The organism is Achromobacter sp. HZ01 (genome assembly GCF_003267925.1).
In the GTDB taxonomy this organism is placed as follows: domain Bacteria; phylum Pseudomonadota; class Gammaproteobacteria; order Burkholderiales; family Burkholderiaceae_B; genus Achromobacter; species Achromobacter pulmonis_A.
The window spans coordinates 1-57,223 of the sequence record NZ_LWKV01000008.1 but is presented as its reverse complement, the minus strand read 5'-3'; the positions used below and the strand labels follow the sequence as shown (position 1 = coordinate 57,223).

The 57,223-nt window shown below is 67.6% G+C and carries 47 protein-coding genes; 12 read left to right on the top strand and 35 right to left on the bottom strand.

Features of this window, described 5'->3' with window-relative positions; translation table 11 throughout:
- Window positions 1-18 precede the first annotated feature (18 nt).
- The 4 genes from kynA (at window position 19) to A6B37_RS25670 (ending at window position 4,561) form a co-directional block, all read left to right on the top strand.
- Window positions 19-867, top strand: a complete 849-nt coding sequence (gene kynA, locus A6B37_RS25685; protein ID WP_102774837.1) for a tryptophan 2,3-dioxygenase — start codon at window positions 19-21, stop codon at window positions 865-867.
- A gap of 174 nt (window positions 868-1,041) precedes the next feature.
- Window positions 1,042-1,308 (top strand): type B 50S ribosomal protein L31, encoded by a 267-nt coding sequence (locus A6B37_RS25680; RefSeq protein ID WP_006388310.1) that lies wholly within the window; start codon window positions 1,042-1,044, stop codon window positions 1,306-1,308.
- A 125-nt stretch (window positions 1,309-1,433) separates the two neighbouring features.
- A complete protein-coding gene (locus A6B37_RS25675; protein ID WP_102774838.1) occupies window positions 1,434-3,164 on the top strand; it encodes a glycosyltransferase in 1,731 nt (576 codons plus the stop codon).
- Window positions 3,161-4,561 carry an MATE family efflux transporter gene (locus A6B37_RS25670; protein WP_102774839.1) on the top strand — a complete coding sequence of 467 codons (1,401 nt, stop codon included), beginning with the start codon at window positions 3,161-3,163 and terminating at the stop codon, window positions 4,559-4,561. Before A6B37_RS25675 ends, A6B37_RS25670 begins: the two co-directional genes overlap by 4 nt.
- A 179-nt stretch (window positions 4,562-4,740) precedes the next feature.
- On the opposite strand, the gene paaK is transcribed toward A6B37_RS25670, so the two are convergent.
- The 9 genes from paaK to paaA all read right to left on the bottom strand — a co-directional run bounded on the left by paaK (window position 4,741) and on the right by paaA (window position 12,990).
- Window positions 4,741-6,054: a phenylacetate--CoA ligase PaaK gene (gene paaK, locus A6B37_RS25665; RefSeq protein WP_102774840.1), complete on the bottom strand. Its 1,314-nt coding sequence runs from the start codon at window positions 6,052-6,054 to the stop codon at window positions 4,741-4,743.
- 110 nt (window positions 6,055-6,164) lie between these two features.
- On the bottom strand, window positions 6,165-6,635 hold the full coding sequence (gene paaI / locus A6B37_RS25660; RefSeq protein WP_102774841.1) for a hydroxyphenylacetyl-CoA thioesterase PaaI: 471 nt from the start codon (window positions 6,633-6,635) through the stop codon (window positions 6,165-6,167).
- Complete coding sequence (paaG, locus tag A6B37_RS25655) at window positions 6,635-7,423, bottom strand: 2-(1,2-epoxy-1,2-dihydrophenyl)acetyl-CoA isomerase PaaG (protein ID WP_111827318.1); 789 nt, start codon at window positions 7,421-7,423, stop codon at window positions 6,635-6,637. Before paaG ends, paaI begins: the two co-directional genes overlap by 1 nt.
- Window positions 7,424-7,538: 115 nt before the next feature.
- On the bottom strand, window positions 7,539-9,203 hold the full coding sequence (paaN, locus tag A6B37_RS25650; RefSeq protein WP_111827306.1) for a phenylacetic acid degradation protein PaaN: 1,665 nt from the start codon (window positions 9,201-9,203) through the stop codon (window positions 7,539-7,541).
- A 46-nt stretch (window positions 9,204-9,249) separates the two neighbouring features.
- On the bottom strand, window positions 9,250-10,338 hold the full coding sequence (paaE, locus tag A6B37_RS25645; protein ID WP_102774843.1) for a 1,2-phenylacetyl-CoA epoxidase subunit PaaE: 1,089 nt from the start codon (window positions 10,336-10,338) through the stop codon (window positions 9,250-9,252).
- 13 nt (window positions 10,339-10,351) lie between these two features.
- Window positions 10,352-10,858: a 1,2-phenylacetyl-CoA epoxidase subunit PaaD gene (gene paaD, locus A6B37_RS25640; protein ID WP_102774955.1), complete on the bottom strand. Its 507-nt coding sequence runs from the start codon at window positions 10,856-10,858 to the stop codon at window positions 10,352-10,354.
- Complete coding sequence (gene paaC / locus A6B37_RS25635; protein WP_102774844.1) at window positions 10,855-11,619, bottom strand: 1,2-phenylacetyl-CoA epoxidase subunit PaaC; 765 nt, start codon at window positions 11,617-11,619, stop codon at window positions 10,855-10,857. Before paaC ends, paaD begins: the two co-directional genes overlap by 4 nt.
- Before the next feature lie 15 nt (window positions 11,620-11,634).
- The gene (paaB, locus tag A6B37_RS25630) at window positions 11,635-11,919 is read right to left on the bottom strand and encodes a 1,2-phenylacetyl-CoA epoxidase subunit PaaB (protein ID WP_006388300.1); all 285 of its coding nucleotides are present in this window, start codon (window positions 11,917-11,919) and stop codon (window positions 11,635-11,637) included.
- 81 nt (window positions 11,920-12,000) lie between these two features.
- Window positions 12,001-12,990 (bottom strand): 1,2-phenylacetyl-CoA epoxidase subunit PaaA, encoded by a 990-nt coding sequence (paaA, locus tag A6B37_RS25625; protein WP_102774845.1) that lies wholly within the window; start codon window positions 12,988-12,990, stop codon window positions 12,001-12,003.
- Between the two features lie 173 nt (window positions 12,991-13,163).
- Here paaA and paaX point away from each other — a divergent pair, with 173 nt between their 5' ends.
- Complete coding sequence (gene paaX, locus A6B37_RS25620; RefSeq protein WP_111827305.1) at window positions 13,164-14,093, top strand: phenylacetic acid degradation operon negative regulatory protein PaaX; 930 nt, start codon at window positions 13,164-13,166, stop codon at window positions 14,091-14,093.
- A 10-nt stretch (window positions 14,094-14,103) separates the two neighbouring features.
- Here paaX and A6B37_RS25615 read toward each other — a convergent pair whose 3' ends face one another.
- Window positions 14,104-14,733 (bottom strand): NAD(P)H-hydrate epimerase, encoded by a 630-nt coding sequence (locus A6B37_RS25615; protein WP_111827304.1) that lies wholly within the window; start codon window positions 14,731-14,733, stop codon window positions 14,104-14,106.
- A gap of 187 nt (window positions 14,734-14,920) precedes the next feature.
- Between A6B37_RS25615 and A6B37_RS25610 the strand changes: the two genes are divergently transcribed.
- The 3 genes from A6B37_RS25610 (at window position 14,921) to A6B37_RS25600 (ending at window position 17,643) form a co-directional block, all read left to right on the top strand.
- Window positions 14,921-16,282, top strand: coding sequence for an acyclic terpene utilization AtuA family protein (locus A6B37_RS25610; RefSeq protein ID WP_111827303.1), 1,362 nt, complete (start codon window positions 14,921-14,923; stop codon window positions 16,280-16,282).
- 12 nt (window positions 16,283-16,294) lie between these two features.
- On the top strand, window positions 16,295-16,621 hold the full coding sequence (locus tag A6B37_RS25605; protein WP_102774849.1) for a DUF4387 domain-containing protein: 327 nt from the start codon (window positions 16,295-16,297) through the stop codon (window positions 16,619-16,621).
- A 71-nt stretch (window positions 16,622-16,692) separates the two neighbouring features.
- Window positions 16,693-17,643 (top strand): tripartite tricarboxylate transporter substrate-binding protein, encoded by a 951-nt coding sequence (locus A6B37_RS25600; RefSeq protein ID WP_102774850.1) that lies wholly within the window; start codon window positions 16,693-16,695, stop codon window positions 17,641-17,643.
- An 18-nt stretch (window positions 17,644-17,661) separates the two neighbouring features.
- On the opposite strand, the gene A6B37_RS25595 is transcribed toward A6B37_RS25600, so the two are convergent.
- Window positions 17,662-18,636 (bottom strand): sigma-54 dependent transcriptional regulator, encoded by a 975-nt coding sequence (locus A6B37_RS25595; RefSeq protein ID WP_102774851.1) that lies wholly within the window; start codon window positions 18,634-18,636, stop codon window positions 17,662-17,664.
- Window positions 18,637-18,649: 13 nt separating this feature from the next.
- Window positions 18,650-19,195, bottom strand: a complete 546-nt coding sequence (gene orn, locus A6B37_RS25590; RefSeq protein ID WP_049072382.1) for an oligoribonuclease — start codon at window positions 19,193-19,195, stop codon at window positions 18,650-18,652.
- Window positions 19,196-19,325: 130 nt separating this feature from the next.
- Here orn and A6B37_RS25585 point away from each other — a divergent pair, with 130 nt between their 5' ends.
- Both A6B37_RS25585 and rsgA read left to right on the top strand, forming a co-directional pair.
- On the top strand, window positions 19,326-20,576 hold the full coding sequence (locus A6B37_RS25585; protein WP_111827301.1) for a M48 family metallopeptidase: 1,251 nt from the start codon (window positions 19,326-19,328) through the stop codon (window positions 20,574-20,576).
- On the top strand, window positions 20,573-21,520 hold the full coding sequence (gene rsgA / locus A6B37_RS25580) for a ribosome small subunit-dependent GTPase A (RefSeq protein ID WP_102774853.1): 948 nt from the start codon (window positions 20,573-20,575) through the stop codon (window positions 21,518-21,520). The genes A6B37_RS25585 and rsgA overlap by 4 nt, the downstream gene beginning before the upstream one ends.
- A 24-nt stretch (window positions 21,521-21,544) precedes the next feature.
- On the opposite strand, the gene A6B37_RS25575 is transcribed toward rsgA, so the two are convergent.
- Both A6B37_RS25575 and rplS read right to left on the bottom strand, forming a co-directional pair.
- On the bottom strand, window positions 21,545-22,276 hold the full coding sequence (locus tag A6B37_RS25575) for a CoA pyrophosphatase (protein WP_102774854.1): 732 nt from the start codon (window positions 22,274-22,276) through the stop codon (window positions 21,545-21,547).
- 123 nt (window positions 22,277-22,399) lie between these two features.
- A complete protein-coding gene (gene rplS, locus A6B37_RS25570; RefSeq protein ID WP_043543023.1) occupies window positions 22,400-22,780 on the bottom strand; it encodes a 50S ribosomal protein L19 in 381 nt (126 codons plus the stop codon).
- 287 nt (window positions 22,781-23,067) lie between these two features.
- Here rplS and A6B37_RS25565 point away from each other — a divergent pair, with 287 nt between their 5' ends.
- A complete protein-coding gene (locus A6B37_RS25565) occupies window positions 23,068-23,940 on the top strand; it encodes a DMT family transporter (protein ID WP_111827300.1) in 873 nt (290 codons plus the stop codon).
- A 13-nt stretch (window positions 23,941-23,953) separates the two neighbouring features.
- Here A6B37_RS25565 and A6B37_RS26140 read toward each other — a convergent pair whose 3' ends face one another.
- The 18 genes from A6B37_RS26140 to A6B37_RS25475 form a co-directional block, all read right to left on the bottom strand.
- A complete protein-coding gene (locus A6B37_RS26140; RefSeq protein WP_168202336.1) occupies window positions 23,954-24,391 on the bottom strand; it encodes a hypothetical protein in 438 nt (145 codons plus the stop codon).
- Between the two features lie 72 nt (window positions 24,392-24,463).
- A complete protein-coding gene (locus tag A6B37_RS25555; RefSeq protein ID WP_246842579.1) occupies window positions 24,464-25,795 on the bottom strand; it encodes a PA0069 family radical SAM protein in 1,332 nt (443 codons plus the stop codon).
- 214 nt (window positions 25,796-26,009) lie between these two features.
- On the bottom strand, window positions 26,010-27,308 hold the full coding sequence (locus A6B37_RS25550; protein ID WP_111827297.1) for a GTP-binding protein: 1,299 nt from the start codon (window positions 27,306-27,308) through the stop codon (window positions 26,010-26,012).
- Window positions 27,309-27,323: 15 nt separating this feature from the next.
- Window positions 27,324-28,232 (bottom strand): sulfate adenylyltransferase subunit CysD, encoded by a 909-nt coding sequence (gene cysD, locus A6B37_RS25545; protein WP_102774859.1) that lies wholly within the window; start codon window positions 28,230-28,232, stop codon window positions 27,324-27,326.
- A 40-nt stretch (window positions 28,233-28,272) separates the two neighbouring features.
- Complete coding sequence (locus A6B37_RS25540; protein ID WP_111827296.1) at window positions 28,273-29,013, bottom strand: phosphoadenylyl-sulfate reductase; 741 nt, start codon at window positions 29,011-29,013, stop codon at window positions 28,273-28,275.
- Window positions 29,010-30,074: a sulfate ABC transporter ATP-binding protein gene (locus tag A6B37_RS25535; protein WP_102774861.1), complete on the bottom strand. Its 1,065-nt coding sequence runs from the start codon at window positions 30,072-30,074 to the stop codon at window positions 29,010-29,012. The genes A6B37_RS25540 and A6B37_RS25535 overlap by 4 nt, the downstream gene beginning before the upstream one ends.
- A 26-nt stretch (window positions 30,075-30,100) precedes the next feature.
- Window positions 30,101-31,000 carry a sulfate ABC transporter permease subunit CysW gene (gene cysW, locus A6B37_RS25530; RefSeq protein WP_102774862.1) on the bottom strand — a complete coding sequence of 300 codons (900 nt, stop codon included), beginning with the start codon at window positions 30,998-31,000 and terminating at the stop codon, window positions 30,101-30,103.
- Entirely contained in the window at window positions 30,997-31,887 is an 891-nt protein-coding gene (cysT, locus tag A6B37_RS25525; protein ID WP_102774956.1) for a sulfate ABC transporter permease subunit CysT, read from the bottom strand. Before cysT ends, cysW begins: the two co-directional genes overlap by 4 nt.
- A gap of 22 nt (window positions 31,888-31,909) precedes the next feature.
- Window positions 31,910-32,938: a sulfate ABC transporter substrate-binding protein gene (locus tag A6B37_RS25520; protein ID WP_111827295.1), complete on the bottom strand. Its 1,029-nt coding sequence runs from the start codon at window positions 32,936-32,938 to the stop codon at window positions 31,910-31,912.
- A 148-nt stretch (window positions 32,939-33,086) separates the two neighbouring features.
- A complete protein-coding gene (locus tag A6B37_RS25515; protein WP_111827294.1) occupies window positions 33,087-33,593 on the bottom strand; it encodes a contact-dependent growth inhibition system immunity protein in 507 nt (168 codons plus the stop codon).
- A 299-nt stretch (window positions 33,594-33,892) separates the two neighbouring features.
- The gene (locus A6B37_RS25510) at window positions 33,893-34,156 is read right to left on the bottom strand and encodes a hypothetical protein (RefSeq protein WP_210405823.1); all 264 of its coding nucleotides are present in this window, start codon (window positions 34,154-34,156) and stop codon (window positions 33,893-33,895) included.
- Window positions 34,157-34,746: 590 nt separating this feature from the next.
- Window positions 34,747-42,993, bottom strand: a complete 8,247-nt coding sequence (locus A6B37_RS25505; RefSeq protein WP_111827293.1) for a hemagglutinin repeat-containing protein — start codon at window positions 42,991-42,993, stop codon at window positions 34,747-34,749.
- A 58-nt stretch (window positions 42,994-43,051) separates the two neighbouring features.
- On the bottom strand, window positions 43,052-44,779 hold the full coding sequence (locus A6B37_RS25500) for a ShlB/FhaC/HecB family hemolysin secretion/activation protein (protein ID WP_111827292.1): 1,728 nt from the start codon (window positions 44,777-44,779) through the stop codon (window positions 43,052-43,054).
- 178 nt (window positions 44,780-44,957) lie between these two features.
- Entirely contained in the window at window positions 44,958-45,599 is a 642-nt protein-coding gene (locus A6B37_RS25495) for a peroxiredoxin (protein WP_102774868.1), read from the bottom strand.
- Between the two features lie 129 nt (window positions 45,600-45,728).
- A complete protein-coding gene (locus tag A6B37_RS25490; protein ID WP_111827291.1) occupies window positions 45,729-47,555 on the bottom strand; it encodes an acyl-CoA dehydrogenase in 1,827 nt (608 codons plus the stop codon).
- 10 nt (window positions 47,556-47,565) lie between these two features.
- Window positions 47,566-48,543: a tripartite tricarboxylate transporter substrate-binding protein gene (locus A6B37_RS25485; protein WP_102774870.1), complete on the bottom strand. Its 978-nt coding sequence runs from the start codon at window positions 48,541-48,543 to the stop codon at window positions 47,566-47,568.
- A gap of 65 nt (window positions 48,544-48,608) precedes the next feature.
- The gene (locus A6B37_RS25480) at window positions 48,609-49,376 is read right to left on the bottom strand and encodes an enoyl-CoA hydratase/isomerase family protein (protein ID WP_111827290.1); all 768 of its coding nucleotides are present in this window, start codon (window positions 49,374-49,376) and stop codon (window positions 48,609-48,611) included.
- Window positions 49,373-50,575, bottom strand: coding sequence for a CoA transferase (locus tag A6B37_RS25475; protein ID WP_111827289.1), 1,203 nt, complete (start codon window positions 50,573-50,575; stop codon window positions 49,373-49,375). Before A6B37_RS25475 ends, A6B37_RS25480 begins: the two co-directional genes overlap by 4 nt.
- Window positions 50,576-50,673: 98 nt before the next feature.
- On the opposite strand from A6B37_RS25475, the gene A6B37_RS25470 reads away from it, so the two are divergent.
- Window positions 50,674-51,597: a LysR substrate-binding domain-containing protein gene (locus A6B37_RS25470; RefSeq protein WP_111827288.1), complete on the top strand. Its 924-nt coding sequence runs from the start codon at window positions 50,674-50,676 to the stop codon at window positions 51,595-51,597.
- Window positions 51,598-51,600: 3 nt separating this feature from the next.
- Here the strand turns inward: A6B37_RS25470 and aspT (A6B37_RS25465) are convergent, their stop codons facing one another.
- From aspT (A6B37_RS25465) to aspT (A6B37_RS25455), 3 genes are all read right to left on the bottom strand, one after another.
- Window positions 51,601-53,301, bottom strand: coding sequence for an aspartate-alanine antiporter (gene aspT, locus A6B37_RS25465; protein ID WP_102774874.1), 1,701 nt, complete (start codon window positions 53,299-53,301; stop codon window positions 51,601-51,603).
- A gap of 33 nt (window positions 53,302-53,334) precedes the next feature.
- Entirely contained in the window at window positions 53,335-55,161 is a 1,827-nt protein-coding gene (locus A6B37_RS25460; RefSeq protein WP_111827287.1) for a bifunctional aspartate transaminase/aspartate 4-decarboxylase, read from the bottom strand.
- 110 nt (window positions 55,162-55,271) lie between these two features.
- Window positions 55,272-56,963 (bottom strand): aspartate-alanine antiporter, encoded by a 1,692-nt coding sequence (gene aspT, locus A6B37_RS25455; RefSeq protein ID WP_111827286.1) that lies wholly within the window; start codon window positions 56,961-56,963, stop codon window positions 55,272-55,274.
- Window positions 56,964-57,223: the final 260 nt, after the last annotated feature.

Here is a 57,223-nt window from a genome sequence, read left to right as displayed (position 1 = left end):
GCGATTCAGGAAGCCCCCATGACCGACACCCAACGCCCCGAAGACATCGTCCGCGAGGAAAAAGCGCAGCTGGACTTCGCGCGCGACATGACCTACGGCGACTACCTGCACCTGGACGCCCTGCTGGGCGCGCAGCACCCGCTGTCGCCCGAGCACAATGAGATGCTCTTCATCATCCAGCACCAGACCAGCGAGCTGTGGATGAAGCTGATGCTGCACGAGCTGCGCGGCGCCATCGCCAACGTGGCGGCCGACCGCCTGCCGCCGGCCTTCAAGATGCTGGCCCGGGTCAGCAAGATCATGGAACAGCTGGTCCACGCCTGGGACGTGCTGGCGACCATGACCCCGCCCGAATATTCCGCCCTGCGCCCCTACCTGGCCCGCTCCAGCGGATTCCAGAGCTACCAGTACCGGCAGATCGAATTCCTGCTGGGCAACAAGAACGCCGCCATGCTCAAGCCGCACGAACACCGCGCCGACCTGCTGGCCCAGGTGCAGAGCGCCTACGAGGCCCCCTCGCTGTACGACGAAGCCCTACGGCTGCTGGCGCGCCAGGGCCTGGACGTGCCGGCCGACCATCTCGAACGCGACTGGACCCAGCCCTACCAGGCCTCGGCCGGGGTCGAGGCGGCCTGGCTGGAGGTCTACCGCCAGCCCGAGCGCTACTGGGACCTGTATCAGCTGGGCGAAAAGCTCACCGACCTGGAAGACGCCTTCCGGCTGTGGCGATTCCGCCACGTCACCACGGTCGAGCGCGTCATCGGCTTCAAGCGCGGAACCGGCGGCACCTCGGGCGTGGCCTATCTGCGGCGCATGCTGGAAGTGGTGCTGTTCCCGGAAATCTGGAAGCTGCGCACCGATCTCTGACGGCGATCCGGCCCCGCCTTGCCTTCGCCCCTTGGCCGGGCCGGAATCTCCATGCTAGAATTCAGGGTTACTTTTTGGATACGTTGCTGGGTAAGGAAGAGGATACACGCCTCTATGCCCCGGCTGGCGACCCTAACAACCGAGAGAGGCTCGAACGAGCCCTAGGAAAGCACCATGAAAGAAGGCATTCACCCCGAATACCGCGAAGTCGTCTTCGCCGACCTGCAAACGGGCAGCAAGTTCATCACCCGTTCGACCGTGCAAACGCGCGAAACCATCGAGCTCGACGGCAAGACGTACCCGCTCTTCAAGTGCGACGTGACCTCCGAATCGCACCCGTTCTACACGGGCGCCCAGACCCGCATCGTCGAAACCGGCCGCGTGGAAAAGTTCCGCGCCCGCTTCGCCCGTACGGCCGGCACGGTCAAGTCCGCTTCCTGATCCTGTCGCTCCCGCAGGAGCCACAGCAAAAAGGCAGCCTTCGGGCTGCTTTTTTTTCCTCCCTAGCGACCTATTCTTCTGCTGGGGGGCTAGCGCAACCCGACCACTCGGTTACATTAACGCCCGTGTCCCCAATCTCCCTTTCCACCCCGGCCCGGCTGACGTCCGTGGCCACCGCGAAACTGCCCCGCCTGATCCTGCTGGGGCTGCTGCTGGCCTATATCGTGGCCGGCCTGTTCATGCGCGACCCCTGGAAAACGGACGATGCGGTCGGACTGGCGACCATGATCACGGCGATCCGCGAGGGCGGGCTGACCTGGCTGCTGCCGCAGGTGGGGCTGCTGGCCCACGCCGAGGAAGGTCCGCTGATCACCTGGGTGGGCGCGATCTGCATCTGGCTGTTCGGCCCGTTCATCGGCGACATCACGGCCGGCCGCCTGCCCAACCTGCTGTGGTTCGCCATCACCACCACCAGCGTGTGGTACGGCACCTATCTGCTGGGCCGGCGCGCCGAAGCCCAGCCGCTGGCGCTGCCCTTCGGCGGCGAACCCGAGCCGCGCGACTACGGCCGCATGCTGGCCGACGCCGCCCTGCTGCTGTTGCTGGCCACGGTGGGCATTCTGCAGCGCACCCACGAAACCACCGTGGTGCCGGCCATCATGGCCTGGCAGGCGCTGGCCTTCTATTCGCTGGCGCGCAGCGTGGACCGTCCTTTCACGGGCTGCACCACGCTGGGCTTCGCGCTGGCCGCCAGCTTCCTGACCCGCGGCTGGGTGGGCGCGGTCCCCATCATGATCGGCGCGCTGCTGGCCTTCTACCCGCGCAGCCTGCTGTGGCAAAGCCGGCGCTGGCTGCCCTGGGCGGCGCTGGTGACCGCCGTGCTGATCCTGGCCTGGTGGATTCCGGCCAGCCAGGGCAGCGAATACTGGATCCGCAACTGGAAGACCTGGAACCTGGCGTCCTTCGCGCCGCCGTCCTGGCACGACATCGGCCGCACGCTGCGCGACCTGCCCTGGTATCTGTGGCCGACCTGGCCGCTGGCCCTGGTGGCGATCTGGCGCTGGCGTTCGTGGATCTACGCGCCGCACATCTGGCTGCCGCTGACGCTGCTGGCCTGCGCGACGCTGGTGCTGTTCGGCCTGGAAGAGGCCACCGACTCCGAATACGTGCTGCTCGCCGTCCCCTGCGCGGTGCTGGGCGCGTTTTCGCTGCCGACGCTGCGCCGCGGCGTGGTCAACACGCTGGACTGGTTCGCCGTGATGTGCTTTTCGCTGACCGCGGCCACCGTCTGGCTGGGCTGGGTCGCCCTGCACTTCCACTGGCCCGCGCAGATCTCGCGCAACATCGCCCGCCAGACCACCGGCTACGAGCCGGTCATCTCCTGGATCGCCTTCGCGCTGGGCGTGGCGTTCACGCTGGCCTGGATCGCGCTGGTGGTGTGGCGCCTGCGCGTCAAGCCGCAGGCGCTGTGGCGCGGCACCGTGCTGTCGGCCGGCGGGCTCACCGTGACCTGGATCCTGCTGGTGCTGCTGTGGCAGCCGGCGGTGGATTACGCGCGCAGCTACCGCACCGTCTCCGGCCAGCTGGCCCAGGCGCTGGAGCAGAACCTGCGCCCCGGCGAATGCGTGCGCGGGCTGAGCCTGGGCAGCGGCCAGCGCGCCTCGTTCCTGATCTTCAACAACCTCACCTTCACTTTCGACGCCAAGTGCACGGTGATCCTGCAGCAGACCAACAACCAGAGCCTGCGGGACAACACCGCCGCCTATAGCGAGGGCGCCGACGTGCTGTGGCAGGGCGGCCGGCGCGCGGACCGCCAGGAGGTGTTCCGCCTGCTGCGCATCGGTTCGAACCGATGACGCCGCCGACCGCCGCGCCGATGACTTTCGGCGCCACCCTGCGCGGCATCGCCAGGCAGGCCTGGCCGGTGCTGGTCAGCCAATGGGCCGGCATCTCCTTCGGGGTGCTGGACACGGCCATGACGGGCCATTCCAGCGCCAGCGACCTGGCGGCCATGGCCTTGTCCGCGTCCATCTACATCACCATCTTCGTCGGGCTGATGGGCGTCGTGCATGCGCTCATCCCCATCCTGGCGCAGCATTTCGGCGCCGGCCAGAACGCCGAAGTCGGCCGCAGCTGGGGCCAGGGCGTGTGGCTGGCGTTGGGCCTGTCCGTGGCCGGCGCCGCGCTGATGCTGTTCCCGGACATGTGGCTGTCCCTGTCGGGCGACGTCGATCCGGCGGTGCGCGAGCGCATCGCCGCCTATCTCCGGGCGCTGGTATTGGCCCTGCCCGCCGCGCTGGTGTTCCGCACAATCTACGCGCTGGGCACGGCGGTCTCGCGCCCCAAGCTGGTCATGGCGATCAACCTGACCGCCATCGGCTTCAAGGCCTTCTTCAACTGGCTGCTGATCTACGGCAACCTGGGGCTGCCGGCCATGGGCGCGGCCGGGGCCGGGCTGGCGACGGCGCTGGTTTCCTGGATCAGCCTGGGCCTGGGGCTGTGGGTCATCACCCACGACCGCTATTACCGGCGCTTCCAGCTGCGCGTGGGCAGGCCCGACTGGAAGACGCTCAAGGAGTTGCTGCGCCTGGGCCTGCCGATGGGCGGGTCGTATCTGGTCGAGGTCTCGGCCTTCACCTTCATGGCCCTGCTGGTGGCGCGCGAAGGCACTTTCGTGACCGGCGGCCACCAGATCATGTCGAACCTGGCCGCGCTGTGCTACATGATGCCCATGGCGCTGGGCGTGGCCACCGCCGCGCTGACGGCCCAGGCCATCGGCGCCGGCAATCTGGAGCACGCGCACCGCACCGGCATGGCCGGCCTGGCGCTGGGCCTGCTGGGCGCGCTGCTGACCGCCGCCGTGCTGCTGGCCGGTCGTCCGCTGATCCTGGCGGCCTACACCGACAATGCCGGCGTGGCCGCCGTCGCCACCACCCTGCTTGCCGTGCTGCCGCTATTCCACCTGTTCGACTCGATGCAATGCATCAACTCCTACCTGCTGCGCGCCTACAAGGTGGCGGTGGTGCCGCTGATCCTGCAGACGGTCGCGCTGGCCGGCGTGGGCCTGGCCGGCGGCTGGTGGTTCGGTTTCGGTCCGGGCCGCGGCGGCCTGGACGGCATCCGCGCCGTGCTGGTGCCCGGTTCGCCCCAGGGCGCCGGCAGCATGTGGCTCATGGCCATGGCCGGCCTGGGGCTGTCGGCGGCGCTGCTGCACTTCTGGTATCGGCGGATCGTGCGGCAGGTGCGGGGCTAGGATGGGTGCAGCGCGAGAGTTCTTGGGCAAGAACTCAACCATCGAGCGCGCGTAACCCATCGGCCGGCGACAGCCGGCGTTTGTCTCGTGCCACGAAAGGCGGCGGCTGGCGCCGCCTGATGGGTTTCGCGCGCTGGGTATTCGTGTTCTTGCTTAAAGACTCTCGCGCTCCACCCATCCTACTTCGGGCGTTTGTCGATGACGCGGCGGGCCTTGCCGGTCAGGGTGCGTTCCACGTGGCCGGCGTCCGACACCTGGATGCGCGCGCTGACCCCGATGTGGGTCTTGACGGCGTGCTGCAGCTGCTTGCCCAGGTTGGCGCGCTCGGCGTCGGACAGGGTCGAGAACTCGGCCCGCAGTTCGGTCAGGATCTCGAGCTCGTCCAGGTTGCCGGTGCGCGACAGCACCAGCTGGTAGTGCGGCGCCAGTTGGGCGATCTTGAGCACCAGTTCCTCGACCTGCGTGGGGAACATGTTCACGCCGCGCACGATCAGCATGTCGTCGCTGCGGCCGGTGATCTTGCCGATGCGGCGCATGCTGCGCGCCGTCGGCGGCAGCAGGCGGGTGAGATCGCGCGTGCGGTAGCGGATGATGGGCATCGCTTCCTTGGTGAGCGAGGTGAACACCAGTTCGCCCGGCTCGCCGTCGGCCACGGGCTCGCCCGTATCCGGATTGATGATCTCGGCGTAGAAATGGTCTTCCCAGACCACGGGGCCATCCTTGGTCTCGACGCATTCGCTCGCCACGCCGGGGCCCATCACTTCGGACAGGCCGTAGATGTCCACCGCGTCGATGCCGGCCTCGGTCTCGATGTCGGCGCGCATCTGGCCGGTCCAGGGCTCGGCGCCGAAGATGCCGATGCGCAGCGAGCTCTGGCGCGGGTCGATGCCCTGGCGGCGCTGCTCTTCGAGGATATTGCAGAAGTACGAGGGCGTGACCATGATGATGTCCGGACGGAAATCATTGATCAGCTGCACCTGCTTTTCGGTCTGGCCGCCGGACATCGGGATGACGGTGCAGCCCAGGCGTTCGGCGCCATAGTGCGCGCCCAGGCCGCCGGTGAACAGGCCGTAGCCGTAGGCCACGTGCACGGTGTCGCCGGGCTTGCCGCCGGCGGCGCGGATCGAGCGCGCCACCAGGTTGGCCCAGTTGTCCAGGTCGCCCTTGGTGTAGCCCACCACCGTCGGCTTGCCGGTGGTGCCGCTGGAAGCGTGGATGCGCGAGACGCGCTCGCGCGGCACGGCGAACATGCCGAAGGGATAGTTCTCGCGCAGTTCCTTCTTGGTGGTGAAGGGGAACTTGGAAATATCGGACAGCTGCTTGAGGTCGTCCGGATGCACGCCGGCCTCGTCGAAGGCCTTCTTGTAGTGCGGCACGTTCTCGTAGGCGTGCTTGAGCGACCACTTCAGCCGCTGCAGCTGCAAGGCGCGCAGCTCGTCCTCGCTGGCATGTTCGATGGGGTCCAGTCCCGGCTTGCTCATGGTGTTGGACATGGTTATCTCTCTCCTGAAATTCTCACTACGCCGGCCCGGCCGCATGCGCGCGGATACGCAAGCGCGCGTGCGGCCGGGCCGGCGGCCTCGTCTTTGGTTGGATGACGGCCTCAGGCGTCCGCGGGAGCGCCGACGATCTGGCCTTTGATTCGATAAGAGCGGCCGCGGAACAAGGCCACGTTGCGTCCCTCCTGGTTGGTGACGGTCACGTCATAGACGCCGGTGCGCCCTGCCAGCGAGCGCTCCTGCGCCACCGCGGTCAGCAGGTCGCCTTCGAAACCCGGGGCCAGGTAGTCGATGGTGCAGCCCGAGGCCACGGTGCTGACGTTGCGCGAATTGCAGGAGAACGCGAAGGCGCTGTCGGCCAGGGCGAAGATGAAGCCGCCGTGGCAGGTCTTGTGCCCGTTGAGCATGTCGGCGCGCACCCGCATGCTCAGCCGCGCGTAACCCGGCGCCATTTCTTCGACCTTCATGTCCAGGCCCTGCGAGGCGGCGTCGCCGGCGTACATCACGGCGCCGACGGCCTGCGCAAGCTCCTGCGGATCGGTGGGCGCCTCGACGGCGGGTACGTGTGCGTTCATCATTGCCCCTTGAATTGCGGTTCGCGCTTGTTCAGGAAGGCGTCCACGCCCTCCGCGTAATCGGCGCTGCGCCCGAGTTCGCGCATCAGGTCGCGCTCCAGGTCCAGCTGGGTCGAAAGATCGTTGGCCAGGCTGGCCTGGATGGCCCGCTTGGTGTATGCCAGCCCCTTGGTCGGGGCCTTGGAAAAGTGCTGCGCCAGGCGTTCCAGCGCGGCGTCGAATTCCTCGTCCGGCACGCATTGCCAGATCAGGCCCCAGTCCTGCGCCTGCTGCGCGCTGAGCTTGTCGCCCAGCATGGCCAGCCCCATGGCGCGGGCGCGGCCGACCAGGCGCGGCAGCACGAAGGTGCCGCCGGTGTCCGGGATCAGGCCCAGGCGGCAGAACGACTGGATGAAACTGGCCGAGGCCTTGGCGATGACGATGTCGCCGGCGAAAGCCAGGTTCGCACCCGCCCCCGCCGCCACGCCGTTCACGCCCACCACCACCGGCATGGGCAGGGCATTGATGCGGCGCACCAGCGGCGCGTAGTACTTGTCGACGGTCTCGCCCAGGTCGGGCGGCGTGCCGTCGGCGGCGGGCCGGCGCTCGCTCAGGTCCTGCCCGGCGCAAAAGCCGCGGCCGGCGCCGGTCAGCACCAGCACGCGCGCGCCTTCCGTTTCCACGCGCGCCAGCGCGTCGGCCACTTCACCATGCATGTTGGCGGTGAAGCTGTTGAGTTTGTCGGGACGGTTCAGCGTCAGGCGCGCGATGCCGCCTGACAGGTCGAACTGGATATCTTGGTAGCTCATGTCGGTATCCATGGCGCGCACGCCAATAGCATCCAAATACGAAACACTAACGAATAACGAGGCGGCGCCCCCCCTGGGGGGGGAAGCGCGTAGCGCTCCGGGGGGGAAGGGGAGATTAGATGTGTTTTCTCGTCTGCACGACCCGGAACCGGTTGGACACGAAAGCCGTATCGGACAGCGCCGCATTGGCCGCCGGATTGGCGCCGGTGCCATGGAAATCGCTGAACGCGGCCGTCTGGTTCACGAACACCGCGCCCGTCAGGTTCAGCGACAGCGACACGCCCGAGACCTCGGCCGCGTCCTGCACCTGCTCGGCGACGGCGTCGCTGGTGGTGTAGGCCGACAGCGACAGCGCGCCGTGCTGGATGACGCTGTCACGCGCCAGCTGGATGCTGTGGGCAGTGGAATCGGTGGCCACCACGAAGGCGATCGGGCCGAACCATTCCTGACTGATGGCGGCGTTGCCGGCTTCCGTGCGCAGCAGCAGCGGCGTGCGCACGCGGGCGTTCTCGAACTGCGGGTGCGTCAGCGCCTTGCTGTCGGCCACCACGGGCAGGCCCAGCGCGCGCGCCTTTTCGATGCGCTCGACGATGCCTTCGTTCTGGATCGCGCCGGTCAGCTCGACGGCCTTGGCCGGATCGGCGCCCAGCTTCTCGACCGCGGCGCCCAGGGCGGCCGCGACGTCGTCGAAGCTGACGCGGCCTTCCGGCGTCTGGATGCCGTCGCGCGGCACGTAGATGTTCTGCGGCGCGGTGCACATCTGGCCCGAATACAGGGCCAGCGAGAACGCCAGGTTGCGGGCCACGCCCTTGAGGTCGTCGGTGGAGTCGATGATGACCTGGTTGACGCCGGCCTTCTCGGTGTAGACCAGCGCCTGGCGGGCGTTGTTCTCGAGCCAGTCGCCGTTGGCGGTGCTGCCGGTGAAGTCCACGATCTTGACGGCCGGGTCCAGCGCCAGCTTCTGCGCGGTGTCGTCGCCGGCTTCATGCGCGGCCAGTTGCACCACGTCGGGATCGAAGCCCGCTTCCTGCAGCACTTCGCGCGCCACCTTGACGGTGATGGCCAGCGGCAGGATCGCGCCGGGGTGCGGCTTGACGATCACGGTGTTGCCGGTGGCCAGGCTGGCGAACATGCCGGGGTAGCCGTTCCAGGTCGGGAAGGTGGAGCAGCCGATCACCAGCGCGACGCCGCGCGGCACCACGGTGAACTGCTTTTCCATGCGGATCGGTTCGTTCTTGCCCTGCGGCTTTTCCCAGACGGCCACGCCGGGGATGCGCGACATTTCCTGCCAGGCGTAGGTCACGGCTTCGAAGCCGCGGTCCTGCGCGTGCGGGCCGCCGGCCTGGAAGGCCATCATGAAGCCCTGGCCGGTGGTGTGCTGGACCGCGTAGGCGATCTGGAAGCTGAGCTTGTTCAGGCGGGCCAGGATTTCCAGCGACACACCGACCCAGGCGCGCGGGCCGGCGCGGCGCCAGTCCTCGAGCGCGCGCTTGGAGGCGGCGATGAGCTTGTCGGCGGGCACGCGCGGATAGGTGATGCCCAGGTCGAAGCCGTAAGGCGATTTTTCGCCGCCCACGACGCCGTCGGCGTCATGCAGGTTCAGCGGGAAAGGCTTGCCCTTCAACGCTTCGAAGGCGGCGCGGCCCTCGTCGTTGGCGGTCTCGCCATAGTTGCGGGGGCTGGGCGACTCGGCAAACGGGCTCCAGTAGCCGCGCAGCGCGGCCGCGGCCAGTGCCTGTTCCAGCAGGGGCTGATGGCGTTCGAAGAATTGTTGGGACACTGCGTCTCTCCAGATAAGTAGGTTTTTCTGCCTGGCGCGGGCCGGGTCAGGTTTCCTGGTCGAAGTCGATCACCAGGCGGTCGCTGACCGGAAAGCTCTGGCAGCTCAGGATGAAGCCGCGCGCCACTTCGTAGTCTTCCAGGGCGAAGTTGGCGTCCATGTCGACCTCGCCTTCGATCACCTTGCAGCGGCAGGTGGAACACACCCCGCCCTTGCACGAATACGGCAGCTCGATGCCCTGCGCCAGCGCCGAATCCAGCACGCTGTCTTTGTTCTTGTCGATGACGAACATGCGGCTGTGGCCGTCCTGCACCACCGTCACCTCGCACTGCCCCTTGCCCGGCGCCTGGCGGGCGTCGTGGCCGGTGCGCAGCGCGCGCGGCCCCTTGGGCGCGCCGAACAGTTCGAACTTGATGTTCGACTTCGGAATGCCGCGGGCCTGCAGCCGCTCGACCACGCTTTCGGTCATGGTCTGCGGACCGCACACAAAAGCGTAATCGATATCCTCGGGGCTCATCCAGGCCGACATCAGCTGGTCGACCTTGTCGCCGTCCAGGCGGCCGTTGAAGAGCTCGATGTCCTGGGTTTCGCGGCTCATGATGTAGACCAGCGAGAAGCGCTCCATATAGAGGTTCTTCAGGTCTTCGATCTCTTCGCGAAACAGCACCGCCGACGAGGCGCGGTTGCCGAAGAACAGCGTGAACTTGCTGTGGGGCTCGGTCGACAGCGCGGTCTTGACCAGCGAAAACACCGGCGTGATGCCGCTGCCCACGGCGAAGGCCACATAGTGGCGGCGGTTTTCGGGCGCGAAGTCGACGGTGAAGTTGCCGGCCGGGGCCATCACGTCCAGGGTCTGGCCGGGCTGCAGTTCGTGGTTGGCCCAGCTGGAAAATACGCCCTCGTCCACCTTTTTGATCGCCACGCGCAGCAGCTTGTCGTGCGGGGCCGAACAGATGGAATAGGAGCGGCGCTGTTCCTCGCCGTTGAGCTGCGTGCGCAGGGTCAGGTACTGGCCCGGCAGGAAGGCGAATTCGTCCGCCAGCGCCTCGGGCAGGTCGAAGGTCACGACGACCGCGTCGCGCGTGTTGCGCGCCACCGACGCCACCTTCAGGGAATGGAATTGATTCTGGCTCATTTCGAAACCGCTCTTAGTGAGTCTTGAAATAATCGAAGGGCTCGCGGCAGGAGACGCAGCGATACAGCGCCTTGCACGACGTGGAGCCGAAATTGCTCACCAGGCGCGTATCGCGCGACCCGCAGCGCGGGCAGGCGATCGCCGGGCCGGCCGCGCGGCGGCTGATGCCGGAGATGTCGACGGCGCGTTCGGCCGGCGCGGCGATGCCGTAGCCCTTGAGCGCCTGGCGCCCCTTCTCGCTCATCCAGTCGGTGGTCCAGGCCGGCGCCAGGCGGGTCTGCACCCGCACCTCGGCGATGCCGTGGCGCGCCAGCGTCCGTTCGATGTCCTGGGTGATCTCGCGCATGGCCGGACAGCCGGAATACGTGGGCGTGATGACCACGACACAGGCGTCGCCGTCCCAGGACACCTCGCGCACCACGCCCAGATCCACCACGGACAGCACGGGGATCTCCGGATCGGGGACCTCCTGCAGCCAGGCGTAGACCTGGTCGGCGGAAACGGGCGCCAGCGCGTTCACCACTTGGCTCCCGGATAGGCGCGCGGCAGGAACTGCATTTCGGCCAGCACGTAGCCCAGTTCCTCGGTGTGCTTGCCCTGGCGTCCGCCGCGGTGCGCCGGATGGCCGGCGGCGGCTTCGTCGGGCACGGTCAGGGTGGCTTCTTCCAGCACTTCGCGCACGTGCGCCAGCCAGGGCTGGCGCAGCGAGGCCAGCTCACAGCCGATGCCGCGGGCCGCCACGTCCTGGTCGACGGCGTCGTCGGTGAACAGCTCGCCGGTGAAACGCCAGGCGTCGTCGATGGCCGCCTGCATCTTGGCATGGCTTTCCGCCGTGCCGTCGCCCAGGCGCACCACCATGTCCGACGAGCGGCGCACGTGGTAGGTAACTTCCTTGATGGACTTGGCCGCGATGCCGGCGACGCGCTCGTCGCTCGACTGCTCCAGGCGCTGCAGCAGGAAGTAGTGCCAGACGTCGAACAGGAACTGGCGCGCCATGGTGTCGGCGTAATTGCCGTTGGGGCGCTCCACCAGCAGCACGTTGTGGAACTGGTGGGCGTCGCGCAGGTAGGCCAGCGCGTCTTCGTCGCGCCCGGCGCCTTCGACCTCGCCGGCCAGCGTCAGCCACATGCGGGCCTGGCCCAGCAGGTCCAGCGCGGTATTGGTCAGCGCCAGGTCTTCTTCCAGGATCGGGCCGTGGCCGGTCCAGGCGCCCAGGCGCTGCGACAGGATGAGCGAGGAATCGCCCAGCCGCAGCAGGTATTCAAACAGCGTCTTGTCCATGTCTGCCCCGCCGCCTTACATGTGCTTGATTTCTTCGGGCATCGGGAAGAACGTGGGATGCCGGTAGACCTTGCTGTTGGCCGGTTCGAACAAGGGGTCCTTGTCGCCCGGGCTGCTGGCCGAGATGTCGCTGGCGCGCACCACCCAGATGCTCAGCCCTTCGTTGCGGCGGGTGTAGACGTCGCGGGCGTGGTTGATCGCCATTTCGGCGTCGGGCGCGTGCAGGCTGCCGACGTGCTTGTGCGCCAGGCCGTGCTGGCTGCGGATGAACACTTCCCACAAAGGCCAGTCTTTGCTCATGATGGATATCCTCGAATGCCGGGCGCGCCCCGCGCGCACCGGTCTGCAATGATGGAGAGAGAGTCGCGGCCGCGAGACGGCCTAGGCGGCCTTGCGCTCGGCCTGCTTGTCGGCGTAGGCCACCAGGGCTTCGCGCACCCAGGCGCCGTCCTCGTGCGCCTTGACGCGCGCGGCCAGGCGTTCGCGGTTGCACGGGCCGTTGCCCTTGAGCACCGCGTAGAACTCGGCCCAGTCGATTTCGCCGAAGTCGTAGTGGCCGCGCTCGGCGTTCCACTTCAGCTCGGGATCGGGGATGGTCAGGCCCAGGTACTCGGCCTGCGGCACGGTCTGGTCCACCATCTTCTGGCGCAGCTCGTCGTTGGAGAAGAGCTTGATCTTCCAGGCCATGGACTGGGCGCTGTTGGGGGAGTCGGCATCGGAAGGGCCGAACATCATCAGCGCCGGCCACCACCAGCGGTTGAGCGAATCCTGCACCATCGCCTTCTGTTCCGGCGTGCCGTGCAGGCACATCTGCATCAGCAGGTCGTAGCCCTGGCGCTGGTGGAAGGATTCCTCCTTGCAGACGCGCACCATGGCGCGCGCGTACGGGCCGTAGGAACAGCGGCACAGCGGGATCTGGTTGATGATGGCCGAGCCGTCGACCAGCCAGCCGATCATGCCGATGTCGGCCCAGCTGAGCGTGGGGTAGTTGAAGATGCTGGAGTACTTGGCGCGGCCGGCGTGCAGGTCGTCGACCAGGTCGTCGCGCGACACGCCCAGGGTTTCGGCGGCGCTGTACAGATAGAGGCCGTGGCCGGCTTCGTCCTGGACCTTGGCCAGCAGGATGGCCTTGCGCTTGAGCGAAGGCGCGCGGGTGATCCAGTTGCCTTCGGGCAGCATGCCCACGATCTCGGAATGCGCGTGCTGGGAAATCTGGCGCACCAGGGTCTTGCGGTAGGCCTCGGGCATCCAGTCCTTGGCCTCGATGCGGATGCCGTCGTCGATGCGGCGCTGGAACGCCTGTTCCTGGCCTTCGAGCTGGTCCGCGGTCTTGACCTGCTTGACGCCGGTTTCGACGAGTTGTGCGTACATGTTTGTCTCCTTGAGGCAGTTTGCGAAAACGCAAAGCAAACGTTGCGCAATGCCGTCATGTCATAGGCGGATTATTTAATACAAAAAATCCATTGTCAAACTCAAATCTGTATCACATTGGATTTATGTATCATATTGCGGATACCGATATCGGCCGCCCGCGGCCCCCTCTAATGGCAAACCCTCAGTCGTCCCTGGAGCGCTTTCTTTCCCGTCTGATCAAGAACGATCCGCCGCGCGCGAAATCGCTCTGCGTCAGCCTGCTGGGAGACGCCCTGGCCCCGCACGGCGGCGCCATCTGGCTGGGCGACCTGATCGAACTGCTGGCGCCCCTGGGCATCAACGAGCGCCTGCTGCGCACCAGCGTGTTCCGGCTGGTTGCGCAGAACTGGCTGCAATCCGAACGCCACGGCCGGCGCAGCCTGTACCTGATTTCCGAACAGGGCCTGCGCCACACCGCGCACGCCTCCCAGCGCATCTACGAAGGCGCGCCGCAGGAATGGAACGGGGAATGGACGCTGGTGGCGCTGCCGCGCACCGGCAACGGCCTGGCCGAGCGCGCGGAACTGCGCCGCGAACTGGTCTGGGAAGGGTTCGGCATGATCGCGCCGGGCCTCTTCGCCCATCCGCACACCGAGGCGAGCGCGGCGCACGACATCCTGGAAAAGCTGGGCATCCCCGACCGCGCGCTGGTGCTGTCGGCGCGCGACCTGGCCGGCGCCGGCGGCCTGCCCATAGCCAGCCTGGCCTCGCTCTGCTGGAACCTGGAAGACCTGGCCGAACAGTACCGGCACTTCACCCGCAATTTCGGGCCGCTGGAAAAGCTGCTCGACGCCCCGCCCTCGCCCGCCGAGGCCTTCATCATCCGCGTCATGCTGCTGCACAATTGGCGCCGGATCGTGCTGCACGACCCCCAGCTGCCGGGCCCCATGCTGCCCGACGACTGGCCCGGCCACGCCGCCCGCGAGATCTGCGGACGCATCTACTGGCAGGTGTTCGACGCCTCGGAAGCGCACCTGGACGCCCTGGCCGGGCGCGACAACGAACGCTATACGCCGCTGACCGGCGAGGTCGAATCGCGCTTCGGCGGCCGCCCCGCCTGAGGCCGCCCGATCAGCCGCCGCCGGCAGGCGGCAGCGTCACGCCCAGCGTGTCCAGGTGGATTTCGCCGGCGGCGTCGGCGCCGGCGCCCTGCGCCAGCCCGCGCGCACGCGCAATGAAACACAGGGTCCAGCGCGCCCGCACCGGCCGGCCCAGCGCCGCGCCGGTATCGGCATCTATGCCGCTGGGCACGTCCAGCGCCAGCACCGGCACGCTCCAGGCATTGGCCTGGTCCGCCAGCGCCTGCCAGTCCGCGCCCAGCGGACGGTTCAGCCCGATGCCGAACAGGCCGTCGATGACCAGTCCCGGCGTGAAGCCCGATTCGAGGGCGGACCAGGTCTGACCGCCCGCCGCCAGCCAGCCGGCATGGGCGCGGGCGGCGTCGGCAGGCAGGTTGCGCGCGCCCGACGGCAGCAGCACGCGCACGTCGTGGCCCATGGCCCGCAGCAAGGTCGCCGCCTCCAGGGCGTCGCCGCCGTTGTTGCCGGGACCGGCCAGGGCCAGCAGCGCCGTGCCCGGCGGCACGCGCGCGGCGACGAAACGCGCCGCGGCCGCCCCCGCCAGCGGCATCAGCCGCCGGCCCTCGGCCAGCGCCCGGCGTTCGGCGTCACGGATCCGGGCTACGGGCAGGAAAGTCGGCATGGCGATAGCCTCCTATGCGTGAATTTCACGCATTGCGTGAAATTCCACCAACAAATTGGAAGATGCCGCCCCGGACTCCCAGCAAACACGCGGGGCGCGGGGCGTCGGCCGATTGGCATGCATTTTGCGTTGTAGTCATCGCCGGGACGAGCCGGACCGGACGACCCAACTGAAAGAGACTACACCAATGCGTTCCATGAGCATCATCTGCCCGAACGGGCATTTAGGATTCGCCCCCCTGCGCACCGAGAGCTTCCAGCTCGGCGTCGCCGCCAGGCCGGACTTCATCGCCGCCGATTCGGGCAGCGACGACGTGGGTCCCGTGCCGCTGGGCTCCGACACCTCCACCAGCCCGCAAGCCTGGCAGCGCCACGACCTGGAGCAGATGCTGCTGGCCGCGCGCAAGCTGGGCGTGCCCATGATCATCGGATCGGCCGGCGACACCGGCGCGAACAGCCGCGTGGACCTGTACGTGAGCCTCATCAAGGAAATCGCCGCGCAGCACAAGCTGGCGCCGTTCAAGCTGGGCTATTTCTATTCGGAAGTCGACAAGGAACGCGTGCGCCGCGCGCTGCGCGACGGCCAGCAGGTGGCCGGCCTGGACGGCTACGCCGACCTGACCGAAACCGAGCTGGACGCCAGCGACCGCATCGTCGCGGTGGCCGGCGTGCACCCCTACATCAAACTGCTGGAGGCGGGCGCGGACGTGATCATCGGCGGGCGCAGCTCCGACGCCGCCGTATTCGCCGCCCCGGCCCTGCACAAAGGCTATGACGCGGACAAGGCCTATTACCTGGGCAAGGTGCTGGAGTGCGCCTCGTTCTGCGCCGAACCCTATGGCGGCAAGGAAACGGTGATGGGCGAAATCTCGAAGGAAGACGTGCGCGTCACCGCCATGCATCCGGACCAGCGCTGCACCATCGCCTCGGTGGCCGGCCACGCCATGTACGAGCGCTCCAACCCCTACGAAGAATTCTTCGCCGGCGGGCGGCTCGACATGTCCGAATGCCGCTACGAGCAGTTCAGCGAGAAAACCACCCGCATCACCGGCTCGCGCTTCGAACCCGCCGCGCAGGTGCGCGTGAAGCTGGAGGGCTCGGGCAAGGTCGGCGAGCGCTACATGGGGCTTTGCGGCATACGCGACCCCTACACCATCGAAAACGTGGACCGCGTCATCGCCTGGGCGCGCGACAAGGTGCGCGAGCGTTTCGGCGACACGGGCTACGAGCTGCACTACAAGGTCTACGGGCGCGACGGCGTCATGGGCGAGCTGGAGCCGCTGCGCGACCAGCCCGGCCATGAACTCTGTGTGATGGTCCAGGGCGTCGCGCCCACGGCCGAGATGGCCGAGGAACTGACGCTCACGGGCCTGCGCCAGATGTTCTACGCCCGCCTGCCCGACGTGAAGGGCACGGCGGGCTCGGTGTCTTTCCCGCTGGACGAGGTGGTGCGCACCAGCGCCGCCTACCGCTGGACCCTGAACCACACGCTGCCGGTGCAGGACGCCGGCGAACTCTTCCCGATCCACCTCACCGAGGCCGGCGCCTGAGCCGGCAAGACCATGAGCACCCAGAAACTCAGCAGCCTGGCCAAGACCATCCGCAGCAAGAACGCGGGCGTGAACAAGATCACCTTCGACATCATCTTCCGCGAGCCGGCGACCTACGAGGCGGTCAAGCGCTCCGGCGCGTTGACGCGCGCCAGCGTGGCGGCCCTGTACCGGATCGACGACGCCCGCATCTCCGACTTCGTGCATTACGATCCCGGCCTGGCCATCAAGTTCACGATCTACCGGCTGGTTCCTAGCGGGTCGGCGGGCGACGGCGACATCTTCGGCGCGCAGCAGTATGCGCCGCTGCTGGACGTCGCCGTCCCCATGCCGGACTGAACGCCGCGGGCGCCGGGTCCGGCGCCCGCCATCCCCTCCGCCCTCCTGGAGAATCGAGCATGAAAGCGCTAATGCAAACAACGTTGTTCCTGGCGGCGTCCCTGCTGGCCGGCGCGGCCGCCGCCCAGCCGGAAGTGCCCAAGCAGATCAAGATCGTGGTGCCGTTCACCGCCGGGGCCAGCAACGACGCGATCGCCCGCGTGATCGCGCCGCAGCTGGCCGCCCGCTTCGGCAATACGGTGATCGTCGAAAACCGTGGCGGCGCGGCCGGCGCGATCGGTTCCGAGTACGTCGCGCGTTCGGCCAAGGACGGTTCGGTGCTGCTGCTGACCTCGTCGACCTTCCTCACCACCGCCGCCACCCAGCCCCACCTGCCCTACGACGCCCTCAAGCAGTTCGCGCCGGTGGCGATGATCGGCCAGGGCCCGCTGGTCATCGCCGCCTCGGCGCAAACGCCGTACGGCTCGCTCAAAGAGCTGCTGGACGCCGCGCGCGCCAGGCCGGGCGCCCTGAACTACGGCAGCGCCGGCATCGGCTCGCTGGCCCACCTGGCCACGGTCATGCTGGACGACGCCGCAGGCACCCGGATGACGCACGTGCCCTACAAGGGCGCGGCCAACGCCGCCTCCGACCTGGCGGGCGGCCTGATCGACGTCATGCTGTCCAACTACAGCACGCTGGCGCCCGTGGTGCAGGGCAAGAAGGTCAAGCTGCTGGCCACCACCGCGCAGGCGGCCTCGCCGGCCTTCCCCGGCCTGTCGCCGGCGGCGCAGTCGCTGCCCGGCTACTCGGTGCAGATCTGGGTGGGCGTGTTCGCGCCGGCGGGCACGCCGCAGCCTTATATAGACAAGGTCAACGCCGCGCTCAATGAAATCTCCGCCTCTTCCGAGATGCGCGCCCTGCTGGACCTGGACGGCACCGTACCGGCCCGCATGGACAGCGCCGCGTTCGGCGCGCGCGTGCGCGAGGACCTGGCGCTATGGCAGGGAATCGCGCGCAAGCACAACATCAGCGCGCAATAGTGCGCGCCCGGGGCCGCGTCAGCCGTCCAGCCCCAGCTTGAGCATCTGGTGGCGCAGGGCGTGGCGCGTCAGGCCCAGGGAATCGGCGGCGCGGCCCAGGTTGCCGCCCTGGGCCTGCAGCGCCGCGCGGATCAGGCCGCGCTGGAACTGCGCGGTCTGTTCGGCATAGCTGCCCCCTCCCGGGGACGGCGCCGCGGGCGCGGGCTTGCCCGCTTCGCGCAGGATGCGCTGCGGCAGATGGCGCGCCAGCACGGTGTCGCCATCCTCCAGGATGCAGATCCGCTCCAGCAGATTGCCCAGTTCGCGCACGTTGCCCGGCCAGGCGTAGGCCTTGAAGATGCGCCGCACTTCCGGATCGATGGCGGTGAAGCGGCTGCCGTGGGTGGCGTTATAGCGTTCCAGGAAGCGCTGCGCCAGCACGATGACGTCGTCGCCCCGCTCGCGCAGCGGCGGCAGGTTGATGGACACGACCTGCAGCCGGTAATAGAGATCGTCGCGGAACCGCCCGGCCTGCACTTCGCCCAGCAGGATCTTGTTGGTGGCGGCGATGAAGCGGGCGTCGACCGAGACCTCCTGCACCGAGCCGATGCGCCTGAAGCGGCGGCTGTCCAGCAAGGTCAGGATCTTGGCCTGCATGACCGGGTCCAGTTCGCGGATCTCGTCCAGGAACACGCTGCCGCCGTTGGCGGCTTCCAGCAGCCCGGCCTTGCGCGCCACGGCGCCGGTGAAGGCGCCGCGTTCGTGGCCGAACAGCTCGGATTCGAGCAGATTGCCCGGGATGGCGGCGCAGTTGATCTCGGTATAGCCCTTGGCCGCGCGCGCCGATTGCGCGTGCAGGTTGCGCGCGACCAGCCCCTTGCCGGTGCCGGTTTCCCCGTAGATGAGGACGATGCTGGCCTTGCTGCGCGCGACCCGGCCGACCAGGTCGCGCAAGGCCGCCATCGACGGGTGGTCCCCGATGAGCGGCTCGCAGGCGGACGGGGCGGCGGGCATGGGGACTTACCCCTTACACTTTCAGGAAATGCTCGCGGTAATACTTGAGCTCGTCGATCGACTCGTAGATGTCCGCCAGCGCCTCGTGGCGGCTTTTCTTCTCGAAGCCCTTGTAGACCGCCGGCGCCCAGCGGCGCGCCAGCTCCTTCAGGGTGCTGACGTCCAGGTTGCGGTAGTGGAAGAACTGCTCCAGGCGCGGCATGTAGGCGAACATGAAGCGGCGGTCCTGGCTGATGGTGTTGCCGCACAGCGGCGACTTGCCGGCCGGCACGTGCTGCGCAAGAAATGCCAACAGCGTATCCTCTGCCTGGGCCTCGGAAATGGTGGACGCGCGGACCTTGTCGATCAGGCCGCTCTTGCCGTGCGTGGACTTGTTCCAGTTGTCCATGGCGTCGAGCAGGCTGTCGGGCTGATGCACCACCAGCACGGGGCCTTCGGCCACGACCGTCAGGTCGGCCTCGGTCACCACCACGGCCACCTCGATGATGCGTTCTTTTTCAGGGTCCAGGCCGGTCATTTCCATGTCCAGCCAGACCAGGCGGTTTTCGTTCACAGCCATATAATTTGCCTATAAGAGAATGCCCCCGCGCAGCGCCTTCGGCAAACGGGGCGGTTTTTTACCTCGGGACGGCCCGCCGGTAAAAACACGCGATTTTCTCACATACATTTCTGAGTCCACCGCAATATCCATGTTCACTCTGCTGTTCGTTGCCTTCCTGCTGACCGATATCGCCGTGCGCCTGTGGCTGGCGTCGCGGCAGATCCGTCACGTCGCGCGCAACCGCGACCAGGTGCCGTCCGAGTTTTCCCACCGGATCGGGCTGGCCAGCCACCAGCGCGCGGCCGACTACACCGTGGCGCGGGTCAAGCTGGGCATGCTGGAACGCACTTACGACGCCATCCTGCTGGTGTGCCTGACCCTGATGGGCGGGCTGCAGTTCATCGACCTGGCGATGGCCCAGCTTACCAGCAACGACTTCGTCAGGCAGATGCTGTTGTTGGTTGCGGTTGCCCTGCTGCTGGGCCTGCTGGGGCTGCCCTTCACCCTGTGGCGGCAGTTCCGGCTGGAGGCCCGCTTCGGCTTCAATCGCATGACGCCGCGGCTGTTCGCGGCCGACGCCATCAAGGGGCTGGCCGTGGCCGCGGTGCTGGGCCTGCCGCTGGCGGCCGCGGTGCTGTGGCTGATGGGCAGCGCGGGCGCGTACTGGTGGATCTGGGCCTGGGCGCTCTGGACGGCGTTCAACCTGGCGCTGCTGGTCATCTACCCGATGTTCATCGCTCCGCTCTTCAACAAATTCACCCCGCTGTCCGATCCGGAGCTGGCCGGGCGCATCCAGCGCCTGGCGCAGCGCTGCGGCTTCGCGCTCAACGGGCTGTTCGTGATGGACGGCTCGCGCCGCTCGGCCCATGGCAACGCCTATTTCACGGGCTTCGGGCGCTCGCGCCGCATCGTGTTCTTCGACACCCTGCTGGCGCGCCTGAACGGCGACGAAATCGAGGCCGTGCTGGCCCACGAGCTGGGCCATTTCGCCAAGCGCCACATCATCAAGCGCGTGCTGTTCAGTTTCGCCGCGGCGCTGGTGTTCTTCGCCATCCTGGGCTGGGTCTCCCAGCAGCCCTGGTTCTACGTCGGGCTGGGCGTGCTGCCGCAGCTGGGCGGACGCAACGACGCGATGGCGCTGCTGCTGTTTTTCCTGGTGATCCCCGTGTTCACCTTCATGCTTACCCCGCTGGCCAGCTGGTACTCGCGGCGCGACGAATTCGAGGCGGACCGCTACGCGGCCGAACAGAGTTCGGCCGAACGCCTGGTCTCCGCGCTGGTCAAACTCTACGACGACAACGCCGCCACCCTGACGCCCGATCCCGTGCATTCCGCCTTCTACGACAGCCATCCCCCCGCCGCCGTGCGCATCCGCCACCTGACGGCGGCCGCTGCATGAGCGGCCCGGGCCGCCCCAAGGGCGTAAACCACGCAGAGCCGGCCCCCGGGCCGAACGAAGGCCGCATCATCGCGGCCCACGGCCGCCACTACACGGTCGAGCTGGCCGACGGCACGCTGCGCAAATGCTTTCCGCGCGGCAAGAAGGCCGGCGCCGCCGTCGGCGACCGCGTGCGCATCACGCCCCAGGGCAAGGACGAAGGCGCGATCGACGCCATCCTGCCGCGGCGCAATCTGCTCTACCGGTCCGACGAGATGCGCTCCAAACAGTTCGCCTCCAACGTGGACCAGCTGCTGATCGTGGTCGCGGTGCAGCCCACGTTCTCGGACGACCTGACCGGCCGCGCCCTGGCCGGGGCCTGGAGCGCCGGCATCGCCCCCATCATCGTGCTGAACAAGACCGATCTGGCCGACGAACTGCCGGCGGCGCGCGCGCGCCTGGCGCCCATCGCGGCGCTGGGGGTGGACATCATCGAACTGAGCGCGCTGGAACCCGACAAGGTGCACACCCTGCTCGCGCCGCGCCTGGCCGGGCACACCAGCCTGCTGCTGGGGCAAAGCGGCATGGGCAAATCGACGCTGCTGAACGCGCTGGTGCCGGACGCGGCCGCGCCCACCCGCGAACACTCCACCGCGCTGGACATGGGCAAGCACACCACCACCAGCACGCGGCTCTACCACCTGCCCGCGCCGGGCGGCGACCTGATCGATTCGCCGGGATTCCAGGCCTTCGGCCTGCAGCACCTGAGCCGCGAGGACATCATCCGCGGGTTCCCGGAATTCACCGGCCCCATCGAGCAGTGCCGCTTCTACAACTGCACCCACCGGCACGAACCGGGCTGCGGCGTGGTCGCCGCCTTGCAGGCCGGCGCCATCGATCCCTCGCGCTACGCCCTGTACCAGCGCATCCTCGAAGAAAACCTGGCGGGCCAGCAGCGCTATTAGCCTTGCCGGCGCCCCGGCGCCCCGTCAGCGCGGCTCGAAGCCGTGGCGCACCAGGTGATACAGGTTGCGCAGCATGCCGGCGGTGGCGCCCCAGATGAAATGCTTGCCATAGGGCATGCCGTAGTACTGGCGTACCCGGCCGTCGTCCAGCCGGGCCTGGTACAGGCGGTGGTTGGCCGGGTCCATCAGGAACGGCAGCGGCACTTCGAACACCTCGGCCACCTCGAAGGCGTCGGGCGCCAGATCGAAGCCCGGGCGCACAAGCGACACCACGGGAATGATGGAAAAACCGGTGGCCGTCAGATAAGGCGGCATGCTGCCCAGCACCTCCACGTGGCTGGCCGGCAGGCCGGTTTCTTCTTCGGCCTCGCGCAGCGCGGCGGCCTGCGGCGTGGCGTCGCTGAGTTCGATGCGCCCACCCGGAAAACTGATCTGGCCGGCATGGTCGTGCAGGTGGGCGGCGCGCTGCGTGAGCATGATGGACACGCCGTTGTCGCGGGCCACCAGCGGAATCAGCACCGCGGCCGGCACCGGCACGCCTTCGCGGCCCGGATAGCGCAGGTCGGTATCGCGCGACAGTTCCAGCGTCCAGGTCGACGGCTGGCTGAGCGTGCCGCGCAAGCGGTCGGGCGTCAGCAGACTGGCGGGCACGGCGGGCAGGGCCTCGTTGGCCGTCACCCACGGTTGCGTCGCCGGATCGAAGCCGGGACGCGCCAACGGCCGGCGTGGCCGCGGAGAAGACGAGGAATCAGACATACGGCTTTTTGAAAAGAAAAAGGCACCCTCGCAGGTGCCTTTTTAACCCGGAAACCCGTGCCGGACGAAAACGCGGGAGGGCGTGAGCGTCCGACACTGGTAGGGCCGTGTGCCGATAAGCGATCAAGCCGCCGAGGCTTGCTTGCTGACCAGCTTTTCCTTGATACGCGCCGACTTGCCCGAGCGGTTGCGCAGGTAGTACAGCTTGGCGCGGCGCACGTCGCCGCGGCGCTTGACTTCGATGCCGGCGATTTGCGGCGAGTACAGCTGGAACGTACGTTCCACGGCTTCACCCGACGAAATCTTGCGCACGGTGAACGCGGAGTTCAGGCCGCGGTTGCGCTTGGCGATGACGACGCCTTCGAAGGCCTGCACGCGCTTGCGGGTGCCTTCAACGACGTTCACGCTCACGATGACGGTGTCACCGGGAGCAAATTCAGGCTTGGCCACACCGCCGGTCAGGCGGGCGATTTCTTCCTGTTCCAGGATAGCGATAAGGTTCATGAGAACTCCTAGATCATCGTGTCATTGCGGACTGAATTTGCCGTCCGATATTGTTTGCGCGCGGGCTCCTGACGATGCAAAAAAGACGCTCGAAAGAAGCCGCGTGCCTGTGAGCCCGGGCCTGTGGCCCCGCCCCACTCTTGCCGCAAGCAGAGGATGAGATTTGGCAAACCAATGATTCTACACCAAAAATCCCAAAACACGCTGGGTAGAATATGCGTGCGCCGCAGCTTTGCTGTACGCTTCCACTCTCTGTAACAAACACGTCACACGGCGCGGCTCCCTACATGTCGTACTCGTCCCTGCTTTTGGTCGTCCTGGCGGCGATGGCCCACGCAACGTGGAATCTGCTCGCCAAGCGCGCGGCCATGGTGGGCGCGCCCTTCGTGTTCGCCTACGGGCTGTGCGCTTCGGTGCTGTACGCGCCGTGGGTGATCTGGGTGCTGATGCACGACGGCATGACCTGGACCTGGCCCGTGGTGGGCGCCATCCTGACTTCGAGCCTGTTGCACCTGGGCTACAGCCTGTGCCTGCAGCGCGGCTATCAGGTGGCGGACCTGTCGGTGGTGTATCCGATCGCCCGGGGCACCGGCCCGCTGCTGTCGACCACCGGCGCCTTCCTGCTGCTGGGCGAACCCGCCACCGGCACCGGCATCGCCGGCATGCTGTGCGTGGTGATCGGCGTGCTGCTGATCGCCACCCAGGGCCGGCTGGCCATCTTCAAGCAGGCCCAGGCCTGGATCGGCGTGCGCTGGGGCATGGTGATCGGCCTTTTCATCGCGGCCTATACCGTGGTGGACGCCTACGGCGTAAAGGTGCTGCTGATCAGCCCGGTGCTGTTCGACTGGTTCACCTGCGTGACCCGCACGACCATGATGACGCCCCACATGCTGAGCCGCCGGGCCCAGGCCTGGGATTCCATGCGCGGCCATTGGCACCTGGCGCTGGCGGTGGGCCTGCTGTCGCCGCTGGGCTACATCCTGGTGCTGTACGCCTTGCGCAACGGCGCGCCGCTGAGCCTGGTGGCGCCTGCGCGGGAAATGTCCATGATGCTGGGCACCCTGGCGGGCATGTTCCTGCTGCGCGAAAAAGTCGGGCCGGGCCGCCTGGCCGGCTGTTTGTCCATACTGGTGGGCGTGGTGCTGCTGGGTTCCACCTGAGCCGCCGGGCCGATCAAAAGCCGGCGGCCGCGCCCAGCCACATCAGCCCGGGAATGATGGCGCCCCAGGCCAGCACCATGATCACGTCCACCACCATCTGCTTGCGGGTGACCCGCGCCGTAACGGGCTCGACCGTGGCGTTGCCCAGGCTGTGATCGCGCGCGGCCGGGGCTGCGGCGGGACGGCCGACGGGCGTGGGGGCCGCGGCAGGCGCGGCCGGCGGCGTCTGCACGCCCGCTTCGGCCGGCGCCGGCGGGAACGGCCAGCGAGCCGGCATGGAACCGGGGCGCGCACGCCGGCGCGCGCCGCCTTCCGACAGGGACGCGTCCCAGGGCGAGGCCAGGCCCGCCAGCCGGGCGCAGACCATGCGGGCGCGCTGCGCGCCACGGCGCAGCGGATTCAGCGAGACGGCAAGCTCGTCCGGCAGGACGGAAATATCGGCGGTGTTCATATGAACTCCTTGAAAAGACGATCCAGCGCCTGGGCAGGCGCCCGGGCAACCCTCCGCGGCGACAGCCCGCGGTCAATCGAACAATGACAACTGGCCTGCGGCCGCGGGCGATACGTGACGGGGCGAACCGCGACGGGGCGATACGTGGGAAACGGGGACCCCTGAAGACGCTTGCGCGCCAGCCGGGGATAGAGGGAAATCTGCGCCCGCCTGCGCGCCGGCCGGGCGCAGGAAGCGACTGCAATCCAGGGCCAGCCGGTGCCGGTTCAGGCCCAGCTTGCGCGTGGCGACGGCAAAACGCTGGCGCAGCAGGTCGGCCCAGACGCCGGTTCCGCGCATGCGCGAACCGAAATTGGGATCGTTGCGGCGGCCGTTGCGCAGGTCTTCGACGCGGTGCAGCACACGCTGGGCGCGGTCGGGAAAATGGACGTTGAGCCAGTCCTCGAACAGGGTCTTGACCTCCCACGGCAGGCGCAGGACGGTGTAGCTGGCGTAATGGGCGCCGGCCGCCTTGGACTCCTGGAGGATGTGCTCCATGGATTCGTCGTTGATGAACGGAATGACCGGCGCCACCAGCACCCCCACGGGCACGCCGGCGTCGGTCAGGCTGCGCACGGCCTCCAGGCGGCGCCAGGGCGCGGCGGCGCGGGGCTCCAGCGTGCGGGCCATGGCGGCGTCCAGCGTGGTGATGCTCATGTAGACCACCACCAGTTTTTGTTCGGCCAGGGCCGCCAGCAGGTCCAGGTCGCGGGCGACCAGGCCGTTCTTGGTGACGATGGTGAGCGGATGCCGGGTTTCCAGCATGAGTTCGAGCAGGCCGCGCGTCAGGCGCCACTCGCGCTCGATGGGCTGGTACGGATCGGTGGCCGACCCGATATTGATGGGCGACGGCTTGTAACCGGGGCGGCTGAGTTCGGCGCGCAGGGCCTGGACCGCATTGGCCTTGGCCACCAGCCGGGTTTCGAAATCCAGCCCGGGCGAATAGCCCAGGTAGGAATGCGTGGGCCGGGCGTAGCAATACACGCAGCCGTGCTCGCAGCCGCGGTAGGGGTTGATCGCGGCGTCGAAGGGAATGTCGGGCGAATCGTTGCGCGACAGCATCTTGCGGGCCTGTTCCGCCGTGACCGTGGTCTTGGGCGCGGCCGGCGCATGGCGCGTGTCGGGCAGGATGGGGATGACCCGGGAAGGCGCTTCCGTGGAGGCTGCGTCGGAATAATTATCGGGGACAGCGTCTACGAAATCGGCCGGCAATCCGGAGGCGGACCAGCCGTCGTCGACCTGCACGCGGTCATCGCGCTGAAAGCGATGCCGAACATTAGTAACCGCACCCCGACCGCGCAAGGCGGCGGGGGCGGCAGCCGGGGACCCAGAACCGGCGGGAAAAGAATGATCGGTGCGTGCCATGAAAACTACTGTACAAAAACACAGTGGTTTTGACAAGCACCAAAAGCCTTCTCGTAAGACAACCCCACTTTACCGCAAGACGCCCGCGCCGGGAGGACAAATCGATTTCATCAGGCGATATCGCCCGCAAACCCGCGCCAATGCTAGGTTTAGCACAAAAACAACAGCGCGGATAGAGGCCGTGGGGCCGCCGCCGAGCGGCCGCTCCCGCCGCCTAACGCAGCATGCCCGCCGCGGCGGTCTGGTGCGTGGCTTCGTCGATCAGGATGAACGCCCCGGTCGCCGGCACGTCGGCATAACGGTCGACCGCCAGCGCGTCGCGCGTGGTGAAGCTGACCCTGCCGATATCGTTCATGCGCAGCGTGCCTTCGGTGTTCTCCACTTCCTGCAGCTCATGGATATCGCGATGCGACAGCACCGCGCGGATCTTCGCCGACGTCAGCCGCGTGCCCGACTTCAGCAGATACTTGCGCGCCGGGTTCAAGGCCTGCGCGTCGAGCCAGCACAGCTCGGCCTCGAACTCGCGCGCAACCGTGGCGGGCGCCGCGGCGTGCACGATGACGTCGCCGCGCGACACGTCCACGTCACGGTCCAGCACCAGCGTGATCGAATCGCCGGCCACCGCCTCGTCAAGCAGGCGGTCGAAGGCGCGCAGCTCGCGCACCCTGGCCGTCACGCCCGAAGGCTGCACCGCGATCTCGTCGCCCGGGCGCAGCACGCCGCTGGCCACGCGGCCGGCGTAGCCGCGGAAGTCTTCCTTGCGGTCGCCGTCATGACGCGCGACCCATTGCACCGGCAGGCGCAGCGGCGCGGCGCGCCCGTCGGCCGCCAGGTCCAGCGATTCCAGCAGCGCCAGCAGGGGCTGCCCTTCGTACCATGGCGTGTTGGCAGACAGCGTGACCACGTTGTCGCCGTTGAGCGCCGACAGCGGCAGCGCGTCGAAATGCGCGATGCCCAGCTTGGCGGCCAGCGCCGCATAGGCATCGCGGATGCGTTCGAACACGGCGCGATCCCAGTCCACCAGGTCCATCTTGTTGACCGCCACCACGATGTGACGGATGCCCAGCAGGCGCGCGATGGTGCTGTGGCGCTTGGTCTGCGGCAGCAGCTGGCCGTCGGCCGCGCGGGTGGCGTCGATCAGGATCACGGCCACGTCCGCCGTCGACGCCCCGGTCACCATGTTGCGCGTGTACTGCTCGTGGCCCGGCGCGTCGGCGATGATGAATTTGCGGGTCGGCGTGGAGAAATAGCGGTAGGCCACGTCGATGGTGATGCCCTGCTCGCGCTCGGCCTCCAGGCCGTCGGTCAGCAGCGAGAAGTCGATGCCGTCGCCCGCCACGCGCTTGTGCTTGGCGCGCGAGATCGCGTCGAGCTGGTCGGCGAACACGCCCTTGCTGTCGTACAGCAGGCGGCCGATCAGGGTGGACTTGCCGTCGTCCACCGACCCGGCGGTGATCAGGCGCAGCACGCCCGCGTCGGCGCCAAAAAGAAAGGATTCGTTCAGTGCGTTCATGTGCGTCCTTTGCGATCAGAAATAGCCTTCCTTCTTGCGGCGCTCCATCGAGGCCTCGGAAGTCTGGTCGTCCATGCGGGTGGCGCCGCGCTCGGTGATGTCGGTCACCGCGGTCTCGGCGATGATGGCCAGCGGGTCGGCGGCCTCGGAAGCCACCGGGCAGGTGCAGGAGATATCGCCCACGGTGCGAAAGCGCACCGGCAGGCGCTCGACCTGCTCGCCTTCCTGCGGCGGCGTCAGCCGCGTGACCGGCACCAAGAGGCCCTTGCGGCGCACCACTTCGCGCTCGTGGCTGTAATAGATGGAAGGCAGCGCCAGCCGTTCGCGCTGGATGTACTGCCAGACGTCCAGCTCGGTCCAGTTCGAGATCGGGAACACGCGCATGTTCTCGCCGCGGTGCACGCGGGTGTTGAACAGGTTCCACAGCTCGGGACGCTGGGCCTTGGGGTCCCATTGGCCGAACTCGTCGCGGAACGAAAAAATGCGTTCCTTGGCGCGCGCCTTCTCCTCGTCGCGCCGCGCCCCGCCGATGCAGGCGTCGAAGCCGAATTCCTCGATCGCCTCCAGCAGCGTCACGGCCTGCGCCGCGTTGCGCGAATCGGTCTCGCGGCGCAGCACCACGCTGCCGCGCGCGATCGAGTCCTCCACGCTGCGCACGATCAGGGTCTCGCCCAGCTCGGCCGCGCGCGCGTCGCGGAAAGCGATCACCTCGTCGAAGTTGTGCCCGGTGTCGATATGCATCAGGGGAAACGGAAAGCGGCCGGGCCGAAAGGCCTTTTCCGCCAGGCGCAGCAGCACCACGGAATCCTTGCCGCCCGAAAACAGCAGCACCGGCTTTTCGCTTTCCGCGGCGACCTCGCGCAGGATGAATATCGCTTCCGATTCCAGCCAATCCAGGTGGCTGCGTTGGATGACGGCAGACATGACTACTCCACTAAAACAGATTTCGAATTCAGGGGCGGCGTCATTCGGCGCGCGCCACGACGGAGATGACCCGGTTGCCCGCATGCAGGCCGCATTCCTTGGAGTCCGATGACTCCCACCACCAGCGCCCGGCGCGCAGGTCCTCGCCCGGCCGCACGGCGCGCGTACAGGGCTCGCAGCCGATGGACGGGTAGCCCTGGTCGTGCAGCGGGTTATAGGGAATGCCGAAAGCGCGGATGAGGGACCAGACCTCCTCCTCGCTCCACTCGGCCAGCGGGTTGAACTTGTAGAGGCCGAAGGTCTCGTCGCGCTCTTCCAGCGGCAGTTCGCCGCGGGTGGTGGACTGCGCGCGCCGCTGCCCCGTGATCCAGGCGCCGCGTCCGGCCAGCGCGCGCTTGAGCGGTTCGACCTTGCGAATGCCGCAACAGGCTTTGCGCAGTTCCACACTCTCGTAGAACGCATAGGCGCCGTGCTCGGCCACGTGCCGCGCCACGGCCTCGGCGTCGGGACGGTACACGGTCACCTCGCGTCCGTAGCGCTCGCGCACCGCGTCCAGCACGCCCAGCGTTTCGGCATGCAGCCGGCCCGTGTCCAGCGTAAAGACTTCCAGGTCCGAGCCGGCGGCGTACAGCGCGTGCGTCAGCACCATGTCCTCGGCGGCCAGCGACGAGGCCAGCGCCGCATCGGGGTAGCGGCGCCGGATGTCGGCCAGGGTCAGGTTCAGTTCGCGCCAGCGCGCGGCCAGCCCGTCTTCCAGTTGGGAAAAAAATTCAGTCGTCATGCCGGCACCGCAAAAATGCGCGCCCGCCGCGGACGCGCCAGAAGGATTTCGCCGTCGCGCAGGCCCAGCTCGCGGTATCGCGACTCGGGCACCTCGGCCTCGATCAGCGCCGCCGAGTCCTCGCGCGCCAGTTCCAGGTAGGCGCTGGGCCCGGCCAGATAGGCGTGCGACAGGCGCACCGCGATGCCCTCGGCGCCGGCGCGGTAGCGTTCGATGTCGAATTCGTGCGGCCGCACGTAGGCGGTGGCGCGCTGGCTCTCGGCCTGGGCCAGTTCGGGCGCGGGCAGCGACAGGCCGGCGCCGCTCCAGACCCCGCGCGTGGCCACGCCCTGCAGCGAATTCACGTCTCCCAGAAAGCCATACACGAACGGCGTGGCCGGCGCTTCCCAGACCTCGCGCGGCGTGCCCACCTGTTCGATGCGGCCGGCGTTCATCAGCACCACGCGGTCGGACACCTCCAGCGCTTCTTCCTGGTCATGGGTCACGAACACGCTGGCCACGTGCAGCTCGTCGTGCAGCCGCCGCAGCCAGCGCCGCAGTTCCTTGCGCACCTTGGCGTCCAGCGCGCCGAAAGGTTCGTCCAGCAGCAGCACCCTGGGCTCCACGGCCAGCGCGCGGGCCAGCGCGATGCGCTGGCGCTGGCCGCCGGACAGCTGCGCCGGATAGCGGTCGGCCAGCCAGTCCAGCTGCACCAGGCCCAGCAGGTCGTGCACCTTGCGCCGGATCTGGTCCTCGGGCGGACGCTGCGACCGGTGCTTGACGCGCAGCCCGAAAGCCACGTTCTCGAACACCGTCATGTGCTTGAAGAGCGCGTAGTGCTGGAACACGAAACCGACCTGGCGGCGGCGCACGTCCACCGCCGTGGCGTCCTCGCCCGCGAACAGCACGCTGCCGGCGTCGGCCGACTCCAGCCCCGCGATGATGCGCAGCAGCGTCGTCTTGCCGCAGCCCGAAGGCCCCAGCAGCGCCACCAGCTCGCCCGTCTCGATGTGCAGCGATACGTCGTTCAAGGCGCGGAATTCGCCGAAGCGCTTGGACAGGTTGCGGACTTCGATACTCATTCTGGTCTCCGTGTGGGCCGCCAGTCTCAGGCGGCGGCCGGCTGGATGGGGGCCGTCTGGCCGGGATGCTCGGCCGGCTGGCCGGCGGGCTGCAGCAGGCGCGCATTGCGCCACTCGACCAGGTTCTTGGCCACCAGCGTCACCAGCGCCAGCAAGGCCAGCAGCGAGGCCACCGCGAACGCCGCCGCGTACTGGTATTCGTTGTACAGAATCTCGACGTGCAGGGTCATGGTGTTGGTCAGCCCCCGGATCTGCCCGGACACCACCGACACCGCGCCGAACTCGCCCATGGCGCGCGCGTTGCACAGGATGGCGCCATACAGTAGGCCCCATTTGATGTTCGGCAGCGTCACGCGCCAGAAGATCTGCCAGCCGCTGGCGCCCAGCGTCAGCGCGGCCTGTTCTTCCTCGCTGCCCTGCGCCTGCATCAGCGGTATCAGCTCGCGCGCGACGAACGGAAAGGTCACGAACAGCGAGGCCAGGACGATGCCGGGCACGGCGTAGACGATCTTGATGTCATGCGCCTGCAGCCAGCCGCCGAACCAGCCCTGCGAGCCGAACAGCAGCACGAACACCAGGCCGGCCACCACCGGCGACACCGAAAACGGCAGATCGATCAAGGTGATCAGGAACTGCTTGCCCCGGAACTGGAACTTGGTGACCGCCCACGCCGCCGCGACCCCGAACACCAGGTTCAGCGGCAGCGCGATCGCCGCCACCAGCAGCGTCAGGCGGATCGCGGCCAGCGCGTCCGGCTCGACGATGGCGGCCAGGTACAGCTCCCAGCCCTTCTTGAAGGCCTCGGCGAACACCGCCGCCAAGGGCACGATCAGGAACAGCGCCAGGAACGCCAGCGCGACGGTCAGCAGCAGGCCGCGCGCCCAGCGCGGCTCGGTCAGGTGGGCGGGACGGTCCGATGCGCTCATGCCAGCCTCCCCAGATTGCGGCGCGACTGCCAGCCTTGCAGCAGGTTGATCACCAGCAGCAGCGCGAACGACAGCAGCAGCATCACGGTCGCGATGGCGGCCGCCCCTGCGTAGTCGAACTCCTCCAGCTTGGCGATGATGAGCAGCGGCGTGATCTCCGACACCATGGGCATGTTGCCGGCGATGAACACCACCGATCCGTACTCCCCGATGGCGCGCGCGAAGGCCAGCGCGAAACCCGTCATCAGGGCGGGCAGCAGGATCGGAAACAACACCCGGCGGATGGTCTGCCAGCGGCTCGCGCCCAGGCTGGCGGCGGCTTCCTCGATCTCGCGCTCCACGTCCTCCAGCACCGGCTGCACCGTGCGCACCACGAACGGCACGCCGATGAAAATCAGCGCCACCACGATGCCCAGCGGCGTGAACGCCACCTTCCAGCCGAACCATTCGGCCAGCGGCGCGCCCAGCCAGCCCTTCTCGGAATACAGCGCGGTCAGCGCGATACCGGCTACCGCCGTGGGCAGCGCGAACGGCAGGTCCACCAGCGCGTCCAGGATCTTCTTGCCCGGAAAACGGTAGCGCACCAGCACCCAGGCCACGATGGTGCCGAACACCAGGTTCACCAGCGCCGCGACCAGCGAAGCCCCGAACGTCAGCTGGTACGAGGCCACCACCCGCGGCGCGGCCACCGTGTCCCAGAACCCCTGCCAGCCCAGCGCCGCGCTGCGGATGGGCAGCGCCGCCAGCGGGATGAGCACCAGCACGCTGAGGTACAGCACGGCATAGCCCATCGAGATGCCGAAGCCGGGCAGCACGCCCGGGCTGCGCCGGCGCGCGGCGAACAAGGCCGGCGCAGCGCTGGCCGTATGAGTGGCGGCAGAAGTCATGGCCATGGTCCGGTCGATGCGCCTATTTCTTCTGCGGCAGGTAAATCTGGTCGAACGTGCCGCCGTCGCTGAAGTGGTCCCTCTGCGCCTTGCGCCAGCCGCCGAAGATCTTGTCGTCGATGTTCACGAGCTTGACCTTGGGAAACTTGTCCGCGTATTTCGCCGCCACGGCCGGATCGATGGGCCGGTAGTAATTCTTCGCGATGATTTCCTGGGCCGCCGGCGTATAGAGGAACTCCAGATAGGCCTGGGCCGCCTTGCGCGTGCCCTTCCTGTCCACCACCTTGTCGACCACGGCGACCGGCGGCTCGGCCAGGATCGACAGGGACGGCACCACGATGTCGAACTTGTCCGGCCCCAGCTCCTCGAGCGCCAGAAAAGCCTCGTTCTCCCACGCCAGCAGCACGTCGCCCACGCCGCGCTCCACAAAGGTGGTGGTGGCGCCGCGCGCGCCGGTATCGAGCACCGGCACGTGCCGCAGCAGATCGCCGACGAAAGCCCGGGCGCGCTCCTCGCTGCCGCCGTTCTTCTCCAGCGCATAGGCCCAGGCCGCCAGATAATTCCAGCGCGCCCCGCCCGAGGTCTTGGGATTGGGCGTAATCACCTGCACCCCGTCCTTGACCAGGTCGTCCCAGTCCTTGATCTGCTTGGGATTGCCCTTGCGCACCAGGAACACGATGGTCGAGGTATAGGGAGAACTATTCTGCGGCAGGCGCGCCTGCCAGTCGGCGGGCAGCAGCCCGCGGTCCGCGATGGCGTCGATGTCATAGGCCAGGGCCAGCGTCACCACGTCGGCCTCCAGCCCGTCGATGACCGAGCGCGCCTGACGGCCCGAGCCGCCGTGCGACTGGCGTATGGTCAGCTCGACGCCGGCCTGTTCTTTGTACTGATCGGCGAACGCGGTATCGATGGCGCGATACAGCTCGCGGGTCGGGTCATACGAGACATTGAGCAGCGTCTGCTTCTGCTGCGCCTGGACGGGCGCGATGGCGGCGAACGACAACGTAACGGCGGCCACGGCGGCCAGCCAACCGGCTTTCCTGAAAGACATCCCTGCTCCCTGTGTCTAGCAACGTGGAAGCAAGTTTGCGGGCTAGCCGATCTGAACGGAACGAATCATTATTTGGTTGCTCATCGCTTTGAGGCATATAGGATGGGCCGGCGAGACGGACTGGCCGGCGACGCAGCCGCCACGCCGGCTACACCTTTCCCTTGCAACGTTCCAGGGCCAGACGAAGCGCTGCACCGACCGCATCGGGACAACTGTTATAGGCAAGCGTGACGTGGTGTTCCTTCGTTATCCCCTTGCTGGTCCACGCTCCCCTTCTGTCGCGGTGGCTGGGATATATGGTCAGGACGCCCTCCACGACGTCCACGAAGCAGAATTTCATCCGATCAAAGAGATCCGACTTTCTTTTATAGGAAAACCTTGCCATCGTCGCCGCCACCCACTCGTTGTATTTTTCCGCGGCACGGCCTTTGACATCGAAAAACCCTGGCTCGTCCTCCGGGTCGATCATTCGGCTTGCAGCCAGGGCCTGCAGCAGGCTCGCTCCCAATTCATTATCGGGGGATACGGGCGACAGAAAGAAACTCTTTCCCTTGGGATCGGGAAGCGCAATGACATTTCCCGATAGGGTCTGCACGAAAATGAAATCCCTATTCGCCTTGACCTCCGCCCACAGCTTTTGAATGGCCCCGTTCATTTCAAGAATTGATTCAAGAATGGTTAGGCATCGATATGAATGCCTTCAGAATAGCCCTACCCTCTTGGCGAATCGTCGGGAATAAGACCGAATTTCTGAACGAGCTCTCTGCTTGGGATCGAATTACCGTCGTTTGCTTGCGGGAATTTCTGAGTGATGTGCGGACCGATCATAAGCGTTGGCAGCCTGCCTTTGCATCCGCTAAGCCATCCGTCTCGCACTGCCTTTTTAGCTTATCCGCTTGACTGCCACAGTCTCACGCAGGAATCAGATTGAATCCTGGCTATTCTTCGATGATTTCACGTTTTTTTTTGAGCGATCAGGATCGCTCGATCGATCATGTCTACAGTGATGTAGGGCACGAATCCGAGTCTGTCGCCCTTTTCAAAACTGTTCTTGTAGCTGTTCAGGCGTTCGACATCACCGGCGATCGCCAAGGCAGCGAGATGACGAAGGGGCATTTCACCTTTAGCGTCAGTCGGCAAATTTCTATAGGCCGACAATCCAGCGCCTAGGTCCTGGGATTGAGCCCAGGATATGGCTCCGTCGGAAAGTCCCTGCACGTCCTCTGCAGAAATGCTCGTAAGCCAAAAACCTTCGGCAACAACCACCCGTTGATTTGATTTATCGGCGGCTATGCTCGAAATTTCTCATTGACCATAAAGTTTTCTTCTCCGGCCTGTTCAACTTTCTGGTTTCTTGGAGTCTAGGTGCTCGAAAAAATTGAGCACATGTTCAGTCAATCCAGCCATATCCCGATATGCAATAGCTCCAAACTCTGGTTCATACCTCGTCATGTACTTTCTTGGAGAAATCTCTAGATCCTGCGCCTTCTGCTCAACCTCCAAAAGGCGACGGGGCATTATTACCCAGTTCGAACGCCTCCCGGACCCACGGTCGAAGTCCTGCAGAACCCAACTTACCATTCCTCTATAACTTAAAATAGCCCCCCGGAGCAGGGATATGACTTCTGGCTTATCCTGTTCGAACCGAAACAATATTTCCGGAGGGCATTCAATTTGACTTCCAATCTCCCACCCCACGGCTGACCGAATAACATACTCACTCGCCGTCGATTTTCGCCATTCAGTTGGACCCAGCGATTCTATAAAATCCACAAGCTGACGGCATTCATCTTTTGGAATTGGAATTTTCATTTCAACCCCCGCAATTCGTCGGAAATGATAAACCCTCCCGGGTTTAGTTTCTTCATATACGCTTCCCAATCACCCTTAGGCACAGGCTCGAGGGACAGCCGAGGATCATAGACATATCGTCCGTCAGTATAAATCTGATGATAGCCGAGATTTCTCTCGATATATCCATTTTCAAGAACATTCAATCCGTATTTTATCTTGGGTCTCACTTCGATTATTTTTCCAACTCCTCCAGATCTTTTCAGCAACTCCCCCGCCAATTCAGAGCAATCTACGTTGTGGCAGTTTTCCGCCATCTTTCTTATTTCTGGCCGCTGCATTGCATTAACAACTGCTTCATTAGGAGGAAAATCAGGATTGACCGGCCGGAACGGGCGATCCATTTTAGGAGGGATCACCTTGCCGCTCGCTTCTTGCCCCTGCTTCCCCTTGGGAGCACTGCCTTTGGGTATCCCTCCCGCACCACCTCCGTCACTGTCTATCGGGCTTACGCCCTTGACCGCCGCAAAGACGGCCGGCGCTTTGACCAAGGTTTCAATCACATACCGGTCGACAGCCCGGCTCGGATCCGACTGATTCTGCTGCAGCCGTTCAAGAGCTGCTTTCAACTCATGCGGGCGGTATTGCCTGGACTCTTCCAGCGACTCCAGGTACTGCATGCCTGCGATGGTTCGGTCGCTTAGCCGGGTGGCCGCTTCTTGATACGCTTCCAGATACCGCTGGCGTTCAAGCGCCCTGTCTTGCAGGCAAGTCTTGTCGCCATTGCAGGCGGGGACATTCTTGTTGTCGATGACATCGATGGATGCGCTCAGGAAACGTATTGCGTCCTGGCAACTGTCCTCACTCACACAACCCGCTAGCCGGTCGAGCTTTTCTTTGAACCGCTCCGTGTGCACTGCGGCGGGGTCTTTCAGCGTGTTGTTTTCCAGTTCCAACCGCGCCGCCTCATTGACCGAGGCTACGGCTTTCGGGTCCAGCGTTGCCGTCAAGCCGGCGACAATGCTAGTCACTGCATTGATCCGCGCCTCGCGCTCAGCGGAGTCCAGCTTCGCCGCAGGTTTCCCGAACGCCTGATCGATGAGTTGGTTGAGGACGATGCCAGCCGATGCGCCTGCAACGCCTTGCGCGCACCCGTTGCTTTTCGCCGCAGTGCCGGCGCACCCCAAGAGCGCGTGCAACGCGATCTGGCCGGGCGAACCCTCGCCGCCCAGCAATGGGGAGAGTTCCTTGATCTTGGCTGCGCCCAAACCTTGCAGGTAGTTCACCGCCGCCGCCTGCACAAACTCGCCTGCGGGTCCGGTGACATTTCCCCCTGCCGCCATAGTCACGGCCGTCAATCCTTGCCGATAGGCGCCTCCTGGCCCCCACTTGGCGGCCGCGTCGTACTGAAGTTCCAACTGCCTCTTGCGTTCGGCATTCGTTTCGACATCGATCGCCTTCTTGAGCGCATCGGCCTCCTGCGCCCGATTCGCCAGCAACTGCCCCACCTGCCGGCTGGCTTCCGAGGCGATCTCGAAACCCGCCTCGATCTTTTCCTTGTCGAAGATCGGCTGCAGCGCGTTGTGCGCGCCGGCCGTGTCGCGGTTCAGCGACGCGATCGTCTGCGACGGCGTCATGCCGGTCAGCTCCTGCTGCGCGGCCGCGTCGCGGATGACGATGCGGCCGGCGCCGATCGCGCTTTGCGTGGTCGAGCTGGCGCTGCCTTGGGCGCCCAGCGCCACCGGCGCATTGATGCCGGCCTTGCCGTCGCCCAGGGCGACGCCTCCTCCTAGCGCGACCTGGCTGGCGTTGTAGTCGGCTCGGTTCTCCAGGTCCTGCGCGACCAGCGTGCCGGTGTTCAGCTGGTTCAGCGCGTCGGCCACGGCCTGGTCGCCGCTGGCGATGACGCTGCCGATCAGCGTGGCGCCGCGCTTGACCACGATCTGGAAGCCGCCGTCGCCGGCCCGCAGCCCCGTCTGCTCGGAGACGGCCTGGAAGTCGCTTTGCATCCGGCCCGCGCCGGCGTTGGCGCTGATGCTGCTGACGCAGGTTCCGCTCAGGCAGATCGAGGCGCCGATGCCCGCGCTCCGGTTCTGCGCCTGGTACTGGCTGCTGTCCTGCGGGCTTTGCAGCAGCAGCTCGTCGCCGGCCGAGACGACGATGCGTTGCGCGGCGCCGGATGCGCCGTGCAGCGTGGTGTCGCCGCCGGATTGCAGCGCCAGCGTGTCGCCGGCGGTGACGCGGCTGGGGGTGGCGCGCTGGTCGCGTCCATCGGCGCGGCCCCGGCTCGCGGAAGCGCCCAGCTCCAGCGTGACGCCGCTGTTGACGGCGCCCAGGCCCAGCCCCAGGCCGATGCTGGCGCTGCTGCTGCGGCTGTCGGTCTTCTGTTCGACGGTGTTGCTCGCGGCCTGCAGCAGGACGTCGCCTTCGGCCTGGAGCATGGCGTTGCCGCCGGCCGACAGGGTCGAGCCGGTGACCGTGATGTCGGCGTCACGGCCCGCGCCTTGCGCGATGACGCGCACGTCCCGGTCGGCCTCGATGCGCGAGCCGGCCGCGCGGGTCGTGGTGCGGTCGGTGGTGCTGCGGCTTTGGCTCGCGCCCAGGCTCAGCTGGATGCTCACGCCGCCGGCCTGCTGCAGCGCGCTGGCGTCGAGCGCGCCGCGCGCCTGTTGCAGGGCGTCGTAGGCATTGACGGCGGCCAGGCCCGTGGTGGCGCCGGCCAGGCCCTGCATCACCGGGTTGTCGACCTTGCCGGCGGCCTCCGTCATGCGCCGGCCGGTCTGCACCGCGCCGATCACGGGGTTGCTGGCCGTGATGGACAGGCCCGACTGCTTGATCTCATGGACCTCGCGTTCGCGGGACGTGTCCAGCGCGGCGCCGATATTTACCTGTTTGCCGCTCAGGCTGACGCTGCCCTGGGGCGCCAGCACCTTGCTGGCGACGATGTCGAGCCGGTCGCCGGCGGCGATCCGGGTGTCGCCTTCGACGCTGCCCACGGTGCTGGCGGCCGACAAGGCCGTCTTGCTGTCGATGGCGTCGGTCTGCCTGCGCGTGCCGATGCTCAGGCCGCCCAGCGCGCCGAAGCCGGACTTCTTGACCATCCTGTAGTCGTAGTCGTCCTGGGTGTTGCGGGCCGCGGCGATGTCGACGTCGCGCCCGCCGAACAGGAGCAGGTCCTGCTGCGCGCCGGCGTTGGCGCCAGCGAGCTTCAGGTCGCGGCCGGCCAGCAGCGAGGCGGTCTCGCCCGTGAAGGTCGTGCCCTGGGCGCGGGTCCAGTCGATCGACTGGATGGTGTGCGTGGTCTTGGACGAGAAGAAGCCGCTGGTCTTGTAGTAGCTTTCGTCGCGCGCGGAGCCCGCCTGTTCGCCCGCGCGCAGGTTGATGTCGCGCTGCGCGCCCACGCCCAGATGCTTGCCGGCGGTGACGTCGGCGGCGCGGGCGTCGATGTCGCGACCGGCGACCGCCGTCAGGTTGCCGCCGGCAGCCAGTGTCGTGCCGACCTCCTTGCGGGTGTCGAGGTCGTGGCGGTTGCGCCTGTCGGCGACGATGCGTTCGCCGTGGCGCTCGGTGAGCGTGTCGAACCGGATGTCGCGCCTGGCCTCCAGGCGCGCGTCGTCCTGCACGCGCACCTGCGCGGCGGTCAGGCTCAGGTCGCGCCCGGCCTGCATGGCCAGGCGGTCGGCGTCCACCCGCGCCACGCCGCTGACATGCGTGCCCCAGGTGTTGCCGTTCTGCTCGGATTCCGCCGTCGAAGTCAGGGCGAGGTCGCGCCCGGCGCGCAGCGTCGCCGTGCCGGCCTGGATGCGCGCGGCCACATTGCTCAGGTCCGTGCGCGCGTCGAGGTCGACGCGGCGGCCCTGTATCGTGCCGCCGGCCTGGTTGACGATGCGGCCGGCGCCGACGACGGTGGCCTCGCGCGCGGCGAGCGTGCCGCTGTTGGCGACCTCGCCGTCCGCGGCGATACGGACCGTACGGCCCGCCATGAGCGTGCCGTCGCCCTTGAGGTCGCCCTCGCGCACCCGCAGGTAGACCTTCGGCGCCAGCACCGTGCGGGTGGTGCCGTCGGGCAGTGTCACGGTCTGTTCGACCAGCCAGACCAGGTCGGTCGTCAACTGGCGCTGCTGCGCCTCGGGCAGCGCGACGCCGAGCTTGAGTCCGTGTTCGCGCCCGAACCGGGCGCCGGCGGCAAGCAGGGCCTTGTACTGCGCGTCCTGGCTGCCGTAGTTCTCCAGGAAGCGCTGGCCGGTGGTGGCCAGGATCTGGTCGGACACGGCCTGCTGTTCATGCAGGCCGTCGCCCAGGCGCCGCGGCTGGCCCGAGGGCGTGAGGAAGCGCGCGTCCGGCCCCGCTGCGCCGGCCCCGCGCAGCAGCTCCAGCAGATAGTCGCTGGACACGGCCGGGTCCCGGCCCGCGAATCGCTTGTCGGTGGCCACGAGGTAAGGCGCGTCGGGGCGGCCGTCCACGGTGAACAGCTGGCTGTCGGGGATGCCGGCCGAGCCCGAGACGCTGCGCACCTCGACCGGCGCGGGCGCACGGCCGCGCAGATCGACCTGGGCGTGGCCGCCTACCGTGCCCACCGGCATCTCCACGGACTCGCTGGACAGCGTGGCGACATAGGGGACCGTGGTTTCCCGGCGGCGGTCTCCGCGGGTGCGGGAGTAAGTGGCGGTGCCCTCGCGGGTGACGACCCGCTGGCCGCTGGCGCCGATGTTGCGCACCGCCGGTCCTTCCACCGCCAGATCGCCGCCGGCGGCGATCCGGCTTTTATCGTTGATGACCTCGCCGTTCAGCCGCATCGCGCCGCCGGCCAGGATCCGGGCCGGATCGGACGAGGTGGTGCGCGTTTCGGTGACGGTCTCGGTGACCCGGTAGTACGTAAGGTTGCCAACCAGGCGTCGGGCGAAGTCGCGGTTGAAGGCCCGGATGTGCTTGTCCAGCTCCAGGTGGCGGGCCTTGAATTCGGCGTAGGCGGTCTCGTACTGCCTGCGGCGTTCGGTCTGCTCGCGGCACGCTTCAGCGGGCCATTCGCAGGGCTCCTCCGGCCCGTTCCACTTGGGCATCGGACCGGACGGCGGCGTCACCCCGAACGTGCCCCAGACGCTGTCATCATTGGCATAGCGGAACCGTTCGGGGCGCGGCCAGCAGTTCCCCTCGTCTCCGCCGGAGCAGCCATCGCTGGCCGGGGTATGGGACAGCCAGATCGGCACGTTCCTGCCGGACTTGTCCTTCATGCCCTCCTCGTAGAAGAAGGGCGGGCCGTAGCGGTCGGCCGGGTATCGCTCGGACGGCAGCAGGAACTGGCGTTCGGAGTCGTCGTTCAGCCAGGCCGGGTCCTTGCTGCACATGGGTGTGACCTCATCGCACAGCCAGTGGTCCTGCGCGTCGTACATGTCGGTCGTGCCGGCCGGCGAGTAATACACCTTGGGCGTGGACGACACGGTCACCGTCTCGCTGGCGTAGCGGTCGTTGCGGTTGCGCAGCTGCACGGCCGAGATATCGGCGTCGCGCGCCGCCTCGATGGTGGCCGAGGCGTTCAGCAGCGATTGCGCCTGGCCCGTGGCGCGGCCCTTGGCGTCGCGCGCGCCGCCGATGCGCAGGTCCCTGGCCGCGTAGATCAGCGCGTGCTCGCGATTGGTCAGCTCGGTGACGCCCAGGTCCAGGTCGGTGCGCGAGGCGATGACGGCCGTGGCGTCGTTGAGCAGGCTCTTCGCGCCGATCGACACGGCGTCGCCGTAGATGCGGCCGCGGTTGATGAGCTCTGGCGCCGTGATGTCCGTTGCGGCGCCGTCGATCAGGCCGTCGTTGGTCAGCGCGCCGGAAACGTCAAGGTTGTTGTTGCGCCCGGCCAGCAGTTCGCCGTCGGCCCGGTTGTCGAGCTTGCGGACCCGCAGCTTCAGGTCCTGGGCGGCGTGGATGAGGCCGCCCCGGTTGTCGACCTCGTCGGCCTGTATCTCGACCGCCTTGCCTTGCAGGCCGCGCGCCGGCGCGTCGGCGGCAGGCGGTGCGGCGCGATTGATCAGCTTGGCCGCCGACACGGCCAGCTTGCCGCCAGCCTCGATCAGGCCGCCGGCGTTGTCCAGTTCGTCGTCCACTTCAACGCTGGCGTCGCCAGTGGCGCTGAGTTCGCCCGCCAGCTTCAGCGCCTTGGCAACGACCTTCACGTCCTTGCCGGCCAGCGTGGCGCCGGCATGCGCGATGGTCTGCGCCGATAGCGTCACGCTGCCCGGCCGGGTCAGCTTGCCCTTGGCGTCCACGCCGGCGACCAGGCGGCCGGCGTTGTCCAGCGCCTGTCCAGCGCGCACGTCGAGATCGCCGCCGGCCATCGCCGTGCCGGTATTGGTCAGCGTGGCGCCGGCGTTCAGGACAGCGCGGCCGTTGGAAGCGAGCAGGCCGTTGTTGACGAGCGCCTTGCCCGCATCCAGCCCTAGCGATTCGCCCGCCAGCATGCGCCCTTGGCCGCCGACCGTGATGCCGCGGGCCGTCAGCATCAAGGCCGCATCGCTGGCCGCCGTGCCGTCCACGCGCGCATTGCGCGCCGCGGCCAGCATCAGCGCCTTGATCGAGGTCACCGTGCCGGCAACGGTCAGGTCGCGGCCGGCGGCTAGATCCATCGTGTCCGCGGCCTGCACCTGCGCGTCCTGCCTGACGCGCAGATCCCGCCCGCTGGAGGCGGCCAGCTTGCCGGGGCCGCGCTTGCCGAGCGCGGCGACGGTGCCGCCCAGCCGCAGGTCGCGGCCGGCCGCCAGCGTCATCGCGGCGCCCGCGGCCAGCGTGCCGCCGGTTTCGATGTCATTGCCGGCGCGCGCGTCGAGCGCGCCATCGGCCCAGACGTGGCTGCGTTCGCCCAGCGTCAGGTCCTGGCCGGCCGCGAGGTTCAGCGTTCCCTGCGCCGAGCCGATCAGGCCCTGCACGCGCAGCGCGCCGCCCGCATTGACGTCGGCGCCACCATTGGCGCGCAGCTGACCGGCGAAGGTCACGTCGCCATCGGCGCGCAGGCGGGCCGTGTCCATCGCGTCGAGCGCGCCCGCCGCGCCGATGCGCGCGTCGCCTCCCGCGGACAGGTCGAGCCTGCCGGCCGCGCCGATCCTGCCGTCGGCGCTCAGGCCGCGGCCGGCGGTGGCCTGGACGCCGCGCCCCCAGACCCGGCTGCCTTCGGCCAGCCACAGGTCGCCGCCGCTGGCCAGGCGCAAGGCGCCGCCATCGGCCAGCGCGCTGCCGTCCAGACGGAGGTCGCCCGCGACCTGGATGTCCAGGTCCGCATCGCTCCAGGCCTCGCCCGATACCGAGGCCTTGCCGCCCGCACGCAGCGTCGCCGTCGCCTTGGCCTGCGCGCGGCCTTCGACCGACAGGTCGCCCGCGGCCGTCACGCGCAGCTCGCGCGCGGACTGCAGCGTGCCGCCGGATGCGATCGTTACGTCGCCGGCCGCGTTCAGTTCCAGCGGGCCCGTGAGCGCCACCAGATTGCCGCCCACGTTCACGCCCACGCCGGCCTCGGTGCCGATCAGCCGGATGCTGTTGGCGTACATGCCGCCCAGCGCCGCCGTGTCCACCGCCAGGGTCGGCGCGGGGCCCTCGCCCGGACGCGCCGTGACCGCGCCCGTGCCGTAGTCCACGCGCGCCGCGCCCGCCGTGACGTTCAGCTGCCCGGCCCAGATGCCGGCGTGGACCTCCAGCGACCGCGCCATCAGGTCGAGCTGTTTCAGGTTGGACCCGAGCAGGCCCTCGCCTTCGACGCGCAGCGTGCCGGACGCCACGTCCAGGCCGATGCCGCCGTCCGGGCCGACCGTCGGCCTGCCGGTGGCCAGCGTGGCGCGCCCGGCGTTCAGAAAGCCGCAGCCCTTGCAGGTGATGCCGGCCGGGTTGGCGACGATGACATTGGCGCGCCGGCCGGCGACTTCCAGCGTGCCCAGCAGTTGCGAGGGATTGGGCGCGGTGACCTGGTTCAGGATGGTGGCCGCGTGGCGGTTGCCCAGCATGGGGTTGCCGCCGATCTGCCCGGCCAATTGCGTGCTGCTGGCGCCGCCGCTGTTGTTCAGCACGACGCCGGAGGCGCCGACGTTGAACTGCGTGTAGCGGTTGTCCGATACGCCGCCTGCGGACGGCGGCGCGATCTGCACCACCGGTACGCCCCGGCTGACGCCGATCACGGGGCGCGGACCCGGCGCGCCGCGGTCCACGGCGATGGGCAGGGCCTGCGCCAGCACGGGCGTCCAGACCTGCGTGTAGAGGATCAGCCAGACGATGGCGCGACGGAGCTTGGACATGTTGCGGCGACTCCCGATGATCGATGCAACCCCACGGCCGGCGCGGCCTCGCCCTGTGCTAGAACTCCAGCATCAGCGAGGCCGCCAGCACGGTGCGGCGCGTCTTGAGGTTTGCGGGCTTCTTCAGCGGCCAGCCCGCCGACAGGTCGTAGCTGGCTTTCAGGTAAGGCATGGCGAGGCGTCCGCGCAGGCCGGCGACGGCGCCTATCAGGGTGCGGCCGGACAGGGACGCGGCGGACGGGCCGCCCACGCGGCCGGCGTCCAGGCCGGCGTACAGCTGCGGCCAGGCGCCGCCGGGCTGCAGCGAAAGGTCATTGCGCAGGCTCCAGCCGTCTTCGGCGGCCAGCGTCGACTGGCCATCGAAGCCGCGCACGGCATAGCGGTTGCCGATGGTGAAATAGTCGGCGGGGACCAGCGCCGTCCTGGCATGCTGGATCTGCCAGTTGAGCTGGTAGACCCACTGCCGGCCCGCCGCGTCGAACGGCAGATACAGGCCGGCGCTGGCGCTGAGAATGGCGCTGCGGCCGTTCCAGGCGGGATCGCCGTAGACCTGGCCGGGCTGCCTGGAAAATCGGGGCAGCGTGCCGCGCACGCCGGCGCCCACGTCGAGCACGGCGCGGCCCAGGTACTGACGGTGTCCGTAGCTGAACTCGTAGCCCGCGACGTCGCGGCGTTGCACCGCGATGTCGACGTCGTTGACGCGGCTGCCGACCCGTTTGCGCAGCAGCTTCAGCGCCGCGGTGCCCTTGTAGCGGCTGCTGCGATAGGCCACCACCGACACGCCGAAGTCCAGCCGTTGGGTGCTGCCGCCGTAGACGATGGGTGCGTCGAAACCCGCCACGGTCTGGCGATAGCGCGAGCGGCTGGCCGCGATGGAGAAGGCCCAGTAGCCGAAAGGCACGCTGTAGTCGATGGAGGCCGCGCGCGTCAGCGCGTCGTCGCGGCGCAGGCCTGCGTTGCCGTTCCATGAGACGGACAGGCGGTCGTACAGGAACAGCGGCGAATCCAGCGTCAGGCCGGCGTTGATCTGGTTCTTCCCGGTGGATTCCATGCCGGCGTTGTCGCCGCCCAGGTAGGCGTGCCAGCGCTTGCCGCTGCCCGGTTTGATGAGGACGTCGGAATCGCCCGGCTCGGCGCCGGGCGCCACGTCGATGACGGCGTCGGCCTGGCCCTGCAGGCGCCGGATGTTCTCCAGCGCCTGGTCCAGGTCGCGCTGGTTGAACGGCCCGCCGGGTCCGGTGGGCATGGCGGTGCGCCACCAGCCCACGGCGCCCTCGCTGCGGACCGCGGCGATGCGCCCGCGCAGGTAGCGCAGGGTCAGCGTGCCGCCAGCCAGCGATTGTTCGGGCAGCAGCACCCGGGCCGTGACCAGACCTTGTTCGACGAGGCGCGCATGCAGGTGCTCTTGCAGCGCCTTCAGGCCCTGCCCGCCCACGCAGGCGCCGATGACGGCGGCGGCCAGCCGGCGCAGTTGCGACGGCGGCTCGGGGCCGTCCCAGGCGACCTGGCGCAACAGGAAGCAGGGAGTCTCGCGCGGCAATACCAGCGGCTGCGCGCGCCCTTCCCCGGGCGCCGAGAGCACGTCGGGACGCTGCTGCGCGCGGGCGCGCTGGACATCCAGCTCCTGTTGCTGGCGCCGCTGGATGCCGGTGGCGTCGATGCCGGCCCCGGCCGGGGCCTGCTGCGCGGCCGCGGAGGAAACGCACAGCGCCGTCAGTGCCGCCGACAGCGCCTTGCGCCAACCCTCGTGCCGGACGCGCGTCCGCTTCGGATTATTGGTGCGCACGGATGCCCTTGATTGAAAAGCGCTTCGATGAATCTCTGCGAAGAAACGCTAGTTCGTTTTGCTGGCACCGTCGTCTTTATTGCGTCCTATATGTCTGCGCGCATGCGGCGTGCATAGAAAAAACCGCCGCCTTCCACAAGGAGAAGGCGGCGGTTCGCGCCGGGCATGAAACCCGGAATTACTTGTCCGGCTGGGGCGTGATGCGCAGGTAGGGACGCACGGCCTTGTAGCCCTTGGGGAATTTCTGCTTGATCACGGCCTCGTCCTGCAGCGACGGAACGATGATCACGTCGTCGCCGTTTTCCCAGTTCACCGGCGTGGCCACGCTGTGGCTGTCGGTCAGCTGCAGCGAATCGATGACACGCAGGATCTCATTGAAGTTGCGGCCGGTGCTGGCCGGATACGTGATGATCAGGCGCACCTTCTTGTTGGGGTCGATGATGAACACCGAACGCACGGTCAGGGTGGCGTTGGCGTTCGGGTGGATCATGTCGTAGAGCTCGGATACCTTGCGGTCCTTGTCCGACAGGATCGGGAAGTTGACCGTGGTGGACTGGGTATCGTTGATGTCTTCGATCCAGCGCGTGTGCGAGTCGGTGTCGTCCACCGACAGGGCCAGCACTTTGACGTTGCGCTTGGCGAATTCATCGGCCAGCTTGGCGGTGTAGCCCAGCTCGGTGGTGCAGACCGGCGTGAAGTCGGCCGGATGCGAAAACAGGACGCCCCAGCTGTTGCCCAGATACTCATGGAAGCGGATCGGGCCGACCGAGGATTCCTGTTCGAAATCGGGGGCGGTATCGCCCAGGCGTAGTTGACTCATGATATCTCCTGTATGCGGATTCAGTGGGGGCTGGCCGCCCGCCGAAACGGGCGGCGCAGGCTGATCGTCTCCCGGAAGACGATTCTTCCATCAAACCCGCAGTCGGGGAAATACGCAAGACATATAACCTTATGCAATATTCAGGCTGGCGCCACAGGCGTCGGCCACGACCCCGGCTCGCACCGCCGCCGACAATGCCAGCGCGCGCGGCAGGATATGCGCGCCGTAGAACAGGCCGGTGGCGATTTTCGAGGCATGGAACGGGTCGGTGGAGCCGCCGGCCAGATGCCGGCGGCAGGCCAGCACGGCGCGCGCCATCTGCCATCCGCCGTGCGTGACGCCGGCCAGCATCAGGTAGGGCACGCTGCTGGAATAGGCCGCCCGCACATTGGCCGCCGACTGCTCCAGGATGAAGGCGACGCCGGCCTCGTACGCCTGGATCGCGGCGTCGAAGTTATCGCGCAGCAGGCCCAGGCCGGCGCGGTCCTGCGCCGCGGCCGACGCGGCCTCGGCGCTGAGCGCGCGCAACGTCTCGCGCATCGCCGCGATGGCGGCATGCGCGGCGGCGCCGCCGTCGCGCTGCGTCTTGCGCCCGACCAGGTCGTTGGCCTGGATCGCGGTCGTGCCCTCGTAGATCGGCAGGATGCGCGCGTCCCGGTAGAACTGCGCGGCCCCGGTCTCTTCGATGTAGCCCATGCCGCCATGCACCTGGATGCCCAGCGACGCGATCTCGACCGCGTTCTCGGTGGAGAAGCCCTTGACGATGGGAACCAGGTATTCGTAGAAGGCGCGGTTGCGCGCGCGCTGCTCCGGGTCGGGATGATGCGTGCCCTTGTCGTGCGCCGCGGCGGCCACGTAAGAGATGGCGCGGGCCGCCTCGGTCAGCGCCTTCATGGTCATCAGCATGCGCTGCACGTCGGGATGGCGCACGATGGCGACCGGACCGGGCGAGCCTTCGACGGCGCGGCCCTGCACGCGCTCGCGCGCATAGGCCAGGGCGTGCTGGTAGGCGCGCTCGGACACGCCGATGCCCTGCTGCCCCACCGAATAGCGGGCGGCATTCATCATGATGAACATGTATTCCAGGCCGCGGTTGGGCTCGCCGACCAGGTAGCCGATGGCGCCCTCGCCCACGTCGCCCTTGCCCGAGCCGTACAGCAGCACGGCGGTGGGGCTGCCGTGGATGCCGAGCTTGTGCTCCAGCGAGGCGCACCACACGTCGTTGCGCTTGCCGGGCGAGCCGTCGGGCTCGACCAGGAACTTGGGCACGATGAAGAGCGAAATGCCCTTCACCCCGGCCGGCGCGTCCGGCATGCGCGCCAGCACCAGGTGGATGATGTTCTCGGCCAGATCGTGCTCGCCGTAGGTGATGAAGATCTTCTGGCCGCTGAGCCGGTAGCTGCCGTCCTGCTGCGGCACCGCACGGGTGGCGACCTGGGCCAGGTCCGAGCCGGCCTGCGGCTCGGTCAGGTTCATGGTGCCGGTCCACTTGCCGCCGATCAGGTTGGGCACGTACTGCTGGCGCTGCGCCTCCGAACCCACGGTCAGCAGGGCTTCGATGACGCCGTCGGTCAGCATCGGGCACAGCGAGAACGCCAGGCTGGCCGCCTGGATGTTCTCGCCCGGCGCCGCCGCCACCAGCTTGGGCAGCCCCTGCCCGCCCCAGGCCGCCGGATGCTGCAGACCCTGCCAGCCGCCGGCCGCGTAATCCTTGAAGCCCTGCGCATAGCCCGGCGTGGCGGCGACGTGGCCGTCCTGCCAGACCGGCGGGCGGGTGTCGCCCGGCACGTTCAGCGGCGCGATCGCCTGTTCCACGAAACGGCCGTTCTCTTCGAGGATGGCGTCGACCAGATCGGGCGTGACCTCTTCGAAGCCGGGCAGTTTCAGGACCTCTTCAAGTCCGGCCAGTTCGCGCAGGGCGAAACGGAAGTCCTGCAATGGGGTTGCGTAGGGCATGGTGTCTCCATCAATTGGCGCTGTCCAAGCTTTGTTTGGCCAATCTTAAACCCTTGCTTCCCTCCTTGCGGGCGAAGGCGCCGAAGGCTTCCAGCGAGGCCGACGGCGTGACTTCCTCGTAGCCGGCCGCCATGCCCTGCTGCACCTCGGCCAGCGCCAGCACTTCGTTGCTGGCCTTGAACAGCGTTTCCAGGACTTGCGGCGGCGTGCCCTTGGGCGCGAACACGCCCCACCAGTTGGACAGCTCGTAACCGGGCACGGTCGCGGCGATCGGCGGATAGGGCAGCAGGCGCGAGGGCTGGCCCGACGTCACCGCCAGCGCCACCACCTTGCCGCTGTCGATCACGGCCTTGGCCGAGGGCGCCGTGGCGAAGGAGACGTCGGTGTCGCCCGCGGCCACCGACTGCGCCGCGGCCGCGCCGCCCTTGAACGGAATGTGCATCAGCTTCACGCCCGTCAGCGACATGAATTCGACCGCGGCCAGATGGGTGATGACGCCGTTGCCGGACGAGGCCACGTTGATGGTTCCCGGCTTGCTTTTGGCGCGGTCGATCAGGTCCTGCACGCTCTTGAAGCCCAGCTTGGCGTTGGCGATCAGCACCATGGGGCCGGTGGTGAGCTGCGCCACGGGCACGAAGTCGTCGGGCGTGTAATCCACCTTGTACAGCGCGCTGTCGCTGCCCATGACGCTGGAATTGCCCAGGTACAGGGTATAGCCGTCGGCGGCGGCGCGCGCGGCCAGGCTGGCGCCGATGGTCGAGCCGGCGCCCGGACGGTTTTCGATGACGACGGGCTGCTTGAGCTGGCGGGCCAGCGCGTTCGCGTAGACGCGCCCCACCTGGTCGGCCCCGCCGCCGGGCGGGAATCCGATCACCAGGGTCAGCGGCTTGGACGGATACGGCGCGGCGGCCTGCGCGGCCTGCGGCATGGCGGACAACGAAACAACGGCGGCAAGCAAGGCGCCGCAGGCGGTGATGGCGGGTTTCATCGAAGTCTCCTTTGTGGATGTCGGAGCCGCTTGTCTTGCGGCCCTCTGTTGATGCGCCGGCCGCTTCAGCGGCCGGTGAAGCGCGGCTTGCGCTTTTCGCGCCAGGCCAGCGCGCCTTCGGCCAGGTCGCGCGAGCGCTCGGACTGCAGCACCGCCTCCTCGATGGCGGCCACGTCGATCTCGCCGCGCGCGATCCGGTTGAGCTGGGCTTTGACGCCGAACAGCGGTATCGGCGCCATCTCGGCGATCTGCGCGCTCAGCGCGTCCAGGCGCCGCTGCAGGCGGTCCTCGTCGACCAGCTCGGTCAGAAAGCCGATGCGCAGCATTTCGTCGGCCTGGATGCGCTCGGCGGTCAGGAACAGGCGCTTGGCCTGGTCCAGGCCCAGGCGCGTGACGTAGCGCGACATGCCGCCGGGATAGAAATGCAGGCCCAGCCGCGTGGCCGGCATGAACATGTCGGCCTGCGGTGTGCCGATGCGGAAATCGCAGGCCAGGCACAGGTCGGTGCCGCCGCCATACGCCCCGCCCTGCACCGCGGCGATGGTGACGGGCCGGGCCGCTTCGATCAGGTCCATGGTCTGCCCGAAGTACAGCGAGCTGGGCGCGCTGTCCGAGGCCAGGGAAGCAATGTCGTAGCCGCTGCAGAAGTACTTGCCGTCGGACTGGATGCGCAGCACGCGGACGGCGTCGTCGGCGTTCACGGTCGCCAGATGGTCTCTCAGCACCTCCAGGTCGCGCGGGGACAGCCGGTTGGCGTGGCCGGGCCGGCGCAGGCGCAGCGTGGCGACGTGCCCGTCCACCGACAGGCTGGGCGTCTCGCCGGGCGCGTTCATGCCGCCTCCGCCTGGTAGGCCACGCCATCGGCCAGCAGCCTGTCGATTTCGGCGCCGTCCATGCCATAGCGCGCGAACACGTCGCGCGTGTGCTGGCCGAACACGGGCGGCGCGCGGTCGGCGGCGGCCTGCGCGCCGCCCAGCTCCAGCGGCAGGCCCACCTGCCGCAGTTCGCCCAGCACCGGATGCGCCAGCGTGCGCACCAATCCGCAAGCCTGCACCTGCGGGTCCGCGAACACGTCCTCCAGGGTATTGATCGGGCCGGCCGGAATGCCGGCGTCTATCATCAGCGCGGTCCATTCCATGCGCGTCTTGCGCTTGAGCCCGGCCTCCAGCTCCAGCTTCAGCTCATAGCGGTGCTGCATGCGTTCGGCGTTGGTGAGAAAGCGCGGGTCGGACGTCAGGTGGGACAGGTCCAGGATGGCGCAGAGCTTGACCCACATGGCCTGGGTGGCCGGCGCCAGGTTGAGCGGACCGTCGGCGGTCTCGAAAGTGCCGTAGGGCGCGATGACGGGATGCACGTTGCCGCAGGGCTGCGGCACCTCCTCCTTGCTGAGATAACGCTGGCCCTGCACGCTGAGCAGCGCCATCAGCCCCGCCAGCAGCGAGGTTTGGACGTGCTGTCCGCGCCCGGTGGCGGCGCGCTGCGCCACGGCCGACAGGATGCCGATGACCAGCCACATGCCCGCGGTCAGGTCGCCGATGGCGACGCCGACCCGCATCGGGCCGGACTCGGGCGTGCCGGTCAGGCTCATGAAGCCGGAATAGCCCTGCGCCACCTGGTCGAAACCGGCCCAGTCGCGCGCCGGACCCTTGCTGCCGAAGCCGGAGATCGACGCCATGATCAGGCCGGGATGCTCCTCGGCCAGCGCGTCATAGCCCAGGCCCATCGCGTCCATGGTGCCGACCTTGAAGTTTTCGACCACGATGTCGGAGGCCAGGGCCAGCTTGCGCAGCAGCGCCAGCCCCTCGGGCTTGCGGAAGTCCACGCCTATCCCTTGCTTGCTGCGGTTGGCGCTAAGATAATAAACACTTATGTCATCATCGAAAGGCCCCCACTGGCGCGCCATCTCGCCCGCCGGCATGGGTTCCACCTTGATGACCTCGGCGCCCAGGTCTCCAAGAATCATTGTGCAGAAAGGCCCGGAAAGCGCCCGGGTCAGATCCAGCACCTTCAGCCCGGCCAATGGCAGACTCATGTCGGTCGTCCTCCTCTGATGTGAGGCCCATTCTAGGCAGCGCCGCAGAGGCATAGAAAATACTATTTTCCGATCCATCCATAAGTTTTTCTTATTCCATGAATCTGCGTCAGCTGAAGTATTTCGTCCGCGTGGTGGAACTGCAGAACATGACGCGGGCCGCCGAAAGCCTGCACGTGGCGCAGCCCGCGCTAAGCCAGCAGATGTCGCTGCTCGAAGAGAACCTGGGCGTGGCGCTGCTGGTGCGCGGCGCCAAGGGCGTGCAGCCCACGGCCGAAGGCCTGCTGCTGTACCGCCACGCGCAGATCATCCTGCGCCAGGTCGACAGCACACGCAGCCTGCTGTCGCGGACCGCCGACCAGATCACCGGCACGGTCTCGATCGGGCTGGCCTCCAGCACGGCGCGCATGCTGGCCCTGCCGCTGATGCGCCGGGTCAAGGCGGAGCTGCCCTCGGTGGTGCTGGAGATCGTCGATGTGCCCAGCGCCGACCTGACCAAGCTGGTGCTGCAAGGACGCATCGACTTTTCGCTGTCGCCGGACCAGCAGCCCATGCAGGGCCTCCTGCGCACGCCGCTATTGCGCGAACGCCTGTTCCTGCTGGCGCACGCCAGCGTGGCGCTGCCGCGCCGCACCCTGGCCATCGAGGACTTCGCCGCGCTGCCGCTGGTGCTGCCCAGCCTGCCCAACACGCTGCGCGCGCGGCTGGACCACGCCTTCCTGACCGCCGGCCTGACCTGCAACCTGTTCGCCGAGGCCAGCACCTCGGCCATCCTGATCCCCGCCGTGCGCGAGGCGATGGCGGCCACCATCCTGCCCAGCTCGGCCGCGCAGCCCGAGATCGCGGAAGGCTCCATCGTCGCGCACGCGCTCGACCGGGCGCTGTCGCGCGAACTGGTGCTGTGCGCCAGCGCAAGCCTGCCGCCCTCGCCCGCGGTCAACCGGGTCATCGAGCTGTGCCAGGACGAAATAAAACGCCTGATCGAGGATCAGGCGTGGCAGGGCTGCACCTTGCTGCGGTAACGGCTAGCCCAAGTGGTGGGCCAGCGACACGATGATGGGCCCCAGCACCGGCAGCAGCACGTTGGCGATGGCGTAAGTCACGGTGTAGCCCAGGAGCGGCACCGCGCTGCCGCTGGAATTCAGGATGGCGCTGATGGCCGGCGTGCTGACGTGCTGGCCGGCGATGGCACCCACCAGCAGCGGCCCTTCTATCTTCAGGATCTTGTGGCCCACCCACAGCGACAGGCATGCCGGTCCCAGCGACACCAGGAGGCCGATCACGGGCAGCACCGCGCCGTGCTCGCGGATCAGCTTCACCGCCTCCGGCCCGGCCGACAGGCCGACGCAAGCCACGAAGATCGCCAGCCCCAGGTCCTTGAGCAATTGCACCGCGTGGTCCGGCATGTGGCCCAGCGCCGGCCGCTTGGCGTTGATCCAGCCGCAGACCAGGCCGCTGACCAGCGCCCCGCCGCCGCTGCCCAGCGATACCGGAATGCCCCACAGGTTTGCGCTGAGGCTGCCGATCAGCAGGCCCGCGAGTATGCCGAAAGCCAGGAACACCAGATCGGTCACGCCGCTGCGGCGCAGCTCGTTGCCCAGCGCCGCGCCGGCCGCCGACAGTTCGGGTTCGGCGCCCACCAGCGTGATCAGGTCGCCATACTGCACCACGGTGGACGGCGTGATCGGCAGGGAATGGCCGGAGCGCACGATGGACTGCAGGAACACGCCGCGCGCCCGCTGCGCGCGCGGCCGCCGGGCCAGCTCGCCCACGGTGTGTCCGTTCACCGCCTTCTTGTTGACGATGACCGCCAGTTCGCTGAGCTGCAGGTCGTCGGCATGCGCCTCGGGCAGCTGGATCTCGGGGCCGATCACGCCGCCGGCGCCCAGCACGAAGCGCCGCATGCCCAGCACCACCACGATGTCGCCCACCGCCAGCACGTCCTCGGGCGAGGCGTCCACCGCCGCCCCGTCGCGCAGGATGCGGCTGACGGCGGTGCGCCCGCCCAGCCTGGCCTCCACCTCGGCCACGCTCATGCCGCCGGCGTCCTTGACCACGTGCGCGCGGCCCACCAGCCGCGGCAGCGTGGGCATGTTGGCGTCCTCGCCGTCGCCGGCGGCCACGCCCAGTTTTTCCTCCATCGCCTTGGACGCTTCGCGCAGGTTGATGCGCAGCAGCGCCGGCGCGACCTGGCTGGTGAAGAACACGATGCTGATGAGGCCCACCAGATAGGTCAGCGTGTAGGCGGTGGCGATGTTGGCTTCCATGCGCTGGACCTCGGCGTCGGCCAGGCCCAGGTGCTTGAGCGCCTCGGCGGCCGTGCCGACCACGGCCGATTCGGTGGCCGCGCCGGCCGCCAGCCCGGCCGCCGTGCCGGCGTCCAGGCCGAACAGCGGCACCGCCGCCAGCACGATGGTCAGCACCAGCACGGCCTCGATGAGCGGCAGCGCGATGAAGCGCAGGCTGGAGCGGTTCAGGTTGGCGAAGAACTGCGGACCGCCCGAGTACCCCATGGCGAAGATGAACAGCGCGAACGCGACTTCCTTCAGGTCGCCGCGGATCTGGCAGCCGGTCTGCCCGATCAGCAGGGCGACGATGAGCGTTCCGCACACCCCGCCCAGCTGGATCGGGCCGATCCGGAGCTTGCCGATCAGGTATCCCAAACCCACCGTCACGAACAGCACTGCGATGGGGACGCTATTGAAAAACCCGACGCTGCAAGTCATATGTTCATATCACCCTGGGGTTGCCGTGGCCGCCTACTTGCCGGCGCCCTTCCTGGCCGACTTGGCCGCCGTATCCGCGCGCTGCACCGCCTGCTTGACCGCCTTGCGCGCCACGGCCGCGCCGGCCTTCTTGCCGGCCGCCTTCTTGCCGGCCGCGGCCTTGACCTTCTGGCCCTTGCCCGCGGTCGGACCCGAACGCACCAGCTCGGAGGCCTTCCACGCGTCGACGTATTCGGTCGCGGCCGCCACCATGTGCTTGCCGATCTTGGCGTAGTCGCCGTCGTCGAGGTTGGCCAGGGAGATCCGGATCGACCAGGGCGGGCCGCCGAAGCCGCCGCCGTCCATCAGCACCACGCCGGTCTTCTCGGCCAGGCGGAACAGGAAGTCCACCGGCTCGTAATTGTTGACCATGTACTTGCAGAAGCCGTCGCCGTACATCACCTTGGCCCAGACCATGAAGTCCAGTTCCACGTAATACCAGGCGCGCGTCGGATCTTCCGGCGGCATGGGAATGCCCAGGCCCTGCCACAGCGCGTCGCGCCGCTTGCGCACGATTTCCATCGTCAGGTGCTTGTAGGCGTCCTTCAGGTCGAGCAGGTGGGACAACGCGAAAAAGCCCATCTGGACCTGCTGCGGCAGGGACAGGCCGGCCGTGTGGTTCAGCGCCACGTTGCGGCTGTCGGCGACCATGCGGTCGATGAACTTGAGCTTCTCCGGCTCCATCGTCATGGCGCTGTAGCGCTTGTGCAGACGCTTTTTCCACGACGCCGGCAGTTCGGCGATGCGGCGGTCCATGATGTTGGTTTCGTGGGTCGCGATCACGCCCAGGCGCCAGCCGGTGCAGCCGAAGTTCTTGGAAAACGAATACACGCAGATCGTGTTGTGCGGCACCTCGGCCATCAGCGAGCGGAAGTTCGGCACGAAGGTGCCGTACACGTCGTCGGTGACCAGCACCAGGTCGGGGTTCTTGCGGATCAGGCGCACGATCTGCTTCATTTCGACCGGGCTGAAGGCCACCGACGGCGGGTTGCTGGGATTGACCGTGACCGCCAGCTTGATCTTGGGGTTCTCCAGCTTGGCGATTTCCTCGGGCGGGTAATGCCAGTCATGCGTGCCGTCGGCCCGCATGCTGCTGGCGTTGATGGGCACGATCTTGAACTGGAAGCGCTCCAGATGCGCGATTTCGATATAGGGCGTGAACGTGGGCAGGAACAGCGCGATGGTGTCGCCCTGCTTGAGCAGCCCGTTCTGCAGCAGCGAATCGAAGATGTAGCACATCGCCGCCGTGCCGCCCTCGACCGGGAACAGGTCGAACTTGCCCTTGGGCGGGCGGCCGTCGCACATTTCCTTGATCAGGTAGTCGTGCACGATCTGCTCGATGTGCACCAGCGCGCGCGGCGGCACCGGGTAGTGGTCGCCGATGATGCTGTCGGTGAGCTCGTGGACCCATTCGTCCGCATCGAAGGCCTTGACCTTCACGCCGTATTCCAGCACGCCCGCCAGGAAGTCGCGGCCGTCCTCGCCCTTGTGCTTGGACAGGAACTTGCGCAGCCGGCCGGCGCAGCCCTGCTTGTCCGGCATGCCCGCCAGGATGCCTTCGTCGCGCACCCGGCGCGCCTCTTTCATCGCGAACCGGCCCAGCAGGAAGAAGGCGTCGCGCGGCTCGGTGGCGATCCAGTTCGGATTGCCGCGGCCGGCGTTCAGCATGGTCGCCGCCGACAGCTGCTGGCTGTCCTTGGCCAGCGTGATCAGGTAGTCCTTCAGTTCGAACGGCGAAAGCTGTTCGAGGTCGCGCTGGTGCGAGCGGGTGGTTTTCAGTGCCGAGGCCAGACTGACGGTGAGAGGCGCGGTGGAAGCCATGGTTCAGTACTCCTGGTTTGCGTGGTGACGGGCGTTGGCTGCGTGGCGGGCCGTTGCGCCCGCCGGCCTTGGGCAGCGGTCCGCGGGCCTGGCGGCCCGCGGACGAACCGCTAGGTCATGAGCATGACGATGACGATCCCCCAGATGATCAGCAGCGTGTTGCCGATCGCGTAGGGCACCGTATAGCCGAGGGCGGGCACCTGGCTCTTGGCCGTTTCGGTGATCTGCCCGATGGCAGCCGTTGTGGTCCGGGCGCCGGCGCAGACGCCCAGCGCGATGGCCGGGTGGAACTTGAAGATGTAGCGGGCGATGAGCACGCCCAGGATCATGGGCACGCTGGTGGCGATCACGCCGGCGACGAAGAGCTTGGCGCCCAGTTGCTGGAAGCCCAGGACGAAGCCCGGTCCGGACGAGATGCCGACCACCGCCACGAAGGTCGTCAGCCCCACGGAGGTAAGGAACCAGTGCACCGGTTCCGGCACCCGGCCGAAGGTCGGATGCACCGAGCGCAGGTAGCCGAAGACCAGGCCGGCGATCAGCGAGCCGCCGGAAGTCGACAGCGTGATGGGTATCCCCTTGACGGTCAGCACCAGCGAGCCGAACAGGCCGCCCAGCAGAATGCCGAAGCCCACGAACACCATGTCGGTCTGGTCGGTGGCGCGATCCACGTAGCCGACCTTGCCGACCACGCGTTCGACGTCGCGCTTGGCGCCCAGCAGGAACAGCCGGTCGCCGCGGTCCAGCTTCAGGCCCCAGTTGACCGGCATCTCGTGGCCGCCGCGCACCACCTTGCGCAGGAACACGCCGCGTCCCAGTTCGCGCACGGCGTCGTGCTCGGCGATTTCCTGCACCGTCTTGCCGGCCAGGTTCTTGTTGGTCAGCACCACCTCGACGATCTCGGCGGGCAGGTTGATCACGTCCCGGTCCTCGACCTCGCCGCCGATGATGCCCGGCGCCTGCTGCACCAGCGCATCATGCCTGCCGGTCACGCCGAGCACGTCGCCGGCCTGCAGCACGGTCTTGGAATCGCAATCCAGGATCTGGTCGCCGCGGCGGATGCGCTCGACGAACACGCGCGCATCGACGAAGCGCGACTCCAGCTCGCCCACCGTCTTGCCCACGCAATCCTCGCGCTCCAGCCTGTAGGCGCGCGCCGTGAACTTGCGGTAGCCCGACAGCTCCATGGAATCGGCGCCGCCGGACATCTTGGCCTCGTACTCCTTGCATTCTTTCACGATGTCCACGTGCATCAGCTTGGGGCCCAGCGAGGCCAGTATCCAGGCGCTGCCCACGGTGCCGAAGATGTAGCAGACCGCGTAGGCCACGGGGATGCTGTCGATCCATTGCTTCTTGGTCGCGGCGTCCACGTTCAGGCCGTTGATGGTGTCGGTGGCCACGCCCATGACCGCCGAGATCGTCTGCGCGCCCGACAGCAGGCCCGCGCCGGTGCCGGCGTCAAAACCGAAAGCCACCGCGGTGCCCCAGGTGACCAGCAGGCAGACGACGCAAATGACGACCGCGAATATGACCTGGGGCAGGCCATCGCTTTTCATGCCGCGGAAGAATTGCGGGCCGACGCCATAGCCCAGCCCGAAAAGAAAAAGCAGGAAGAAAACCTGCTTGACGATGGGAGCGATAGTGATATCGAGCTGCCCGACCAGCACGCCCACCAGCAGCGTTCCGGTGACCGCGCCGAGATTAAACCCGAATATCTTCTTGGCGCCTATCCAGTAACCCAGGCCCAAGGTCAGGAATATCGCGAGCTCCGGATATTTCCGCAAAGTGTCAAAAAACCATTCCATCCCGAATCTCCTTCGTTCTGTACAGGCCAAGCACTTGCGCGAATCTTGCTGCGCGCCGGAAACATTATCAGAATCTTGCAATAAAGCAAAAGATTTATAGCGTTCCGATTAAATAGCGGTGAACCGGTGTCTCCAAAAACAGAAAACCCGCCGGCGCGCACGCCGGCGGGTTTTGGATAACGCAGGATTAAACCGGATTCAAACCGGATGCACACCGGTTTCAAACCCGGATCTAAACCATTACAGCGCGCTGGTCAGTT

What these genes read in the sequence shown, in the direction of transcription:
- A6B37_RS25505 (WP_111827293.1), bottom strand. Translation starts at nt 42,993, where the DNA reads ATGTCCAAGCTCCGTCGCGCCATCGTCTGGCTGATCCTCTACACGCAG.
- rplS (WP_043543023.1), bottom strand. Translation starts at nt 22,780, where the DNA reads ATGAACCTTATCGCTATCCTGGAACAGGAAGAAATCGCCCGCCTGACC.
- aspT (WP_102774874.1), bottom strand. Translation starts at nt 53,301, where the DNA reads ATGACTTGCAGCGTCGGGTTTTTCAATAGCGTCCCCATCGCAGTGCTG.
- A6B37_RS25585 (WP_111827301.1), top strand. Translation starts at nt 19,326, where the DNA reads ATGTTCACTCTGCTGTTCGTTGCCTTCCTGCTGACCGATATCGCCGTG.
- paaE (WP_102774843.1), bottom strand. Translation starts at nt 10,338, where the DNA reads ATGAGCCAGAATCAATTCCATTCCCTGAAGGTGGCGTCGGTGGCGCGC.
- aspT (WP_111827286.1), bottom strand. Translation starts at nt 56,963, where the DNA reads ATGGAATGGTTTTTTGACACTTTGCGGAAATATCCGGAGCTCGCGATA.
- A6B37_RS25555 (WP_246842579.1), bottom strand. Translation starts at nt 25,795, where the DNA reads ATGGCACGCACCGATCATTCTTTTCCCGCCGGTTCTGGGTCCCCGGCT.
- A6B37_RS25680 (WP_006388310.1), top strand. Translation starts at nt 1,042, where the DNA reads ATGAAAGAAGGCATTCACCCCGAATACCGCGAAGTCGTCTTCGCCGAC.
- paaK (WP_102774840.1), bottom strand. Translation starts at nt 6,054, where the DNA reads ATGTCCAACACCATGAGCAAGCCGGGACTGGACCCCATCGAACATGCC.
- orn (WP_049072382.1), bottom strand. Translation starts at nt 19,195, where the DNA reads ATGGCTGTGAACGAAAACCGCCTGGTCTGGCTGGACATGGAAATGACC.
- cysW (WP_102774862.1), bottom strand. Translation starts at nt 31,000, where the DNA reads ATGAGCGCATCGGACCGTCCCGCCCACCTGACCGAGCCGCGCTGGGCG.
- A6B37_RS25480 (WP_111827290.1), bottom strand. Translation starts at nt 49,376, where the DNA reads ATGAACGCGCCCGGCGAGACGCCCAGCCTGTCGGTGGACGGGCACGTC.
- paaA (WP_102774845.1), bottom strand. Translation starts at nt 12,990, where the DNA reads ATGTACGCACAACTCGTCGAAACCGGCGTCAAGCAGGTCAAGACCGCG.
- paaC (WP_102774844.1), bottom strand. Translation starts at nt 11,619, where the DNA reads ATGGACAAGACGCTGTTTGAATACCTGCTGCGGCTGGGCGATTCCTCG.
- A6B37_RS25540 (WP_111827296.1), bottom strand. Translation starts at nt 29,013, where the DNA reads ATGACGACTGAATTTTTTTCCCAACTGGAAGACGGGCTGGCCGCGCGC.
- A6B37_RS25595 (WP_102774851.1), bottom strand. Translation starts at nt 18,636, where the DNA reads ATGCCCGCCGCCCCGTCCGCCTGCGAGCCGCTCATCGGGGACCACCCG.
- A6B37_RS25615 (WP_111827304.1), bottom strand. Translation starts at nt 14,733, where the DNA reads ATGCCGACTTTCCTGCCCGTAGCCCGGATCCGTGACGCCGAACGCCGG.
- A6B37_RS26140 (WP_168202336.1), bottom strand. Translation starts at nt 24,391, where the DNA reads ATGAACACCGCCGATATTTCCGTCCTGCCGGACGAGCTTGCCGTCTCG.
- A6B37_RS25565 (WP_111827300.1), top strand. Translation starts at nt 23,068, where the DNA reads ATGTCGTACTCGTCCCTGCTTTTGGTCGTCCTGGCGGCGATGGCCCAC.
- A6B37_RS25575 (WP_102774854.1), bottom strand. Translation starts at nt 22,276, where the DNA reads ATGTCTGATTCCTCGTCTTCTCCGCGGCCACGCCGGCCGTTGGCGCGT.
- A6B37_RS25550 (WP_111827297.1), bottom strand. Translation starts at nt 27,308, where the DNA reads ATGAACGCACTGAACGAATCCTTTCTTTTTGGCGCCGACGCGGGCGTG.
- A6B37_RS25485 (WP_102774870.1), bottom strand. Translation starts at nt 48,543, where the DNA reads ATGAAACCCGCCATCACCGCCTGCGGCGCCTTGCTTGCCGCCGTTGTT.
- paaX (WP_111827305.1), top strand. Translation starts at nt 13,164, where the DNA reads ATGGCAAACCCTCAGTCGTCCCTGGAGCGCTTTCTTTCCCGTCTGATC.
- A6B37_RS25600 (WP_102774850.1), top strand. Translation starts at nt 16,693, where the DNA reads ATGCAAACAACGTTGTTCCTGGCGGCGTCCCTGCTGGCCGGCGCGGCC.
- rsgA (WP_102774853.1), top strand. Translation starts at nt 20,573, where the DNA reads ATGAGCGGCCCGGGCCGCCCCAAGGGCGTAAACCACGCAGAGCCGGCC.
- A6B37_RS25460 (WP_111827287.1), bottom strand. Translation starts at nt 55,161, where the DNA reads ATGGCTTCCACCGCGCCTCTCACCGTCAGTCTGGCCTCGGCACTGAAA.
- paaI (WP_102774841.1), bottom strand. Translation starts at nt 6,635, where the DNA reads ATGAACGCACACGTACCCGCCGTCGAGGCGCCCACCGATCCGCAGGAG.
- A6B37_RS25520 (WP_111827295.1), bottom strand. Translation starts at nt 32,938, where the DNA reads ATGTCTTTCAGGAAAGCCGGTTGGCTGGCCGCCGTGGCCGCCGTTACG.
- A6B37_RS25535 (WP_102774861.1), bottom strand. Translation starts at nt 30,074, where the DNA reads ATGAGTATCGAAGTCCGCAACCTGTCCAAGCGCTTCGGCGAATTCCGC.
- A6B37_RS25610 (WP_111827303.1), top strand. Translation starts at nt 14,921, where the DNA reads ATGCGTTCCATGAGCATCATCTGCCCGAACGGGCATTTAGGATTCGCC.
- A6B37_RS25515 (WP_111827294.1), bottom strand. Translation starts at nt 33,593, where the DNA reads ATGAACGGGGCCATTCAAAAGCTGTGGGCGGAGGTCAAGGCGAATAGG.
- kynA (WP_102774837.1), top strand. Translation starts at nt 19, where the DNA reads ATGACCGACACCCAACGCCCCGAAGACATCGTCCGCGAGGAAAAAGCG.
- A6B37_RS25495 (WP_102774868.1), bottom strand. Translation starts at nt 45,599, where the DNA reads ATGAGTCAACTACGCCTGGGCGATACCGCCCCCGATTTCGAACAGGAA.
- A6B37_RS25605 (WP_102774849.1), top strand. Translation starts at nt 16,295, where the DNA reads ATGAGCACCCAGAAACTCAGCAGCCTGGCCAAGACCATCCGCAGCAAG.
- A6B37_RS25470 (WP_111827288.1), top strand. Translation starts at nt 50,674, where the DNA reads ATGAATCTGCGTCAGCTGAAGTATTTCGTCCGCGTGGTGGAACTGCAG.
- cysD (WP_102774859.1), bottom strand. Translation starts at nt 28,232, where the DNA reads ATGTCTGCCGTCATCCAACGCAGCCACCTGGATTGGCTGGAATCGGAA.
- paaG (WP_111827318.1), bottom strand. Translation starts at nt 7,423, where the DNA reads ATGAGCTACCAAGATATCCAGTTCGACCTGTCAGGCGGCATCGCGCGC.
- A6B37_RS25670 (WP_102774839.1), top strand. Translation starts at nt 3,161, where the DNA reads ATGACGCCGCCGACCGCCGCGCCGATGACTTTCGGCGCCACCCTGCGC.
- A6B37_RS25490 (WP_111827291.1), bottom strand. Translation starts at nt 47,555, where the DNA reads ATGCCCTACGCAACCCCATTGCAGGACTTCCGTTTCGCCCTGCGCGAA.
- A6B37_RS25475 (WP_111827289.1), bottom strand. Translation starts at nt 50,575, where the DNA reads ATGAGTCTGCCATTGGCCGGGCTGAAGGTGCTGGATCTGACCCGGGCG.
- paaB (WP_006388300.1), bottom strand. Translation starts at nt 11,919, where the DNA reads ATGAGCAAAGACTGGCCTTTGTGGGAAGTGTTCATCCGCAGCCAGCAC.
- cysT (WP_102774956.1), bottom strand. Translation starts at nt 31,887, where the DNA reads ATGACTTCTGCCGCCACTCATACGGCCAGCGCTGCGCCGGCCTTGTTC.